Origin of the sequence: Flavobacterium sp. P21, assembly GCF_050632225.1 — a bacterium.
Lineage (GTDB): Bacteria > Bacteroidota > Bacteroidia > Flavobacteriales > Flavobacteriaceae > Flavobacterium.
This window is the reverse complement of sequence record NZ_CP192585.1, coordinates 1,499,460-1,557,130: the sequence shown is the minus strand read 5'-3', so window position 1 is coordinate 1,557,130 and position 57,671 is coordinate 1,499,460. Positions and strand designations below refer to the sequence as shown.

Here is a 57,671-nt window from a genome sequence, read left to right as displayed (position 1 = left end):
TTTTATAATTTCATGCCCCCAAAAATCAGGAATTAACCAAAAACCGATTTCTGCTTTTTTATGTTCTTTACTTAAATTATTTAATCCACCCGCTCCGTAGAATGTGCTATTATCGGCAGAACAAATAGCAAACCAAATTCCTGTCTCATTTTTTTCAAGATCAGCGAAAAAAATCATCTGTTCCTTAGTAGCTTCCAATGTTTGAAAACTCACCCCATAATATTTAATAACTTCCGGATCTGAAAGTCCTTTGAAAACATTTTCAAGATCACTACCGATAAATTGTCGCAATAAAAGTCTTTCGGTTTTTATGGTTACAAATCCTTTTTTCATGTTTTTTTGCTCCTTTTTCATTATCAGTTTTCATCGTCAAGGTTCTCTTTGTGGGAACAGATTGCAAATCTACTTATCAGATTTCTTCTTCAATATTCAGCTTAAGATCAACAAGCCTTTGTTTTACATTTGTTTGCAAAATCTTTTTTATAAAATTTATCAATAAGCTGAACGGAAATCTAAGTGAAAAAGAATACAAAAAGACAACTTCTGTTTTATCGTTAGGCATTTCTTTAAATGTCCAAGAACCTAAAAATGACCTAAATAACAATGAATTATCTATCATTTTTATTGCCGTAACTTTTGGTCGGTTATAGGTAACATATTCCGTTTTCATACCAAGTCCATTTTTTGCCACACAATATGCCTTAACTCCTTTACCAGCTTCTGTTGCACCATCAATTAAGTTAGCTTTTTTCAGAAAAGTATCCCATTTTAATCGTTTATTATAATCTTGTGTAAAATCAAAAACTAACTCAGAGTTTTTATTAATTAGAATGGTCTCTTTAAATTTAATCGTGTTCATAATCAGGATTTTCGAACTTCTTTTTTAATCTCTTTTTTTGGTTTCTCTAATTACACCAGTGTCAAATTTCTCTCTGCTGGCTAAAGTGATTTTGTTCTAAAAATTTAAATCAGCATTCATTTCCTTTTGAATGTAAAGCCCTTCAGTAAACTTCCGTCTGAGTTTTTATAATAATATGTTAATTTATTTTTAGTTATTTTTAGGCAATGCATTTCATTTTCCAAATGATTCACAGGATTAATTAATAAATAATACTGTCCTTTTTTTGAAATAATCTGCTTCTCTTCTTTTACCTCATAGTTCTTATAATTTTTCCACTCTCGTTTATTCGGCAATCTATAATCATATCTTGTCAATATCGAATCTGAGGAAATGTGAATTTCAGTTACTTCGTAACTGTAAATCGTACTATAGTTATGGGCTCTTCCAAAATACACCTTTTCTTCCAGTTGGATATTTTTCGAAATAAAAACCGAAAAAAGAATTGCTGTAATTAGATTCATAGTTTTACAAAGTTAATTATAACTCCTCCTCTTGGAGCTAACATATTGCTCATGAACCAATCTATATCTAGTAATAATTTTTAACCATATAGCTGTTTACAAAATAAAAAATAGTCAGTAATAGTCCTGTAAGAATTAAAAACAAAATTTCGCTTTTAATTGTCGCCCAAATTAAATGACGCTTGTAGACTTTATATACTAAGAAAATTACAATTATAAGTAACGAATAAACAATTGAATAAATTGACAATATTATCGCCGGCCAAATCATAAAACCAGCATTTGAGTAAATACTAAAACATTCTCCTTTGTAAACTAGCGACGAAATAATCGAAATAATTAGTAGTATAGAGGAAATTGCCAAAACAATTCTGGCAACTCGCTTTAAAGATGAGAATATTTTGTCGAATTTTAAATTAATGCTATTCTGATTTGTTTCCATTTTGTAGTGATGAATATTGTTTTCTATGGATGTTTGCTTTTATTTACTATAAATATTCTTACTTATCTCGATTTTATGTTCCCACACTTCAACACTCATAAATGGCTTGCATTTAATTGCATAAGTTTTATCCTTTCCTGTAAATTGATATTTATGTTCTTTCAATGAACTGCTATCCCTCATTTTTGCATAAATTAAACTTTGCAAAGAGTCATTTTCAATTCTTGAAATTAATTTTCCAGACTTTATATCATATTTAGATACATATTTCCAATAAACGGTCTTCACCAGTAATGTTGAGTTGATCGTATCAACACAATGCCCTCCATAAGGATCATCAAACTTAGCTTTCCAGATTGTTTTTCCTTTATTATCAAATGCAGAAATATCACCTAAATAGGAACAATAAATAACTGTATCGCCTTGAAAAGAAGCGGGCTGACTTGCAAAAGCATCAACATGTGCGCGCCAAACAACATTTCCATCCTTAGGATTCAAGCAATAAAGAAAATTGCTATCACCACCAACATCAATTGTATTGCAATATATCTTGTCATGATATACAACTGCATTTTGCAATCCTCTTTCATCAAATTTATCAAGCCAAAATTCTCCCGGATTTAAAATCGGATACGGAACGGTCGGGTCATACTCAAAGTTTGATTCTTTTTTTGTGCAACAAATCATTATAATAGAAATAACCAACAAGAATGATCTTTTCATACTTTTAAAATATTAGCACAAATGGATTTCCTCATTAATTCACTCCAATTTAATTTTACAATACTCCGTTCTGTATTATTTGATCCGCCATTCCATAACACTGTAATTCCCTTCAAGGGGTAATTAATTTTGTTTCAACACTACCAAATTGTGATTCTGTCTTTCTCTGGCAAAAACATTTTATCTCCAGGTTGCACATTAAATGCTTTATAAAAAGGTGTCGTATTCATTAAAGGACCATTCACACGCCAATTTGGTGGAGAATGCGGGTTATTGTTAATCCACAAACGTAGGAACTCATCTTTCATTTTTACTCTCCATATTTTGGCTATAGAAATAAAGAAACGTTGGTCTGGAGTATAACCGTCAATTTTTGTATTTCCTTTTCCTTGTTCAGTCATTTTAAAAGCATCGTAGGCAACTGCAATTCCAGCTATATCAGCTGTGTTTTCGCCAACTGTCATTGCACCATTAATATGTAAATCTCCTAAAACGGTATAAGTACTATATAAATCAATAACTTGTTGTATTCTTGATTTAAACTGCGCATAATCCTCTTTTGTCCACCAGTTTTTCATGTTTCCATCCTTGTCATATTGCGCACCTTGATCATCAAAAGTATGGGTTATTTCGTGGCCAATTACCATACCGATACCTCCGTAGTTAAGTGCATCATCGGCATTATTATCAAAATATGGGGCTTGTAAAATACCGGCAGGAAAAACAATTTCATTTGCAGTAAGATTGTTATATGCCGTAACGGTTGGGGTTGTAGTAAACCATTCTGATTTATCGACTGGCTTGCCCAATTTTGCCAATTGAAATTGATATGCTCGCTTTAGACCCTGAAACCACATTCTCAAAATAGGCATTTCTAGCAATATTTACGTTACTATAATCTCTCCATTTATCTGGATATCCTATTTTCTTAGTAATGGCAAATAATTTTTCTTTGGCTTTTTGTTTCGTAATAGGACTCATCCATTGCAAGTTATCAATTCTTTTTGCATAGGCTTTCTGTAAATTATTTACTAGAACCAGCATACGCTTTTTGGCATCTTCCGAAAAATATTTCTTTACATACAATTCACCCAGAGCTTCGCCTAAATAATTGTCAACGATATTTGCCATTTTTTCGCCACGTGATTTTTGAACAGCTTGCCCAGAAAGCACTTTAGTATATTCAAATGAAGCATCTACAAAAGGCTTGCTTAAATCATCTGCATATCTTTCGATAGAATTTGCTTTCAAGTAAATTTTCCAATTATTAATCGGGATGGTTTTTAAAAGCTTATTAAGGGCATCATAATAAGCAGGTTGGCCAACATTAATAAAATCAGTTTTAGCACCTAAATTATTTAAAAAAGTAGTCCAGTCTATATTAGGATGTCTTTTTGCAAGATCTGCTACAGCTGTTTTATTATAATTTGCCTGCACATCTCGAAGTTCAACTTTTGTTTTATGCGAAAGTGCAAGCTGTTTATCAATATCATAAACCAAACCAGCATTCTTTTTAGCTTCTTGAGCATTGCTTCCTGTTAGCTGAAATAATACAGTAAGATATTTTTTGTATGCTTCTTGTATAGCAACGGTCGATGAATCTGATTTGAAATAATAATCCCTGTCAGGCAAGCCTAAACCCGTTTGATAAAGCTGGGCGATATTCATACTGCTGTTTTTATCATCGGGCGACACTCCAAAACCAATAATAGAATAATTGCCCGCTTTTTCTTCATTAACAACAAAATTCATTAATGAAGGCAAATCGCTAATTGCTTCAATTTTTGCAAGTAGAGGCTTGATAGGTGTATAACCGCGTTTGTCAATAGTCACAGTATCCATACCCGATGCATAAAAATCCCCTACTTTTTGCGCTATACTTCCTGCTGGGTTATTGCTTTTTGAAATACTATCTAATATTCCTTGAAGGCGAATTCGTTGCGGGAAATTCATAAACATATAAGCGCCTACTCCAGATTGAGATGCTGGTATTGATACAGAATCATACCATTTGCCATTTACATATCTAAAAAAATCATTGCCAGGTCGCAATGTGGAATCTATTCCTGTAATAGCAACATCTTTTTTCCTTGATGTTTTGAGCAAGCTGTAAGAGCTAAGAATGCAATAAAGAGCATTAATGATTTTTTCATAATCTCGATTGTTTCTATTAAAATGAAGTGAAAAACGTTTTGAAGGCAATTATTTTAAAATGTATATGTCTGACATAATCCATTTTAGCAGAACAAGATACAAATTCAGTTTTTAATTCTAAAATTTTTGTCAGAATTATTACTGATTTAAATTCGTTTTGCTGTGGAAATTGAATCTGTATTAAAGATGTTTGGAGGGAATATTTTCTATAATATTTTTATTGCTCGCCAAGAGAAAAATGATAAAAATAGAAAAGCTTCAGAGAGATCTGAAGCTTTTCTATTTTATAAGATCTTTAATCTTTTTATTTCCAAGTTATCTCTGACGGACAATAACAAAAAGTACTAATTATTTCTTTAGAACTTTTAGCGTGTTTCCTTTTTTAGTCTTGAAAAAATACACACCAGATGGTAATGAATCAAGATTCACTTCATTATATCCCACAACTAAATTTAATTCTTTTAATTGCTCTCCAACAGCGTTGTAAATATACATTTTACAATCAGATTTTACATTTACATTCACTTTGCCAATTGTTGGATTAGGATACAAACTTGTCGAGGATAAAAGATCATTTTCATCTACCGAAAGCACAGTCTTACACATTGCTGTAACTTCCTCTCTATTGTTACATCCTTCTTTGTTTGAACGGATAGCGGCACTTTTTGCAATATCTGAAAGATAACTGCACACACTTTGGATCGCACAAGTTGACAATAAGGCATTCAACTCAATAGTTACATATCCGATTGTCTTGGGATCAATATTCTCAATACCTTTCAAACTTGTTATTTTGTCATTATAACTGATTGTTAAATTGCCATTATTTATATTCTTAAGACTTTCTAATCCTACTAAATTTTCAAGACTTGTACATCCAGATACGTAAAGGTTTGCACTCGACACGAAACTATTTAAACCTTGAAGATTTATCATACCCAAATTGTCTGAAATTTCAAATGAAATTCCAACTTTAGTCAAACCACTCAATCCCGTTAAATTAGTCAATGCATTGCAACTTTTTATTTGCAACATTCCATCAATTGATGTCACATTTTGCGACCCATTCAATGAATTTAATTTATCAATTCCAAATAGCGTTAAATTTTCTTTTACAATTTTAAGATTATCAAGTCCTTTTAGATTAATTAGATTATCATTATCAACTACAAATAACCTGTAAATAGTAGCAAGATTTTCCAAACCAGCAAAACTTGAAATATTATCATTTCGTTCTATTTCAAAAAATCGTCCAGTAGATATTAGCCCATTTAAACCTTGTAAATCTTTCAAGCTATTATTAAATCTAATTTTTAAATCTCTTTTTACAGTCTTTAAATTATTCAAACCATCTAAAGACGTCAAAAGCGGATTTGACTCTACAACCAAATCATTATTAACTTCCGTAATACCTGCTAATCCATTAATATTAAGAAGCTTATTGTTTGCACTGATTATTAGATTATTTCCAATATTTGCAACGTTTTTAAGGGCGCTGATATTAGTTAATACTTTATTATCTCTTATCGACAAATCTCCTCCTACTGATTTAAGATTTTCTAAGCCATTAAAATTATCTAAAACGTCATTTCTTTCGATCAATACATTTTTTCCAATCGAATTCAACGCTTCTAATCCAGTGAAATTGGTCAAAAGAGAATTGCCACTAATAGTCAAATCTCCACCAATTGAAGTCAAATTATTCAACCCTTTTAAGTCTTTAATTAAGAGTTTGAGCGTAAGGTTTCCTGTAATAGATTTAATTTGGGATAATCCTAAAAGATTGCCGACGTTTTCTATTAATACATCCCCGCCAATAGTGGTACAACCAGGATAATTTTTTGAGAAATTATCTATTTGGGATTGACTGTTTATTGTAATTCCTGACGGCAAGCAATTTTGACCAGAACTACTTAAAACTGTTAAAACAAGTATACAAAAAGTTAACACACCTTTTTTTATCATTATGATTTGGAGTTTTGAATTTGTAAAAAAAATTTTATTTTCTTTTCAAAAATACATTATTAAAAATTAAAAACAATATCCTAATAATTGATTCATTTTAAGAAAAATCAAAAGTTTTAATTTCAGATAAATCATCATTGAATTTGACGAAAGTTGCAGGAAATCCAGCTTTTATTTTTCCGTATTTATCTCCTAAACCAATTGCATTTGCCACGCGAGAAGATCCCATTTTCAATGCTTCATCAACAGAAACATTCAAATGATTGTAGGCATTTTGCACTGCCTCTAACATCGAGATTGAGGCTCCAGCTAAATTGCCGTCTTTATTTCTGTAAAATCCATTGTCAAGATGAGCATCAAAATTATCCCAATTGAAGTTAGTCACTTTTCGTCCTAAAAATGTGGCATCACTAATCAAAAAGAATTTCTCTTGTTTTAGTTTATAGGCTAATCTCGTCATCGCGTAATCGCAATGCGAACCATCTAAAATAGCGGGTGTAAATACATTTTCGTTTTCAAAAGATGCGCCAACCAAACCGGGTTCGCGATGTCCAAATTGTGTCATCGCATTAAACAAATGTGTAACGAGTTTAATTCCTTTTGCAAAATAAGGTTGCGCTTCTTTATACGAAATAGTCGAATGTCCTATTGAAATTACAAAACCGCTTTCGAGCAACATATCAAGCTGTTCTTCCGTAAAGCATTCTGGAGCAATCGTGATGACTTTTATAACATCTTTCCCATACTTTATAATTTCTTCAAGCTCCTTGTTTGTAGGTTTTCGAACTTGATCTATACTGTGCGCACCTCTTCGTAGTGGATTCAAAAATGGTCCTTCTAAATGCATTCCGATTACGCCATTATCGTATTTTGCTCTATAATTGCGAACAGCCTCGATTCCTTTCATAATGGTTTCATTTGAAGAGGATATCAAACACGGAAGCACCTGCATTGTTCCATATTTACGGCTAGCATCATAAATATCCTGAATTGCTTCTTCAGTTGGAGTTTGGCTGAAATAAAGCTTTTCTCCTCCATTTATCTGAATATCTATAAAACCCGCGACAATATGTTTTCCCTGAAGATCAATCGTTTCAATGGCATCCGGAATTTCATTTTGAACCGAAAGAATTTTTCCGTTTTCTACAACAACAACTCCATTATTGATTATTTCTTCTCCTGTGTGAACGACTGCATTGATAATGGCTTGTTTCATTTTTTAAAATTTAATTTATTCAAACTTATAATTAATTTTTCACGCAGATTTAAATTGATCTAAGCAGATAAATTTTAAATAAAATCTGTAGAATCTGCGTAAAACAAAAATTTCAAATCAGTTTTTTAGCTACGACTCGAGCGATAGCGAACAGGCAAAGTAATTCACAAATTATTTTAAATAAATTAGTGTAATTCTGGTTGTTCCTTTCGCAAAGATTTTAAGAAAATAATTCGTGAATTCGTGGCGAAAAACTACTTATTAATTTGCCTCCAGATTTTAGCACTAAAATCATCTTTATACATTAATCTGTTTGTTCGAGTTGGATTTACACGATTCGTCAGAATAACTACAAATCGATTTGTGTTTGGATTCATAAAGAAAAATGTTCCTGTAAAACCCGTATGTCCAAAATCATCATTTGTAAAAAACTCGTCTGGCTTTCTTTTATCAAAGCCTAAACCGCGATAAATTCCTTCTTTGGCAAGTGGCGATTCTGTAAACTCTTTTACGACTTTGGCTTTTAGAATTTGTTTTCCTTTATAATTTCCGTTGTTCATGAGCATTTTGCAGATTACAGCAATTGATTCCGCGTTCGCAAACAAACCTGCATTTCCAGAAACACCTCCAAAAATCGTCGCGGCTTCATCATGCACATATCCTTTTATGGTATCTTTTCTGAAAAAATTATCTACTTCCGTTGGCATTACATTATCTATGGAAGTCCATTTTAGTGGATTATATCCAATTTTTGAAATGCCCAATTGAGTGTAAATTTCATTTGTCAACTGATCTAATTTCTTTCCTGTTTTAGTTTCGATCATTTGCTTAACCAACAGCAAATTTAAATCGCTGTAAACATATTTGCCACGAACATTCGTATTTGCAGTCGCGATTCTTTCATAAACCGATGGATAATATTCTGGATTCAGCCACATGTTTTTATAAATCTGAACCCAATTTTCTTTTGGCTCAAAAACAAGATATTTTGAATCGTAAACAATATTTTTGTTCACATACATATTATCGAACGGCTCAGGATATTGCTCTGATTTTTTATCGCTTAACAAAGGCGAACCATCAGGTGTAGAAAGCAAACTTTGATAAAAAGTAATGCTTGCCTTTAAGCCTGAAGTATGCGTTAGCAACTCAAAAAGCGTTAAATCGGAAATAGCTGTCTTTTTATACATCGGAACAATTTCGCCTACTTGATCCGTGAGTTTTATTTTGCCATCTCCAACCAAGCGCATGGTAACAAGAGTTGCTCCCAAAACTTTAGACATTGAAGCCAAATCGAAAACGTCTTCTGTTTTTACCTTTTGCTTTTTAATATAATCATGATAGCCATAATTTTTGGTTATCAAATTAAAATCTCCCGTTCCAACGATAATTTGGGCGCCTGGAAAAAAGCCTTTTTCAAGCGCATTATTCATCATTGAATCGATGAAGGCTTCATTTTCTTTATTATCGCCAACTTTATTTATTTTTTAGGAGAATGAAAGCCCATTCCTAAAAAGACAAAAGAAATAATGACAATACTGAATGTTATCTTTTTCATATTTCTATGGATTAATTTTTAAGTCCTGCCCTGCCATCAAAGGCTCATTATTGGTTCCCGTAATTTGAATTCTGACCGCTTTTACAGGTTGTTTTGGATAAATTGATGCATTTCCGTAATCAAAATTATCGCCTTTTATAAAATCAGTTCCGTTGTATGAAAACTCAACATAACCGTTGTTTATGATAAATCTCGGATGATGCGGAATCCCACTTAAAACATCAATTTTAGAAGAAGTTACAGGAGTAGTAAAGGTATACAAAATCCAGTCGCCGTCTTTGCAGGCAACATCTGTACGCATATACGATTCTTCATTATAATCTTGCAGATTTGCAATTGGAAACTTTAGGTTTTCTACCATTGATGAAGTGACTTTAACTTCCGGTTCCTGATAAGGCGAACAAGTGAATTTTACATTTGCCGAAGATTTTTCTCTTCTCTATTTTCAACAGAAAAATCTAATCTGTACGTATTTTTTTCGTTGTAATTTTCAATCAAAAATCGCAAACGAGGTTTTGATTTTAAAGTTTTTTCGTCTGAATAGGTTTGCAATAATTTGTCATTTTCAAAAAGCGAAGCATTTTTGATTATTCCGTTTGCACCGTCATCAGTCGGATTAAAATTCAAATACCAAATTCCCTTTTTATCAACATGTTCAGAGATATTTTCTGAAATAGTTAAAACCTCAGCTTTAGCTGTGTTCCAAGTCGCAACAGGCAATTTCTCCACTTTCACTGCAGGACTTGCGGAAGTTTCATTGAAGAAAACTCTAAACCTATACTGCTCGTAATCTTTTGTTTTAATTGGTCCTGTGTACAAAGGCGATTGTCTTGTTGGCTCATTTCCATCTTTATCGAATCTTACAATCGCGCCTTCATAAGGTGGTGCCACTGTAATTGTTCCGTTTTTATAAATGGCTGTTGGAGGAAAATCTCTGAAAGCAATTCCCATATCGGCCAATCTTTTCAAATGGCTGTTGGTTAATCTTCCGTAAAAATCATCCCAATTTTTATCTTCTTTTTAGACCAACCCATTTCAGACAAAGCCGTAATTCTCGGATAACTTTGGTATTCCATAATTCTTGCCGGACGATCCAAATATTCACTCCACAAAGCACCTTGAACTCCAATTATGTTTTTTTGTTCTTCTGGCGTTAAATCAGAATCTGGAATTGGTTCGAAAGAATACGCGCGTTTAGTATCGGTAATTGCCGCCCAGCGATGACCGCGTTCTGTTTCAGATTGTGCCATATCAAAATACAAAAATTGTCCCGGCATCATAATGGTTTTGTATCCTTTTTTTGCCGATTCAATTCCATAACTAATTCCTTGCCAAGCCGAAATCAGTGTATTCGGGTTGATTTCTCCACCTTTCAAGATTTCATTCCAACCGTCTGTTTTTTTATGGTATTTATCTACAATTTTTTGAACTCTTTTAAAGAAATAATTCTGTAGCTGAAAACTGTCTGTAAAACCTTCTTTCGCCATCAAAGCTTGGCATTTTGGGCAATATTCCCAATTCGCACGATTGACTTCGTCTCCCGCCACATGAATATATTCAAAAGGAAATAATCCAGAAACTTCTCTAATGATCGAATCCAAAATATCGTAATTTTCTTCACGCCCAACGCACCAAACATTTTTTACTTCGCCTTGAACACTTTTAAGTTCCTGACTTATTTCGCATCCGATTTCTGGATATGAAGCTGTAACGGCACGCGAATGCCCCGGAATTTCAATTTCTGGCATAACTGAAATGCCACGATTTGCGGCATAAGCAACTACTTCTTTAATATCTTCTTGCGTATAAAAACCTCCGTAACGTTTATCTCCTGAACCGTAAGATGGCAATAAAACTTCTCCCGGGCCTCTCCAAGCGCCTTTTAAAGTTAAATCTGGCATTGATTTGATTTCGATTCTCCAGCCGTTGTCATCAGTTAAATGCCAATGAAAAACATTCATTTTATGCGTACGCCAACCAATCGATATAATTTTCTACAGTTTGTTTATCAAAAAATTGTCGCGAACAATCGAGCATCATACCGCGCCAATCAAAACGAGGATAATCTTCAATTTTCACAAATGGAACTGTTCCTTTTTTAACTTCTTTTGCAGAACAAATTTGGACTAAGGTTTGAAGTCCGTTTAAGGCCCCATTTTCAGTTTTCCCTTTTATGAAAATTCCTTTTTGATTTATTTCTAATTGATAACCTTCATTTGGAAGCTCTAATTTCTTATCAACTAAAAATGAAATCGTATTTTTTCCATGTTTTCTTCCAGTGGAAACAATTGGATTAATTCCTGCATTTTTTGAAATACTTGTCGAAATATAATCGGCACTATTTTTTAGCTTTTTATCTACAGTAATTTTTAATACTGAAGGAAGAACAAACTGTCCTGCACTTTGTTGTACGGAAACTGGTTTTGGAATTATATCTAATTTTTGGGCTTGTACAAAACTCAGAGAGCTTAGAAAAATGGCAATTAGGAGAATACTTTTTCTCATTTCTTTATATTTTTATTTTCCTGTAAATTCAATTGGACTACTTTCTGTCTGGGTTTGGCTCAAAGCGGTGAGCGCATAAACGTAATTTCCTAAATTGGCATTTGGAACTTCCAGTTTTAGAGCTGTTGTCACATAAAAAATAGTTGAAGGATTTGAGAAATCGGTTATTTTTCCTTTTGGAAATCTGTAAATCACATATTTCTTGTTGTTAAGCGCTGGTTTCCAAGTCAAAATTGCTTTGTCCCCTTTTTTAGTAATTACTGCATTTGTAGGCGTTTCAGGCTTTAATCTTGTAATTCTGTTTGCTTCGGGAGTCAAAGCGATGTATTTGTATTCTTTTTGAAGAAGAGGTTTTCTAAGCGTATCTCCTTTTTTCAAAAAATTAGAAGCTGTAAAATGCATCGAACCTTCAATTTGAGGAAATTTTCGAATCATTTCAATCTGTTTTACGATTTGATCAGGGCTTCTCCATTCAGGCTCTTTGGCCGAAGTCGAAAGCTTGTAATCGCCATGTCCCACATAAACATTTGCTCCGTATTTATGTTCTGCCCACCATTTTGCCAAAACTTCAAAATTTGCCTTGTCAAAACCAATGTGCCAATATATTTGTGGCGTTACATAATCGATCCAGTTTTCTTTTTGCCATTTTAAGATATTGGCATACAAATCATCATAATTGGTAGCTCCAGCGGCGGTTTTAGAACCTTCAGAATCTTTGGCTATATTTCTCCAAACTCCAAAAGGCGAAATTCCGAATTCAACTTCTGGTTTGTTGGCAATAATGGTATCCCTGATTTGTTTGATGATCAAATCGACATTGTCTCTTCTCCAATCGTCTTTGTCTTTAAACTGACGCGGTTCTTTCGCAAATGCTTTTTCGTCTGGAAATTCTTGTCCAGCAATTTTATATGGATAAAAATAATCATCCATATGAACGGCCTGAATATCATATTTACGAACAATTTCGCCTACAACAGAAGCCACAAAATCTCTAGTTTCTTGTAATCCCGGATTAAAATATCTCGTTTTTCCGTATGTCAGGAAAAGGTCTGGTCTTTTAAAATACAAATGATTTTTTGAAAGCACGTCTCTAACAGTATCTTTCTGAACACGATACGGATTCAGCCAAACATGCACGTTCATGCCACGTTTTCCTGCTTCGTCAATCATCATTTGCAACGGATCAAAACCTGGCGCAACGCCTTGAGTTCCGGTTATCCAATGCGAAGCCGGCTCTTTTGTCGATTTGTAGAAAGCATCGGCAGTTGGGCGGATTTGAAAAATTACAGTATTCAGATTATACGAACGTAGATTATCTAAAAGTGTAATCATTTCGGCTTTCATTTCTTTGTCTGATAAACCCGGTTTAGACGGCCAATCAATATTTTCTACTGTAGAGATCCAAGCGGCGCGCATTTCTCTTTTTGGAGATTGCTGACTGAAAATTTTGGAATGAATCAGCAAAACTAGAATTATAATTTTTATGCTTTTCATAATTTTTATTTTGGGTTAGTTTCCTAATATTTAATCGTAATCCCGATAGCTATCAGAAGCGGAGATTTAATGTTGTTTTTTAATCTCAAAAAGTTTCAAATATTTTTAATCTGCGCCTATTTTTCTCTCGCAGATTTGGCAGATATAACAGATTTATTTGTGGCTAAAAAATCTTTTTAATCTTTTAATCTGTGGCCAAAAAACACCTAACAGGTTTTAAAAACCTGTTAGGATAACTTATTATTAATTAAGCAAATAAATTCCGCCTTCGATTAGAGAAGTCCAAACTCTGCCTTGATCATCAATTGTGAAACCATTTACACTTGAACTTCCTAAAGTGATTTGTTTTATGATTTCAAATTTTTCTGCATCAACTATTATAACTTCACCTTTTCGGCTTCCAATATAGATCTTGTTGTCTTTTTCTAAAATTCCTGCTGGATTGTGTTCGTATCCTAATTTCAAATCCAAAACTTTACTTTGTTTTTCCACATTTTCTTCAGTCAATTCAAGATCATCAGAAAGAGGCACTCTTAAAAGCAATCCGTCCATTGTTTTGCCATAAAACCATTTTCCGTTCTGGCTTTTCCCCATCGATTCTCTAATTTTCCACTTCGAAGTTCTTAAAAGCGTTTTTCCAGTTTCAATATCCAAAATGGTCAAAAAACGCTGTGGCGTCACAAAATAAAGTCGGCTTTTTGTCGAAACCATATTTACATTTCCAGCCGAATATAAAATCTGTTTGTCATTGCCATTATTCCACTTCCAGATTAACTCTCCGGTATTTTTATTTAAACAATAAACATAAGTATCCCAAACCCCAAAAATGATTTTATCTCCTTGAATCAAAGGTGTTCCCTGAGAATACGATTGTGGCATTTCTTTTTTCCAAATTACCTTACCGCTCAAAGCATCGGCGCAAACAAATGAAGTCGAACTTGCGGTGTAAACTTTGTTGTTTTCAGCAATTGGAGAACCTACCAAAACACCACCAACAGCAATATTCCATTTTTGTTTTCCCGATTGCGAATCGAATCCTAAAAGATTTCCTTCTATGGTTCCAACTACAAGATTATTTTTTACAATTATTGGCGAAAAATAAATGGCATTTCCAGTTTTTGTCTTCCAATTTATTTTTTTGTCTTTCAAATTTACAGATTCTATTTCGCCTAGAGAATTCGCAAAATAAAAATTCTTTTTGTCAAATGAAGGAAGGCTGTAAATCGAAGCGTCGTCTTTCAAAAAAGGAGCAATTGCCGGAAAATCATCCTTCGGAATTTCAATTTTTGATGGTTTTGTCGGAACAGAAAATTTGAAAACACCAGGTTTGCCTATTTCTTTTTGATAAATACTGATGCTATCATTACTGATAATTAATTCGTTATAACTTTGAGTTTTGCCATCTAACGAAGTTATAGAAGTCCCCATTAAGCCACTCAAACCAGAAAAATCATATTTTCTCAAAGTATGACCGTGACCGCAAAAACTCGCAACAGTAGGATATTTTTGCAAAACAGAAAGTACTTCTTTATAATTGCTCACACTATTGTCCATTGGATAATGAGCAAAGTTGAGTACTTTTTTATTGTTTCCTTTAAGACTATCTTTCAACGTTTTATCTAGCCAAAGTACATCTTCGTGTTTTACAAAACCATCACCCATTTTCATGTATGGCCCGCATGGATATCCAATGAAAAGATAATCTCCCTTTGAAAACACAAAACGATCTTCTCCAAATATCTTTTTATACGTAAGTCCAGCGCTTTCGCTCCAGTTCGTTTCGTGATTTCCAGAAATAACATAATACGGTTTTGTTAATTTTGAAAGAATTGAATGAACCTGTTTCAATTCGTCATCGGCGCCACGATTGGTTAAATCTCCGGTTACGACTACAAATTCATTGTCTGAATTGTTGATTTCTTTTACGATATTTTGCAACAAAAAGTCATTGTCATTTCCTACAGACACATGCAAGTCTGTAAGTTGTACAAATTTCATAATTCCTTTTTTTCTGCATTCTGCGAAAATCCAGTTGCTATTGCAAAAAGCAATACTATTCTGAAAAATAAATGTTTCATGGTTGTTTTTAGTTTATTAGCAATAATTTATTTTAAAAATTCCTATTCGGAATATGATGCGTTTGTTTGTTTTACACCAATTTAATTCGTGCAGAATTGATCAAAAAAACCTAACAGGTTTGACAAAAAACCTGTTAGGATAACCAACCAAAATTTGTGTATTTCGATCATGTGTGAGAACCAAAATACACTTTATGATTACTTTGTTTTTACATTTTCATTAAAGAAATCGTGAAAAAACAAAAGTTGATATTTTAAAGAATTCTCCCAGTATTTAAGATTATGTTCTCCTGGGCGTTCAATATAATCGTGATTTATTTTTAGAGCCAACATTTTTGCGTGAAGCTCTCTGTTTACGGTCATGAAAAAATCATCAACACCGCAATCAATAATCAGTTTTAATTTGTTGTCTTTTACCAAATCAAGCATATTGGTAATCGTATTTTGATTCCAATTTTCAGGAAATTCAGCAATTGATCCTAATCGTTTTTTGATGTCCCACTTATCAGGAAACGGACGAATATCTACTCCTCCGCTCATGCTTCCTGCGGCACCAAATACATCTTGATGTCTGAATGACAAATACAAAGCGCCATGACCACCCATACTTAATCCTGAAATTGCTCTTCCTGTTCGATCGGAAATGGTTTTGTATTTTTTGTCAATAAAAGGAACCAGCTCTTTCACAACATAAGTTTCATATTTAAAACTCGGATCAATTGGGCTGTCAAAATACCAGCTTGAATAATTTCCGTCAGCACAAACTACAATAAAACCGTATTGATCTACTTGTTTTCCAAGTTCCTTAAAACCTTTTACCCATGTGGCATAATTGCCGCTGTGTCCGTGAAGCAAATAAACCACCGGAAAAGCCTTTTTGCTCTTATTGTAATGGTCTGGAACTACAACACACGTCTTGATGTTTTTCTGCATTGAAGCACTAAAAACCTCTAGAGTATCGACTTTCGAAGCTTGGGCTGTAAAGACTAGAAACAGTAAGAAGATTGTGTAGATTGATTTTTTCATAACTGATGTTCTTTAAATGCTATTTTAGGCAATCTTTCAAAATAGTTACGGGATGCATTGCTTTTCTGCTGGTTCCGTCAAAAATTTGATGACGGCAACTTGTTCCTCTTCTTGCGATTTCCGTTGTCGATTCCGTTGCTCTGATTTTCGGAAACAAAGTATCTTCTCCCATTTGCATACTGATTTCGTAATGCTCTTTTTCATATCCAAATGAACCGGCCATGCCACAACAGCCCGAATTGTAAATCGTAACCGTATTATTTTTTGGAATATTCAGCATTGCAAAAGAAGCTTCAACACTGCTCAATGATTTTTGATGACAATGTCCGTGAATCTTTATGCTTTTCTCTTTTTCAGAAAATTGTCCCGCGTGAATTTTTCCGTTTGAAATTTCTCTTTTGAAAAACTCTTCAACTGTAAAAGTATTTTTTGCAACTTTTTCGGCACTTTCCTTATCACCAGCCAATCGAAGATATTCATCTCTGAAAGTCAAAATCGCCGAAGGTTCAAGACCAATTAAAGGCGTATTTTCAGCAATTATATTTTTAAAAATAGTGATGTTTTTATTCGCAATTTCCTGCGCTTCTTCTAGAAAGCCTTTTGAAATAAAAGCTCTTCCGCTTTCTTCATGATCGATTACAATTACGTTGTAACCTAATTTCGTCAATAATTCGAAAGCATCAATTCCTACCGAAACATCATAATAATTAGTGAACTCGTCGCAAAAAAGATAAACGCTTCCGTTTTCAAAAGAGTTGGACTCGTAAAGCTTTTTGTTGGCTTGATACCATTTTCTAAACGTTTTTGGAGCCAATAATGGCACTTGTCTTTCAGGCGCGATTCCCATTCTTTTTTAACGAATGAAAGATTGGAAGCCCAATTGGTTATTGACGGCGCTATACTTCCGAATTCATTCAATTTTGAATTAAAAGCGAATATTTTATTTCGGAAAGAAAAACCGTTTGCTTTTTGATATTGGTATAAAAATTCTGCTTTTAAAGTGGCGATATCAACATTACTTGGGCATTCGCTTGCGCAGGCTTTACAGCTCACACACAATTCGAATACTTTATATAATTCTTCGTGGTCAAATTTATTTTCTTTTTCAGAATGCGTCAGATATTCGCGTAAAGCGTTGGCACGTGCGCGTGTGGTATCTTTTTCATTTCTTGTCGCACGATAACTCGGACATAAAGTGCCACCTGCCGATGGCATTTTTCGGCAATCTCCAGATCCGTTGCATTTTTCAGTCGCACGCAAAATTCCTAAACTGTCTGAGAAATCTTGAATGGTTTTAATATCGGGTTCCACTCTTCCTGCTTCGAAACGAAGATTTTCATCCATTTTAGAAGCATTTACAATTTTCCCAACATTTAAAATAGTATCAGGATCAAATGTTTTTTTGATCCGTTTCAGTAATTCATAGTTTTTATCGCCAATCATAAACGGCAGAAACTCGTCGCGCAAAATTCCGTCGCCATGTTCTCCACTTAGTGAACCTCTATATTTTTTCACCAAATGTGCTACTTCAGTAGATAAATTTCTAAACTGATGTAAACCTTCTTTCGTTTTTAAATTTATCTTCGGACGCAAATGCAACTCTCCCGCTCCAGCGTGCGCATAATAAATAGCACTCTGTCCGTGGCTTTCCATCATGGCGGCAAAATCGGCAATGTAATTTGGCAAATCGCTTAATTCAACTGCAGTATCTTCAATCGAATCGGCGACTTTGTCGTCTCCCACAATACTTCCGAGAAGTCCAAGACCCGCTTTTCTTACCTCATTTACCTTTTCGATATCTTCTCCATAAATTTTTGGAAGTGCATATCCAAAACCATTAACTTCAAGATCTTTAATTAAAGCATCAGCTTGCAATTCGGCATCTTCCATACTAATATGCGAACCTACTTCGAGCATGATAACTGCTTTTGGTTCGCCCACAATAAAAAATCTATTTTTGGCCTGTTCTCTATTTGTTTTGGTACAATCTAAAATCGTGTCATCCATCATTTCGCAAGTGTACAAATGATGTTTCATGGCGACCACAACCGCTTCAAGACTTTCTTGAATCGTATGAAAATGCGCCACGACCATAATATTATTTGTTGGAGGAAGATCGTCAACTTTTAAAGTAACTTCTGTTGTAAATGCCAAAGTTCCTTCACTGCCACAAAGCAATTTCCCCAAATTGATGGTATTTTCTGTTCCCGAAAAAAGCTCCGATTTTAATAAAGCATCAATCGCGTAACCTGTATTTCTTCGGTGAATTTCTGGTTTTGGAAACTCTCTTAAAATCTCTTCCTGATTTTCTTTATTTGAAAGTTCTTCGTAAATCGATTTATAAATTTTACTTTCTAAAGAATCGCCTTTTGTTTTCTCAATAAATTCCTCAGAAGTCAAATCCTTAAATACAGCAAGAGTTCCGTCGCTTAAAACTGCCTTTATTTCTACAATTTTATCTCTGGTAACGCCATAACGTATCGAAGTTGTTCCAGAAGAATTATTTCCTACCATTCCACCAATCATACATCTATTAGTAGTCGATGTTGTTGGTGCAAAAAATAATCCGTACGGTTTTAAAAACAAATTCAGCTCGTCGCGAATGACTCCTGGCTGAACTGTTACCGTTTTCTTTTCGGCATCAAAAGAAACAATTTTAGTAAAATGCTTTGAAACATCTACAATTATGCCGCTTCCAACGGTTTGTCCAGCTAAAGACGTTCCTGCTGTTCTTGGTGTTATTGAAATTTTATTTTGTGATGCAAAACGAATAATCTTAACGATATCATCTTCTGTTTTCGGAATTGCCACGGCAACTGGCGTAATTCTGTAAGCAGAAGCATCTGTCGAATATATTTTTTTATGAAGTTCATCATAAAAAAGATTTCCTTCCAATGAAGCAGACAGTTCGTTTAATTGTTGAGAATTGGGCATTTTAATGGTTCTATTGCTTTTGGTTGTTTATTACAAATATTGAGATCCATTTTAAAACAACTTATACTGTTTAAATAGCATATAAATTGTATTGAAATCAATATTTAGCCTACCAATAGACCGAAAATGATGAAATAGCAATATTCATATATTTTGTCAAAGGTTTAGCTTTAACAAATATATGTACAAAAAAGAGAAACATTACATTATTTTGCGTTATTTAACAAAATAAATTTTAAAAAACGCAAAAACATGCAGTTTTGGTTTTTCCAATCAATAAATTATAGGATAAGTACGCCAGATTTTCGATATTCTTCCAATTTGTCGTCATTTGGATCTAAATCGGTTACAATTGTATCTAATTTAGTAAGTTCACAAACACCATGAGGCATTTTTGTATCCAATTTATCAGAAGAAAACATTGAAACTACCTTGTCTGAAGCCTCAATCATTGCTTTTTTGACAATGGAGATTTCATACCCAATTTCCGTCAAACCTTGTTTTATATTGATCTTGCTGGCGCCAATGAAACAAATATCAGCTTTGATTTTAGAGACAACCTGAATCACATCCATACCAATTGTTACCATTGCGTTTTTTTGCATTTTTCCGCCAATAAAGATCAAGTCGATGTTTGGATGCTGTGATAATTGCATGGCAATTGGAAGACTATAAGTATAAATTGTAGCCTTTAAATCGGCAGGAATTAACTTTGCAAAAACCAAATTGGTGCTTCCACCACTCATTATAATAACTTGATCATCACTAAGTAAAGACAATGCTTTTGTGACGATTTGTTTTTTTGCTCTTCTTCCGAAATGTAAATATCAAATATATTAGCCGATTTTTCAGAAACCTGAACCGCTCCGCCATACACTTTTTCTAGCGACTTTTTACTGTCTAATTCGTTCAAATCTCGACGAATAGTGTCTTCAGACAAATCTAGAGCCAACGCTAAATCTGTCGTGACAACCTTTTGGTCCTCAATAAGCTTAGTCATTATATATTGATGTCTTTCGGCTTTCAGCATGTTCTTAAAAAGTTAAAATTCAGAGCAAATATATCAATTATTTCAATTTATAGTAAAAAACACAAATTGAATATGCAACATTCCGCAAATTAAAAGATTTTAATTATTAACACATCCTAATTAAAACATTATAATTTGCGTTATTTTGCGTTATTTAAGTTAATTTTAGAAAAAAATGACAAAAAAATGCAATTGTATGCAATAAATAAATATATTTGCTCAACAACCATAAAAAAAACCAGATTATTATGAAAAAATTATTACTAATTTCATTGTTGGTTTTGTTCATTCAAGTGACATTTGGGCAAACAAAAACAATTACTGGAACTGTTAAAAACAAAGCAGACGGGTTTCCCATACCGGGAGTCAGCGTAGTGATTCAGGGAACTACACACGGTACAACTACTGATTTTGATGGAAACTTCAGCATCAGCGTAGCGCAGGGACAATCACTAAGCTTTAGCTACATGGGTTCTGAAACTCAGGTAGTAAAAATTGAAGGACAGCAAAAACTTAACATTTCGCTTGCGGCGACTACTGCAAAATTGGATGAAGTAGTTGTCGTAGGATTCTCTTCTCAGAAAAAAGCAAACGTTACAGGTGCTGTTGCTAAAGTAGATGTGAAAAAAGCTTTAGGAAGCATTCCTATTACAGATATCACAAAAGGTTTACAAGGAACAACGCCAGGACTTAATATTACTTATAATTCAGGTAATATAGGAAAACAATCGAATGTTAACATTCGTGGAGCTGGAACTATTGTAAATGGAGTAGCTACAGGATCGCCACTTATTTTAGTTGATGGTGTTCCAGGTGATTTATCAATGCTTAATTCAGAAGACGTAGAATCGATGTCTGTACTTAAGGACGCCGCTTCTGCTTCTATCTATGGTGCACGTGCTTGCTTTTGGAGTTATCTTAATTACTACTAAAAGTGGTAAAAATGCTAAAGGAAAAGTACGATTCGCTTACAGCAACAATACAGGATGGAGCAACCCAATTTCTTTGGTTCAATTTAATGACCCTACTGTAGAACTTCCTGCAATGATTGATGCGCAAGCCAGAGCTGGTAATGCAAATCCAGAATCTTTTGGTATGAACTACAAAACATTATTGCCAGGAATCATTAACTGGAAAGAAAAATACGCCGCGACAAGAAATCCTAACGATAAAAATATGATCTTAGGAGAAGATTTTGACGTTATTGGCGGAAAAGAATATTTTTACAGAATTTGGAATCCGCATGATGAAATGCTAAAAAAGAATGCAGTACAAACGCTTCACAATTTATCTGCTCAAGGTTCTTTAGGCGACAAAAGTTCGTTTATTGTTTCGTTAGGTCTTGCTAACCAAGAAGGTGTAATGAAAATCAATAACGAGACTAATCAAAGATTCAATCTTAACCTTGGTATGACTACACAGTTGGCAAGCTGGCTTACTGGAGATTTTAAAGTATTGGGAACTTTCCAAGAATACGATTCTCCTTTCAACTACTACAACAATGGTGTTGATACTGCTGGTAACGGATATTTTGGATACTACATGCGTTGGGGTTCTTATTTCCCATATGGTACTTATAATGGTACTTACTTTAGACATGCGCCAGGTTACATGGCAAATGCAACTCAAAACGAAAGCAAGTCAAATGACATGAGGATCAGTGGAAGACTTACAGCTCAAATCACAAAAGACTTTAATATCGTTGGAGAATACAGCATTAACAACAACTTCTCAAGCCTAAAAATGAATGGTGGTCAAGTGCCACTTTGGGATTGGTGGACAAGTGCTCGCTGACTTAGTTGCAGGAAAACCTACCATGATGGAAAGTGGAAACGACTTTGTTGCACAAGCTAAATCATCTTATACAAGAAATGTAGCAAACATCTTTGGAAATTATACTAAAACATTAGGAGAAAGCCATAACTTTAAAGTATTAGGTGGTTTGAACACAGAATGGTATGATTTTGAAAGAACTTATGCTCGTAGAAATACACTTTTAGATAAAACCAAACCAGAATTCAACTTAGCAATCGGTGATCAATTTACTTCACCTCTTGTTGCTAATGACATTTTAAATCCAGGTTTATCTAGATATGCTATTGCCGGATTCTTTGCACGTGTAAATTACGATTACAAAGGAAAATATTTATTGGAATTAAATGGACGTTATGACGGTTCATCAAAGTTCCCTACTGATGAGCAATGGGGATTCTTCCCTTCTGCTTCTGTTGGATATAGAATTTCTGAAGAAGGTTTCATGGAAGGAACAAAAAGCTGGTTAAATGATTTAAAAATTCGTGGATCTGTTGGTTCAATCGGAAACCAAAACATTGTCGCGAATGCCTTTTTACCAGTTATGACTAACGTTACTACTAACCCTAACCCTTATTGGATAGGCAGTGGTACAACCATAAATCCTACTGTTAATCAGCCATCAAACGTTGATCCAAATTTAACTTGGGAAAAAGTAACAACTCAAGATATAGGTATTGATATTCGAATCTTTAATATGTTAGGTTTAACTTTTGATTATTACCAACGTGATACTAAAGGAATGTTAGCTCCTGGTAAAACACTTCCGGGTTCATTTGGTCAATCGAGTCGCCAATACAAACTCAGGAAACTTGAGAACAACAGGTTGGGAACTTGCTATTAACTTTAATAAACAAATCAACAAAGACATCAATGTTTATACTGATCTTGCTCTTTACGACAATACTACTGAAGTAACTGAATGGAACAACACTTCTAAACTTTTAGGTTCTTTTTATGCAGGTCAAAAAATTGGAGAAATCTGGGGATTAGAAACTGACCGATTGATTCAATCTACAGATCAAGTTGACGCAACAGGATTAATCGTAAATGGTGTTGATTATAAAAATATAAGAACAGGTGCTTTTAAATATGGCGCTGGAGATGTAATGTACAAGGACTTAAACGGAGACGGAGTAATCTCAAGAGGAGATGGGACAGCTACTAATCCTGGAGATTTAAAAGTTATTGGTAATACAACTCCTCGTTATCAATATAGTGCTCGTTTAGGAGGTACTTTATATGGATTTGATATTGATGCTTTCTTTCAAGGAGTTGGAAAACGTGAGTACTGGACAACTTCTGACTTAGTATTGCCATTCTACAACAGAACAGATGCTATGTATGTGAACCAAAACGACTATTGGACGCCACAAAATACAGATGCTTATTTCCCTAATCCATACCCAGGACATTCTGGTAACGCTTTTGGAACTTATGCACCAGGATCAAACAACTTTGTTGCACAATCACGTTATTTATTAGACATGTCTTATTTACGTTTAAAATCAGTAACCATTGGATATACTTTCCCTAAAAGTATTACTTCAAAAGTGGGAATTGATAAAATCAGACCGTATATTTCAGGTATGAACTTAGCTACTTGGAAAAGCAACAAATTGCCAGTAGATCCTGAGATCAATCAAGAGGAATCACAATGGGGTAGAACTTTTCCTTATTCTAAAACATGGTCAGTTGGTATTCAGCTTGCGTTCTAAAAAATGTATTTAAAAATTAAAAATTAATCAAAATGAGAAAACTAATAATAAACTCTAAGATAAAACTATCAGTTGCCTTGCTAACTTTTGCAAGTCTAGCTGTTAGCTGTTCAGATTTTTTGGATACACCGCCTGAAGATGTGTTTACAGACGACAATTTTTGGACTTCAGAAAATAACGTAAAAACATATTCTTGGCTAAACTATAATACCTTTAATGGTTACGGAAATAATGCTGGTACTACGGCAGACTTTTATTTCCATGCCACAGCTACAGGATTAATAGACGACAACTTGGCAATGAACGTTTTTACAAACTTTCCAACAGCAACAAATGCAACTAACGCAAACTGGAACGAATACTACACTTTGATTCGCCGTTGTAATTTGATGCTAGAAAGAGTACCAAATGTACCTATGGATCAGGTGAAGAAAAACCACTATATAGGTGTTGCAAAGTTTTTTAGAGCTAATACCTATTTCCGTTTGGCACAACAGTTTGGTGATGTGCCTTATACAGATAAATATTTAGCTCAAAACGATCCTAATGTATACAAACCAGCTTCTTCAAGAGCAGAAGTTATGGACAATGTTATTAAAGATTTGGAAGAAGCAATTCCAATGTTATTAAACGTTGATGACAGTAATATTACAGTAAACAAATACACTGCATATGCATTATTAAGCAAAGTATGTTTAACTGAAGGTACTTACAGAAAATACAATCTAGGTCAAAATGGAAATGCTTATCTTCAAAAAGCAAAAGATGCTTCTTTAGCTGTAATGAATAACAATTCTTATAAATTAAACGCAGATTGGAAAGCACTTTACAATTCTCTTGAGCTATTAGGAAACACTGAAGTAATTTTGACAAAAAGATACATTAAAGGTGTTTTAGGAAATGGAATTCAAGCATACACAAATACCTCAACTGTTCAAAACGGATTGACAAAATTTGCCGCAGAAAGTTATGTAACTACAAATGGATTGCCTATCAAACAAGCAGGAAATGCTCAGTATTTGGGTGATGCTACTATTGCTAATACATTTGCCAACAGAGATCCAAGATTTGCTAAAGCTTTCAGCAATGCAGATTATGCTTATTCTGACAAACCTTTCAATGGTTTGACATCTATAACAGGTTATGTAATTCAACTATACAACAACCCAGCCGCAACAGGCACAGAGGTTACAACAATTGGGCAAAATCAAATTGATGCTCCTATCTTTACACTAAGCGAGGTTTATTTGAATTATGCTGAAGCTTGTGCTGAATTAGGCACAATTACTAACAATGATCTTAATTTGTCAATCAACAAAGTTCGTACACGTGCAGGAATTGCTATTTTGACTACAGATGGCACAAATGCTTCTGCTAATGGCGTACAAATCGATGATCCGCAAAGAACATCTGCGTTAGAGCAACTAGGCGGAATTGTTAGTCCAATTATATATGAGATTCGTCGTGAGCGCAGAATTGAGTTCATGAGCTGGACTTCTATGAGAAAAGAAGATCTTATTCGTTGGAAAAAAGGAGATTATTTAGACACTAATGCTAATCCAGATGTTATTTTAGGAGCTAGAATAGTTTCTTTGATAGGCGGAAATACTAAAACAAAAGTAAATGCACAAGGATATGTAATTCCTTACGCAAGCAGGTGTAACAAGATTGTTTGTATCGCCTAAAAATTACTTAAGTGCAATTCCAACAAACGATATCAATTTGTACTTGGCTGAAGGTGTAACATTAAAACAAAACCCAGGCTGGTAATTCAGTAAAAACTGAAAAATAAATAGTAAAACTGCCTCCAAAATATCATGTTTTTTGGGGGCAGTATTTAAAAAACATTCTTTTTTAAACACATCGTGACAGACAAAAAGACAAAATAAGATTCTCACCTGAATAATTCAGGTTATACAATATTAGTTTTTAGATTTCCCCCAATCTACCTAAAACATTCATATACATCCCAATAAAATCTTATTTTTATTTTGTCAATTTTTTTGTCTTAACAATTAACTGTATTTAAAATGATAAAATTTATAGCAAAAAGTGCTTTTGTTGCGGCATTTCTATTTTGTATTCCGTCTCAATCTTCAACAATTCAATCTCAGAATTCATTGGGAATCAATGCTTCTGTAATTAAAACTGGTGCAGATAATTACGAAAAATATCTTCCGATTTTAAAAGATAAAAAAGTCGGAATTGTGACGAATCAAACTGGAATTTTGTCTGATAAAACACATGTAGTTGATTTTCTTCTAGAGAAAAAAATCGCCATTCAGACTATTTTTGCTCCAGAACACGGGTTTAGAGGAACTGCTGATGCCGGCGAACATGTTGTTGACGGAAAAGATCCAAAAACCGGCTTACCCATTATTTCACTTTACGGTGACAATAAAAAGCCAAAACCAGCACAATTAGCAGGAATTGATGTGATGATCTTTGACTTACAAGATGTTGGCGCTCGATTCTATACTTATATTTCTTCGCTTCATTATGTAATGGAAGCTTGCGCAGAAAACAACGTTCCGCTTATTGTTTTTGATAGGCCAAACCCGAATGGTTCCATCGTTGACGGTCCGCTTTTAGAAAAAGAATTTACAAGTTTTGTCGGCATGCACCCTATTCCCCTTCTTCACGGAATGACGATTGGAGAATATGCACAAATGGTAAATGGCGAAAAATGGCTGAAAGATGGCGCACAATGCAAATTAACTGTTATTCCATGTTTGGATTATAAACGCACAATGCCTTACAGTTTATTGGTTAAGCCATCTCCGAATTTGCCAAACGATCAATCGATCAATCTTTATGCGAGTTTATGTCTTTTTGAAGGAACAAATGTGAGTGTGGGCCGTGGCACTGAAACGCAATTTCAAATTTATGGTTCGCCCTATTTAACCAAAACCAATTTCAGCTTTACACCGAAACCAAATTTTGGTGCAAAAGATCCTTTATACAATGGAAAAGAATGTTTTGGCGAGGATTTAACGAAATATCCAAAACTAAAACAACTCGAATTAAAATGGCTGATTAAAGCGTATCAAAATACGAGTGACAAAACAAAATTCTTCAATGCTTTTTTTACTAAGCTTGCGGGAACAAAAAAATTACAACAGCAAATTGAAAGCGGTGTTTCTGAATCTGAAATTAGAAAAACTTGGCAGAAAGATCTTGAAGCTTTCAAAAAAACGCGAACAAAATACCTGATTTACAAATAATCCCTTAATTCAATAATCCACTCGAATTCCGCTATTTTTTCAATAAAATAGAGACTATTAATGCAAAAAAACGAAGTCCTTATTCGAAAGAATTTGGTTTTTAAAATCAAAAAAAAGAGAAAAATGAAAAATAAAAATCCTGAAACTGAACAAGAATCTTTGTACAAAGATTTGGATCAAATGAGCGTGAAAGAACTTCTTACAAACATTAATACAGAAGACAAAAAAGTACCGAATATTATTGAAGAACAAATTCCTAAAATCGAAAAACTGGTTAAAGCAATTGTCAAAAAAATGCAGTTAGGCGGCCGATTATTTTATATTGGAGCAGGAACTTCAGGGAGAATCGGAATTTTAGATGCATCGGAATGCCCACCGACTTTTGGTGTTCCACATGATATGATTATCGGAATTATTGCCGGCGGTGACACTGCTATTAGAAAAGCAGTTGAAAACGCTGAAGATGACACAGAACAAGCTTGGAAAGATTTAGAAAAATTTGAAATCTCAAGCCTTGATTTTATTATCGGAATTGCCGCTTCTGAAATACACCTTATGTCTTAGGCGCTCTAAAAAAGCCAAAGAACACAATATAAAAACAGGAAGTATTTCTTGCATCAGTAAAGGACTTATTGCTCAAGAAGCTGATTATCCAATTGAATTAATTGTAGGGCCAGAATTTTTAACTGGAAGCACCCGAATGAAATCGGGAACGGCTCAAAAATTAACTTTAAACATGATCTCAACTTCGGTAATGATCAAACTTGGAAAAGTAAAAGGCAACAAAATGGTTGATATGCGGCTTTCGAATGAAAAACTCGTAAAACGAGGCATCAAAATGATCATGGAAGAGCTTAATATTGAGTATGATTTAGCCGAAGAATTACTACATAAGCACAAAAGTGTAAGAGCAGTTTTATTGGCACAAAAATAAAAATCTGCAAAACCAAAACTATTTAAAATCTTTTATAGTTTTATAAAAGAATCAAACACCAAAAAATAAAATGACACCAAGCACCATCCTTCTCTTAATTATCATTTATTTCGGAACATTATTCTATATCTCGCACAGAGTAAGCAAGAAAGACAGCGGAAATGAAGCTTTTTTTACTGCCAATAAAAATTCAAAATGGTATTTAGTTGCTTTCGGGATGATTGGAACGGCTCTTTCTGGAGTTACTTTTATATCGGTTCCGGGCGAGGTTGGTGCGGCAAGTGGTGAACAATTCAAATACTTTCAGTTTGTTTTAGGAAATGCGCTTGGCTTTATTGTAATTACAAAATTATTGTTGCCACTCTATTACAGAATGAATCTGACTTCGATTTACAGTTATATCGAGCACAGAATGGGTGTTTTCAGTTATAAAACTGCCGCTTCTATTTTCTTGATCAGCAGAACGATCAGCTCGGCATTCAGACTTTATTTGGTGGTTATTGTTTTACAACGTTTTGTATTTGATTTCTATCACGTTCCGTTCGCTTTTACCGTTTTGATTTCGTTATTGCTTATTTTCTCATACACTTACAGAGGCGGACTAAAAACGATTATTATTACGGATACTTTGCAGACGTTTTTCCTAGTGACTTCTGTTTTCTTAACCATTTATTTCATTTGCGACCGAATGGATTTAAGTGCTATCAGCGCTTTTGAAGAAGTGAAAAATAGTAATTACTCCAAGATCTTTTTCTTTGATGATTTTATGGGAAGCAAATTCCATTTCATAAAACAAATTATAGGCGGAATGTTTGTAACCATTGCCATGACAGGTTTGGATCAGGATTTAATGCAAAAAAACCTGAGTCGCAAAAACATTGGCGAAGCACAAAAAAACATGTTCACTTTTACAGGAATATTTGTCGTAATCAATATTTTCTTTTTGAGTGTTGGAGCGCTTTTATACATCTATGCAAATAAAAATGGGATTTCAATTCCAACTGATTTAGTGACGGGAAAACCAAGAACCGATTTATTATTTCCAGAAATTGCGCTAAATCATTTAGCATTAATTCCTGCAATCGTATTTTTATTAGGAATTATTGCCGCAACTTTTGCTACTACAGATTCGGCTTTAACAGCTTTAACCACTTCTTTCTGTGTTGACTTTTTAGGAATGGACAAAGCAGAAAATAGTCACAAGAAAAACACGGTAAAAATTAGACATTTAGTACACATCAGTTTTTCTGTTTTAGTGTTTTTTATCATCTTGGTTTTTAATGCTATAAACGATAGTTCTGTTGTAGGAATGATCTTTAAAGTTGCTTCTTATACTTATGGCCCATTACTAGGATTATATGCTTTTGGTTTGTTCCAAAAATCAAGAAATGTAAATGACAAACTCGTACCGATAATCTGTTTATTGTCGCCGTTTTTCACTTATCTAATTAATGAAAACTCGAAACTGCTGTTTGCAGGATATGTTTTTGATAACGAATTAATCGTCCTAAACGGATTAATAACTTATTTAGGATTATACATTACAAGCTCTAAAACGAGTGACAAAATAAGCTTCTAATCAGCTTATCAATATTGATTAATCGATTTGAATTTGATGCTAAAATTCAAATCGATTTAAAAAAATCACATGAAAAATTCATTCATAAAAATCAGTTTATACGCCTCTTTTATATTTTTAATCACCAATTGTGCTTCTAAAAAAACCACCGTAACCGATGCCAAAAAAGGTATTCCTTTGAAGGACACCACTGTTTACGTCCAAAAAAATACTTCAGAAAAAAAGACATTCTTCAAAGATTCTGATCAGGAAACAGCTTGGGTTGACAGCATTTACAACAAAATGACGGTTCAAGAAAAAATTGGTCAGCTGTTCATGGTTTCTGCTTATTCTAATAAAGATTCTGCACACGTCAACCAAATCAGCAAACTTATTGAAGATTACAAAATAGGAAACGTTATTTTCTTTCAAGGCGGACCAGTTCGTCAAGCAAAATTGACCAATTTATATCAATCAAAAGCTAAAGTCCCTTTGATGATCGGTATTGATGCCGAATGGGGATTAGCCATGCGTTTGGATTCAACGTATCGTTATCCTTGGAACATGACTTTGGGCGCGATTCAAGATTTGAGCTTGATCGAAAAAGTGGGAAAAAATATGGCCACTGAAAACAAACGAATTGGCGTTCATTTCAACTTTGCTCCTGTTTTGGATATTAATACAAACCCTAAAAATCCAATTATTGGAAACCGCTCTTTTGGTGAAGATAAAGTAAACGTAAGCGAAAAAGCGATTGCGTTAATGAAAGGAATTCAAGGAAACGGCGTTTTCTGTACAGGAAAGCATTTTCCTGGACATGGCGACACTTCAACCGATTCGCATAAAGCTTTGCCTACCGTTAATTTTTCTAAAGACAGACTAGAGTTGGTAGAATTATATCCGTACAAAAAATTATTCGACGAAGGTTTGGCTTCTGTAATGGTCGCGCATCTTAATATTCCGAGTTTAGAATCACAGCCAAATTGCCCTTCTTCTGCTTCTTATAATGTCGTTACGAACTTGCTTCAAAAAGAATTAGGTTTCAATGGATTAATTTTTACAGATGGTTTAGCGATGAAAGGCGCGACTAATTTTAAAGGCCCAGGCGATTTGGAAATAGCCGTAATTTTAGCTGGAAATGACATTTTGCTTTGCCCAGAAAATGTGCCAGTTGCTTTTCAGAAATTAGAAGCGACTTACAACGAAAAAGTAATTACAGAAGAACGTTTAGCACATTCGGTAAAAAAATATTGCACTACAAATACAAAGCAGGATTAAACAAATACAAACCAATTGATTTAAATAATTTGTATGAAGATTTGAATCCGTCTCAAAATGATGCTTTGCATTATAAATTATATGAAAATGCGATTACGGTTTTAAAAAATGACAAAGAAATTCTTCCGATAAAAGATTTAAGCGAAAAAATTGCTTACGTAAAATTGGGTGAAGATACCAACAGCAGTTTCATTTCTACTTTAAAAAAATACACTGATATTACAGAAGTTAAAGACACCAATCTTGACAGTTTGAATAGTGAATTAAAAAAGTTTGACAAGGTTATCATCAGCTTTCATAAAGTAAATAAGCCTTGGGAAAAACAAGAATTCACACTACAAGAAATGCTTTGGCTGAAAGAAATTGCAAAACACAACAAAGTAATTTTGGATGTTTTTGCCAAACCGTATTCACTTCTGTCAATTGATAACTTTGATGATATTGAAGGATTAGTTGTTTCGTATCAAAACTCAGATATCAGCCAAGTGGTTTCGGCAGAATTGCTTTTTGGAGCCATTGAAGCTAAAGGAAAACTGCCTGTTTCAATTAATGATGCTTTTCATGTAAACGATGGTTTAACTACCGAAAAACTAAATCGATTAGCGTTTACAGCTCCAGAAAACGTAAATATGAATCCGGCTATTTTATCTAAAATTGATGCTGTGGCACAAAAAGCAATTGACGGAAAAATGACTCCCGGAATGCAGGTTTTGGTGGCAAGAAAAGGAAGTGTAATTTTTCAGAAATCATATGGAGCTCAAACTTACGATAACGGAAAAACAGTAACCAATTCCGATTTATATGATGTAGCTTCGATTTCAAAAATGATTTCGACGCCGCCAAATGTGATGCAATTGTACGATAAAAACAAAGTAACGCTGGACACCAAACTAAAAGACATGTTGCCGTTTTTTGCCAAAACAAACAAAGAAAACATCACTTTCAAAGATTTGCTGAATCATTATGCTGGACTTCAAGCTTGGATTCCGTTTTACAAAGCAACATTAGACAAAAACAACAAACCTTCTGAAAAATACTATCGAAAAATAGCTGAAAATGGTTTTACAACAAAAGTAGCTGACAGTCTTTACATTCGAAATGATTATCATGACACGATCATGAAAATCATTGCGCAAAGTCCTGTTTCTCCTAAAAAAGAATACAAATACAGCGATTTTACTTTTATCATTCTAAAAGAATATTTAGAAAGAAAAACACATAAAAAACTGGAAGATTTGAGCAAAGAAAATTTCTACAGCACGTTAGGAATGACCAATACGCTTTACAATCCTTTGGATAAATTTGGCAAAAGTAATATTGCGCCAACTGAAATTGATAATTATTTCAGACATCAGCTAATTCAAGGTTATGTGCACGATATGGCGGCGGCGATGGAAGGCGGTGTTGCAGGTCATGCAGGAATTTTTTCAAACAGTATGGATGTTGCAAAAATGATGCAATTGTACTTACAAAAAGGAAATTACGGTGGTATTCAATATTTTTCTCCTCAAACTTTTGATACTTTTAATACTTGTTACTACAAAAATCAGGGCGTTTTAAGAGGTTTAGGATTTGATAAAAGAGTTCACAAAGGCGGGCCAACTTGTGATTGTGTTTCTGAAGCAAGTTTTGGGCATACAGGCTTTACAGGAAACATGGCTTGGGCAGATCCAGAAACCGAAATTGTTTATGTTTTCTTATCCAACAGAACATACCCAGAAGTAGTGAATGACGAAAATAAATTAGCCAAAGGAAAAATCAGAGAAGAAATTCAGCAAATAATTCAGAATGCGATTATAAAGTAATCTTTCTTCTTGCTTCTTTCTTCTAAAAAATCTAACAACCCAAAAAACAAACCCAATGACAAAAGAACGTTTAACCTCACTCGATGTCTTTAGAGGATTTACCATCTTCTTGATGACAATTGTAAATAATCCGGGGAGCTGGGATTCAATTTATGCTCCTTTAGAACATGCTGAATGGCACGGTCGCACTCCTACCGATTTAGTTTTTCCCTTTTTTGTTTTCATAATGGGAACTGCAATTCCGTTTGCAATGCCAGTAAAACATTTTGACGGAAATGCTTTCAATAAAATCTTAGTCCGTTCACTTCGAATTTTCTGTTTGGGATTGTTTTTAAGCATTTTCAGCAGAATTCATTTGTTTGGTTTAGAAGGAATTCCGTTGTTAGGCGTGAGATTGGTTATTGCTTTTGGCGTAGCTTATGCACTTTTAGGAAACTTTTCAATGAAAGTGAAAACCGTTCTTGCAGTTGGAATCTTTATCATATTACTTTCTCTAGCTTTTAGTGGCTTAGAGCATTTTGAAGATACGAGAATTCCAGGCGTTTTGCGGCGAATAGCGATTGTGTATTTCTTTACCTCTATTTTGTATTTAAAGACAAATTTAAAAACACAACTTTTAGTTTTAGCAACACTTTTAATTGGTTATTGGCTTTTAATGGCTTTTGTTCCCGTTCCGGGATTTGGTCCTGCGAATTTCGACAAAGGAACAAATCTAGCCGCTTGGATTGACGATACGCTTCTAAATGGCCATTTATGGGCTTCGTCTAAAACTTGGGATCCAGAAGGAATTTTGAGTACGTTGCCAGCAATTGGAACTGGAATTTTAGGAATGTACATTGGACAGCTTTTAAACTTATCAATTGATAAAATCGAAATCGTAAAAAAGACTGCTATTGCAGGAACCGCTTTATTAATTGGAGGTTTGTTTTGGAACATCTTCTTCCCTATCAACAAATCGCTTTGGACAAGTTCTTACGTTTTATATACGGCCGGAATCGCTACAATCTGCTTAACGATTTTGTATTACATAATCGATATTCAAGGCTATAAAAAATGGACCAAATTGTTCTTGATTTGGGGCGTAAACCCAATGATTGTATTTTTCTTTTCTGGAATAATTCCGAGAGTTTTAAGCGCCATAAAAGTTGCCAATCCAGAAATTGCTGGAGAAGAAATCAGCTTTCAAACTTATATCTATAAACACGGGCTTGCTCCGTGTTTCGAAAATCCATTGAATGCGTCGCTGGCTTATGCTTTGTTGTATGCTGTTTTCTGGTCAGTTATTTTGTGGATTTTTTATAAAAAGAAACTGATTTTTAAAGTTTAAAAGTTACCATGTAACGATAAGCAAAATTTAAATTTCTGTTTAATGTTAGTTATTTAAAAAGCTTCAAGAAAACTTGAAGCTTTTTGCTTTTGATATACATTTTTCTACAAAATCTAATTTTTGTGTGGTATTCAACACAAAATATTTCTCACAGGAATTGATTATTTTTCTATCTTCCCAAAAACAAAAACTTTCAAAATGAATATTTTGCCTTCCATAAAAAAATCAATTTCATGCATCGTAATTGTGCTGTTGAGTTGTTTTTTAGCCTCTTTTTATCAAAAAAATACAGAACTCAACAATTCTGAAAAGACAAAAAAAGTATTGATTTTTTCTAAAACAAATGGCTTCAGACATGAAAGCATTCCAGCAGGAATTGCGGCCATTAAAAAATTAGGTTCAGAAAATAACTTTTTAGTAGATGCGACTGAGGATTCATTGGCTATTAATTCTAAAAATTTGAAAAAATATCAAGCTGTAATATTTCTAAGCGCTTCGGGTCATGTTTTAGGCGAAGAACAAAAATTAGCTTTACAGCAATTTATAGAAAAAGGAAACGGTTTTGTGGGTATCCATTCTGCCACAAATTGTGAACCCGATTGGGATTGGTACACCCAAATGATCGGCGGTATTTTTGAAGGTCATCCAGAGCCTCAAAACGCTAAACTTATTGTGGTAGATCACAAACATCCATCGACAAAACATCTGCCTGAAATTTGGGAAAGAAAAGACGAATGGTACAATTTCAAATATTTAAATCCCAATGTAAAAGTGCTCATAAAGATTGACGAATCATCGTATAATGGAGGAAAACATGGCAATAATCATCCTCTTGCGTGGTATCATGATTATGATGGTGGAAGAGCCTTTTATACCGCATTAGGACATAGCCCTGAAAGTTACAGCGATCCACTTTTCGTGAAGCATTTGCTTGGCGGGATTACTTATGCAATGGGAAAATGAACTTAACAAAAAGAAACAAAATACAATCACACAATTTTAATTTACAACCCAACTTTACATGAACGATTCTGAGCCAATTAAACCCAAACAACATTTTCAAATTCTTGACGGATTAAGAGGTATTGCCGCAATAGCCGTAGTAATTTACCATTTTTTAGAAATCGCAATTTCAGATTACAGCAAAAATTTATTCGCACATAGTTTTCTTGCCGTCGATTTTTTCTTTTGTCTTTCGGGGTTTGTTATAGCTTATGCTTATGATGATAGAATAGGAAAAATTGGCGCTGTCGAGTTTTTGAAATTACGTTTAATACGACTGCATCCGTTAGTTATTTTAGGTTCGATTTTGGGCTTGATTGGATATTTTGCTTTGCCATTTGGTGATACTGGAAGCAGAAGTTTTTTCGATATTTTGCTTCTATTTATTTGCTCACTATTAATGATTCCGCTTCCAATAATGAAAGAGCGCTTTTACAATAATTTCGGACTGAATGCGCCTGCTTGGTCTTTGTTTTGGGAATATATTGCTAATATTTTTTATTGTTTATTCTTATATCGCTTGTCTCGCAAAATGATTCTTTTACTAACTTGTATTGCAGGAATTGCTTTGGCTTATGTTTCTTATTATGCAAAAGGCATTTCAGGTGGCTGGGGTGGCGACACTTTTTGGCATGGCGCCGCACGCATTTCCTACTCTTTTTAGCAGGAATGACGGTTTATAGATTTAAATGGATTATTCCTTCAAAACTTGGATTCATCGGACTTTCATTGCTTTTATTTCCAACCTTCATCTATCCATTCAATACCGATTTAAATTTTATAACAGAACCTCTTATTGTATTGTTTTACTACCCATTGATAGTCGCTTTGGGAGCTGGCGCAATAACTTCAGAAAGAACGGAAAAACTTTGTATTTTCTCAGGAAATTTATCTTATCCATTATACATGACGCATTATTTCGCCATGTGGATATTTGCTTCATACAATCTAGAATATAAGCTTACAGGTTTGAAATTATACACAGTTGTAGCTATAGGAACATTAGTTTTAATTGGCTTCGCTTATCTTGTTATGACATATATTGATACACCAATCCGAAAATATTTGACTGAAAAGAGAAAACTAAAACAATCCTTTTAACTTCTTGCTTCTAAACAGAAAAGACCGTTCAAATGAACGGTCTTTTGTTTTATTTTAAGTTTGAACTTAAGCTCTAAACAAAGCGTATTTATTGTAGTTGAACAAAACTCTATCGTAAGGAACATAAAGCGAAACTATTTTCTCTGAAGCGACGTCAAATTTGATTCCGTGGTGTTTTCTAAACAAATAAATCTCTTTCAAACAATTAGAAAGACTTTGATGAATTTCAGTTGTAAATGTTGGCAATTTTTTATCTCCTACCAAAAGATCAATTTGATAATTTGAACTACTTTTTGACAAATTGTTTCCAATGATTCTTAATGTAAATGTCGTTGGTTTTCCGTATTCTTCGCCTTGATATTGCAGTGTCATAATTTTAACATTAAAAGGTTAATTATTTTTCTCTTTCCGGCTTCAGCCAAATGACCGAATCTAATTTTAAAATTAAAGAAAAAAACTAAAAGATTTTTAAAATATTTTCACAAAGTTAAAACAATAAATCGCAAAAAAAGAAACAAAAAAAACCGTAACGAATTACGGTTTTCGGCAATTAACTAAATATATTTAATCAACTTTTTTCAGAGTAAAATTCATTCCATAAGCACGATTAATTTTCGGTAATATTTTTTTGTCTTTCAGCATTTATTTCTAATAAAAACAGATTTCCGTTTTCATCAAACATTGTCATATTTAAAGCATCTAATAAAGCTATTTTTCTAGAAACTCCTCCTTTAAATTTATTATAAGAAAGATTCATTTCAGAAAGATGCTTCATGACTTTCCAAGTCCGTCCGGAATTTCTCCTTCAAAACTGTTGTCAAACAAACTTAAGTTTTCCAAAGCTCTAAAATTCGCAATTTCCCTACTCAAATTACCCGATAATTTATTGCCATTTAAAAGCAATGTTTTTAGGGTCGAGATTTTGTAAATTGAACTCGGCAACGAGCCTTGAATTTCATTGTTAAACAAGGCAAGAACTTCTAGCTGTTTTAATTTTCCAAGATCTGTAGGTAGTTCTCCTGAAATTTTATTCATAAAAAGCTCCAAGTCTTTCAGTTTTTCAAGCTCACAAATTGCCGCAGGAATTTCTCCTGAGAAATTATTATCAGAAACATTTAAAACTTCAAGCTCTTTGAGATTCTGAATTTTGTTCGGCAAATTTCCTTCTAATTTATTTTTCTGAAAATTAACCTGAACCAAATTAATCAAATCAAAAAACTCCGCAGGCAGTTCGCCTTGCAGGTTATTATTTGATAAATCTAAAGCTACTACTTTTCCGTTTTCAGCACGAACGCCATACCATGTCGAAACAGAAAGCGATAAATCCCACTTTGTTTTCCATTGCAAACCATTCGTTGCATGATATAATTTTATTAAAGCTTCTTTCTCTTTATCTGAAACAGTATCTGCAAAAGAACTGAGTGAAAAAGCGAATGCTAAAAAAAGTAATAAAGCTTTTCATAACAGATTTGGGGTTTGTTACGAGTGTAAAATTATATAATTATCTAGACATAATGCACTAATTGTCGATAAAGTGTTAATAAAAATACAATTAACAACCTTTTTACTACTTAAGGAGAAAATGTAAATTCGGTCGTTTTTTTAACTAAATTTGACTCAACTAATCTAAAAACCTCATATTATGGAAATTAACTTTATTGCATTATTTGGAGTCGCTGTAATACCACTTGTTGTTGGCTTTATCTGGTACAACCCAAAAACATTCGGAACAATCTGGATGAGAGAAAACAATTTCACACAAGAAGAACTTCAAAAAGGAAATATGCTCAAAATATTTGGGTTGACTTATGTTTTCTCTTTAATGGCTACAATGATATTAATGGCTTTGACCATTCACCAATCTGGAGCAGTTGGAATGGTTGGCGGACCACCAATGCTAGCTAATGCAAAACCATCATTTGCCGCATTTATGGCTGATTACGGAACTGCTTATCGTACTTTTAAGCATGGTGCGCTTCACGGGTTTATGGGAGGTCTATTCTTTGCTCTTCCGATAATTGGAATTAATGGATTATTTGAAAGAAAATCTTGGAAATATATCTTCATTCATGCAGGCTTCTGGATGGTTACTCTTGCTTTAATGGGCGGCGTTATCTGTGCTTACGCATAAATCAATATATAATGGACCCGTTTGAAACCAAAACTCAAACGGGTTTTTCTTAATAATAACTTAAAGGAAGTAAGTTATTGCAAATATTATCTAATTTTGAAGAAATTAGCGCACACTTTTGAATACAACTTATTCTTTTCAAATCTATAACCGAACGTCCTCACTTCCGTCGGAATGGAATTTGCTTGCGACAGAAAATATTTTTTTGACGCGAGAATATCTCGAAGTACTGGAAAATTCTTGTCCAGTAAATATGATTTGTCATTTTATTGGAATTTTTGAAGAAGAAAAACTGACAGGAATTGCTTTGACTCAATTTTTATTTGCCGAAAAGTTAGAATCCTTTGGCGAACGCGATCAATGTTTAAAAACGTCTGTGCGTAATTTTGCTTTCAAAAACTTCGCTTCACATGTATTATTTGTTGGCAACAACATGCTTACGGGACAAAATGCTTTTGCTTTTTCTAAGAATGCAGAAGTTTCAAAAGCGGTCAAAACACTTCATAAAGCAATCAATCAGCTTAAAAAAGATTTGAGAGCTTCTGGTAAAAAAGTTCATATTACCAGCATAAAAGATTTTACTGCCGAGGAAATCAAACCACTTCAGGCTGAATTCAAAAACAATTACACTTTTTCGACACAACCCAATATGATTTTTGAAATCAATGAAAATTGGAAGACCGAACAAGATTATATTGATGCACTGTCTAAAAAATATAGAGATCAATACAAACGCGCTCGCAAGAAATCAGAAGGAATTGTAAAGAAAAAATGTCATTATCTGACATCAAACAATATGAAGATGTAATTTATGACTTGTATTTTCATGTGGCAAAAAATGCACCTTTTAATACCTTTTTTCTAGCTCGAAATCATTTCAGCTTTTTCAAAGAGATCATGAAAGACAACTTTTTGTTTTATGGTTATTTTTTGGATGAAAAACTAATCGGATTCAATACTTTGATCAAGAATGGAAATGTAATGGATACCTATTTTCTGGGTTACGATGAAAATCTGCAACGCGAAAAAATGTTGTATCTAAATATGCTTTATGACATGATCGCCTATTCAATCAATCAAGGTTTTAAAGCAATTGTATTTGCCAGAACAGCACTTGAAATAAAAAGCTCTGTCGGTGCACAACCATTAAAAATGTATGGTTTGATTACACACAGCAATGCTTTGATCAATCATAATATTGCGAAATTATTCCAGTATTTGGAACCAAAAACAGAATGGCAGGAACGGAATCCGTTTAAATAATAAATTTCAATGGCAATGGCAATCTCAATGACAATATAAATGGCAATATAAATGGCAATTTCAATTAAGGAACTGCAATTTTCATTTGCTTGTGCAAAATATGAATATCTAAATCGGTTTGCGCGCCACAATATTCGCCGTCAATCTGAAAATTTACTGGATAATCTGTTTTAATACTCGCTTTATCTGTCGAAATAATGACAATATCATCAGAATCAATTGGCATATTTCCGGTGATGATTTTCCCTATTAATAATAAATCGAGGTTTTTCAGAACTACAAGTTCGAATTTTCCATCATTCATGGCACCATTTGGATTGATGATTACACCCGTTCCATATTTTTGTGAATTGGCTATTACAATCATTCTTGCGGTATGCTCTACAATTTCATTATTGGCAGAAATCGTCGCCACAAAAGGCTCTTCAGATTCGGTCAAAGTTGTAAAAGCCTGTAAGGCGTATCCCCAAAAACCACGTACATCGCTTTGTTCGTAGTTTTTTACCAAATTGGCATTCAACCCTAAATCGCTTAAATGAATGCTTTTTTTGCCGTTGATGCAAATCATATCCATTTCGATATAATGATTCATAAAAGCGATTTTTAAGTTTTCATCTATTTGAGCAGGCAAATTCAAATCGACAGACAAACCGTTTGCTGATCCGGCAGGTAAAATTCCAAGTACAACATCGTAATCCTCTACCGCCTCGGCCACCATTTTAATTGTTCCGTCGCCTCCCGCTACGACAATTCGCTCCGGGACAAATGCATTATAAATCGACTGAATTTTGCTCAAATCATTATTTCCAGATGTTTCATAAACTTCCAGATTAAAATAATTTACAGATGCAAATTCTTCAACCGTTTCGATTAAACTACTTTTATCTAGATCACCCGAAATGGGATTTACAACAAATAGAATGTTCTTTTTCAAAATTTTACCTTTAAAATCAATTAAATTAAGTAATTTACAGTTTCATAAATATACGCAATAAATGAAACCAATATTACAATTATATCGCGGTTATGCCAATCAAGAAGAATTAATTGTAATGGGGCATGTTTTTAAAAGAACGTATGATTATGATTTTCAAAAGAAAAATTTAAAAAATGCAAAATCCATAATCAATCAGTTTCGAATAAAAACAATTAAAAATTTTGATGTTTATTTGAAATATGGCAATCAAGAAATTCATACGAAAACTTTAGATGACGGACATTTTAAGTTTTGCATTCCACTTGAAAATGAAACGCATTTTGGTTGGATGAATTATGAAGTCAGCATTAAATATAATTCACAAATCATTACTTCAAAAGGAAGTTTTATACATCCACATACAGGAAAACTAGGCATTATTTCTGATATCGATGATACTTTTTTGATTTCGCACACGCAGAATATCTTCAGGAAAATTTATATTTTATTGTTTAAGAATGTAAACGACCGAAAAGTTTTTAAAGATGTTGTAGCGCATTATCAAGCTCTGAGTTCGGCAGGAAGAAAAAATAAAGAAGAGGTAAATGCTTTTTTTATATTTCAAGCGACGAATGGAATTTGTACCGTTTTATTGTGCAGTTTACCAAAATCCATCATTTACCAAGAGCCGTCATTTTATTGAAAGACATCAAAAGAGGCATTACTGATTTTTTCATGAGCGGGCGCGGCAATCACGATCACAAGTTTGAAAAAATAAAACATGTTTTGGAATTTTACCCGAATCTGAAATATATTTTATTGGGCGATGACTCACAGCATGATCCCGTTTTATATGAAAGAATCTGCAAAATATTTCCCGTTACTGTAATTGCGGTTTACATCCGGCAAACTGGAAAATCTCAAAAAGAAGAAGTCAAAAAAATCATGAAAAACTTAGAAACTTTGAATGTTTTTGTCTGTTATTTTAAAGACAGCAGTCAAGCAATTGAGCATTCTCGATCCATTGGGATTATTGAATAGTTTTGTTTCAAGTTTCAAGTTTCAGGTTGCTATCTAGACGAGTAAATTTTACCGCAAAGCACGCAAAGGTTTTTTATAGTTTGCATATATAATGCGCAAAGTTCGCAAAGCTTTGTCAAAAAAACTTTGCGAACTTTGCGTAATCCTTTGCGTGCTTTGCGGTTAAATATCCATTCAGTTCAAAACCTGAAACTTCAAACCTGAAACTTGAAACAAAAATTAAGCATTAAAATTATCAATCTCTTCTTGAACGATTTCCCAGTCGATTAACAATTGATCTAAATCTGCTTTCTTTTTGTTGTATGCTGTAAAAAATGAAGCGTCTTCAACATGTTTGTCGTAATTGGTTTCCAGCATTTTATCGTCGTGCTGAATGTCTTTTTCTAATTGCTGAATCTGACTTTCGATTTTGCTTAATCTGTTTTGTAGCGCTTTTGTTTTCTTTTGATCTTCATATGATATTTTAGCAACTTCTTTCTCTTTTGGAGTAGATACTTTTACAACATCTTTTTTCTCGACTTCACGCATGTTTTCAAGATTGCAGCTGCTCTAAGAAGAAGTTGATATCGCCAAGATATTCTTTTATTTTTTGGTCTTTGAATTCGTAAACGATATTCGACATTCCTTGAAGGAAATCCCTGTCGTGCGAAACTAACAACAAAGTTCCGCCGAATTTTTGAAGCGCCGCTTTTAATACATTTTTAGATTTGATATCTAAGTGGTTTGTAGGCTCATCCATCAGCAAAACGTTGATTGGCCGCAACAACAATTTACAAAGCGCCAAACGGTTACGTTCACCTCCAGAAAGTACTTTTACTTTTTCTCTACATCATCGCCACGAAACAAGAATGAACCCAACATATCACGAACTTTCATTCTGTTCGTGTCGGTTGCGACGTCTTCCATTGTTTGAAGCAACGTGATTTCTCCATCTAAATATTCCGCTTGATTTTGCGCAAAATATCCTAATTGTACATTATGTCCTAATTTGATGTTTCCTTGGTATTCAAATTCGTTTACCAATGCTTTTATGAAAGTCGATTTTCCTTGTCCGTTTTGGCCGACAAAAGCAATTTTACTTCCTCTTTCTACCAATAAACTTATGTCTTTAAGAATCGTTTTATCGCCGTAAGCTTTTGTTACATGCTCTGCTTCGATTACCACTTTTCCTGGCTCTTTTGACACCGGAAACGAGATATTCATTACTGAATTGTCATCTTCGTCAACTTCAATTCTTTCTACTTTATCTAATTTTTTAATCAGCGATTGTGCCATTGAAGCTTTTGAAGCTTTTGCTCGGAATTTCTCGATTAACTTTTCAGTTTCTTCAATCTTTTTCTGCTGATTTTTTTGCGTCGCTAATTGCTTTTCACGAATTTCATGACGCAATTCTAAATATTGAGTATACGGTTTATTAAAATCATATGCTTTTCCTAAAGAGATTTCGATTGTTCTGTTTGTAACATTGTCCAAGAACATTTTATCATGCGAAACGATTACTACAACTCCAGGATAATTACGAAGGAAGTTCTCCAACCAAATAATACTCTCGATATCTAAGTGGTTGGTTGGCTCATCCAGAAGCAACACATCATTAGACTGCAATAATAATTTGGCCAATTCGATACGCATTCTCCATCCTCCAGAAAATGTTTCCGTTTGATTATTGAAAACTTCTCTTTTGAAACCAAGTCCTAAAAGAATTTTCTCTGTATCTCCCACATAATTGTAACCGCCAAGAAGATCAAAACGATGTGTATAATCAGATAAATCTTCGATGATTTGTCCGTATTCTTCGCTTTCATAATCGGTTCTAGTTACCAATTGATGATTGATTTCTTCCAGCTTTTTCTCTACAATTTTGATTTCTGTAAAGGCTTCGTATGCTTCTTCCAAAACAGTTCTTCCTTGTTCAAAATCAATATCCTGACGCAGGAATCCCATTTTGATGTCTTTTTCCTGAGAAATAACTCCCGAATCTGGTTTGAAGTCACCAGCAAGCATTTTAAGCATTGTCGATTTACCTGCTCCGTTTTTACCAACAAGACCAACTCGGTCGCCGGCGCCTAGACGAAATGTAACTTCTTCAAATAAATAGGTCCCACCAAAAGAAACTGAAAGATTGTGTATATTAAGCATAATGTATTGCTGAAAATCTAGAAATTAAAAAAACTGTAAAACAATCACTTGCTGTTCACAATTTTGAAAGTGCAAAAGTATAACTTTTAATTGAAAGTTCTTGAACTGAATAAGGTCTGCTTTGGCAATATTTCTGAATTCCATTTGTTTTGGCTTTCGCCGATGAAAAAATAGTCGAAGTTTTTGGATATTTTCTTGAATATGCCTCTCCCCATTCGCAACAAATCAAACTAAAAACAAAATAAAATAGTATCTTTGTAAGAGAGTACTTCATTATAGCAACTATTCTTTTTATTGATCAATTTCTTTGATTTCAGAATTAAAAACTACGCATTAAAATGTTTAAAAAAGGATCCAAAATCAACAGTATTTTTACCGGAAGCTGTCCAAAATGTCAAAATGAAAGCATGTACGAAGACAAAAATCCCCTTCATTTGACTAAAGTCCTAAAAATGAATGAAACCTGCAGTCATTGCGGTTTAAAATACCAAATTGAACCTTCCTTTTTTTATGGTGCAATGTATGTGAGTTATGCACTGAATGTTGCCGTAGGAATTGTCGCTTTTATTGTTTCTTTTGTCTTTTTGGGCGCAAGTATTAGCCAATCCTTTATTGCAATCATAATCACCCTTATAGTTTTATTTCCTTTTGTACTTAGGCTTTCCAGAAATTTATATATCAATATGTTTATTTCTTATGATCCGAAGGCTGGTCAGAAGTAAGAGATTTTAAATATCTTTTGTGGAATCGCTTAATATCAGCCTCTCTATCCAAAGGAATTTCATTTTCGATGTGGTCGTATAAAGCTTGTGCCATTGCAGGCCCTAGCATAACACCTCTCGTACCTAATCCGTTTAGAATATGCAATGACTTGTGAACTTCGTGAGTTCCCAACAAAGGTCGTCTGTCCGCAACTGTAGGACGAACACCACCAAAATGTTTTACAATCTCAAAATCACAGGTAATAATTTCTTTTATACGTTCCAAGAGTTCTTGCTTGCCTTCTTCTGTTGGTGCATCAGTTTTATCAGACCAATTATACGTTGCGCCAACTTTGAATAGATTATTTCCCAAAGGAAGTATAAAAACGCTAGTATTTACAATCAAATCCAAATTCAAATCAGGCGCTTTTATGATAAACAATTCCCCTTTAGTGCCATCAAGCGGTAAATAATTAAAAAACGGATTTTTGTGCATTCCAAAACCCTCCGCAAAAATGATATGGCGTGCCTCGATATCTTTATATTTAATACCAGATTCTAAAAATTCAATATCATTGCAATCAAACGATTCTTCCTGCAACAAATTATTTTCAAGCAAGTATTTTTGATAACAATCCAATAATAAAGCGGTATCAACATAACCTGTATGTAAGACTTCACCATAATCATAAGGAGAATCGATTCCGTTAAATTTCTCAGTAATTAATTTTGTGGATAAAAAAGGAGCCAAATTTATTTTATCTGAAGCGGCGAACCAATTATTTTGTTCTTCTATTGAGAAAAATTTTCTGAGAATTGGCATTTTAAAATTGAATTTCTCTTTTAATTTATCCTCTACCCGAGCGTAAAAATCATTCATTAAAACCAATTGCTCTTTGGCATTCCAAACTTCACTGAAGCGTTTTAAAATTACAGGATTATACAATCCGCCTGCCACTCTAGACGAATGCTGTGATTTGTTGTCAACAAGTATAATAGATTTGTTGTTTCTGAGCGCCACTTCGGCAAAAGAAATTCCGGCTAATCCAGATCCTACGATTAAATAATCAAGCATTGTGCAGTGTATAGGTAAAATAAAAAAACTCTTATTACAAAGATAATAAGAGTTTGTCTTATAAATTGGTTCAATTACTTAGTAATTCCACATGTCTTGTTCAAAGTTACGAATCTTCTCTTTCACCCTTTCAGATTCCAAAAGCTGATTCTGGGCATTATCTTTCATGTAATCCTTGATTTCGCGGTCTCCATACACATTTTCTTCTTTGTAGATAATGGAATTAAAACGTCTTGAATTTAAAATTTGATCAAATGAAATTGATGCCGCAGAATTCACATCATTAAAAGCCTTTGCTTCATGTAATACCGCGCGCGCATCCGGAAAGAAAACCCAAAACAACTCGATATAATCTTTCTCATCACTATTCATCGTATAAACATCAGGAGTAACAGGACAAATACCAATTAAGCGATACTTCAATTCTCCTTGACGTTTATCAAAATACCAATATCCTTTGATTTTATATTGCGTTACATCCTGAGCAGTTAAATCTTGTTTTAGAATATACTCAGCAGGAACAGAACGTGTAGGCCCAACTGTTTCCTCTTTATAAGTCACACTTTTTTCTTACCCGTACCCGTAACAACCTTCTTCTTTACTACATGTGATCTATAATCATCTGGATTTTGATTGATTAACTCTCTTCCTGCATCAGTGGTATCTACGCGAGATAATGATCCTTCAATATCTTTCATAGTTTTCTTGGTGTTAAAATAACTGTCTGAATACACTTCAGTTATTTTACCATTCCTGATCGCTTTAGTTAAAACATCATAAAGAGAACGCCTATCTGGGCCAATATTAGCAGTATCTACAGGAAAATAAAGTGGAAAGTTGATTTTTTCATTTAAATCAATAATCTCCCAAGTCATTTTTCCCATCAAAACGTCACGATCTTCTACATAACCATATGCCAATGGCTTATCATTATCTGCGATACGCTGTGCAGGTGTCTTGATTCCAATTTGGGAAACAGTTTTTGCATTAAGCAAATTAGATTGTGCAATAGAAACAAAATTTCCTACGACAAAAAACATAACGATTAAAATATTTCTCACTTTCATCATAATTAATAGTATAAGAAACCAAACGTAATATTTTATACAATATTGTAATTTTTCTTACAAAATTAAAATCATTGCGATTTTATTGACCGTCAAAGAATTTTCTCCAAAAAAAACTCTTACTACAAAGGTAGTAAGAGTTTTTCTTATAATGGTATGTTTCTACTTAGTAGTTCCACATATCTTGTTCGAAGTTACGAATCTTTTCTTTTACTCTTTCAGATTCTAATAATTGGTTTTGAGCGTTATCTTTCATATAATCGCTGATAGCTCTGTCTCCGTAAAGGTTTTCCTCTTTGTAAACAACCGCATTAAAACGTCTTGAATTTAAGATCTGATCGAATGAAATTGGCAATGCAGAGTTATTGTCATTAAACGCTTTTGCTTCATGCAAAGCATCTCTTGAATTTGGAAAGAAAACCCAAAATAACTCAATATAATCCTTTTCATCACTATTCATAGTGTAAACGTCTGGAGTTACAGGACAAATCCCAAGCAAACGATATTTCAATTCACTTTGACGTTTGTCAAAATACCAATATCCTTTGATTTTGTATTGTGTAACGTCCTGAGCAGTTAAATCTTGTTTTAAGATATATTCTGCAGGTACCGTTCTTGAAGCTGGTACCGTTTCATCAACATAAGTAACAACTTTCTTTTTACCAGTTCCAGTAACTACTTTTTTCTTCACAACACGTGATCTATAGTCATCAGGATTTTGGTTGATAAGCTCTCTACCAGCATCAGTTGTATCAATACGAGATAATGATCCTTCGATGTCTTTCATTGACTTTTTAGTGTTAAAATAACTATCAGTATAAACTTCAGTTATCTTACCTTTTTTGATAGCTTTTGTTAAAACGTCGTATAATGAACGTCTATCAGCACCAATGTTAGCTGTATCTATAGGAAAGTATAAAGGAAAATTGATTTTTTCATTCAAATCGATAATCTCCCAAGTTGTTTTTCCCATCAAAATATCTCTATCATCAACATAACCGTAAGCTAAAGGCTTATCATTATCTGAGATAAGTTGCGCAGGAGTTTTAAGTCCTATTTGAGCAGGTGTTTTCGCGTTAAGCAAATTCGATTGCGCATTAGAAGCAAAACCTCCAGCAATAGAAACAATGGCTATTAAAAAATTTCTTACTTTCATCGTGGTATCATTATAAGATATTGAACGTAGTATAAACTACTTTATTATTGTATTTCGAAAATTACTGGAGCAGTTCTTGGCAATAAATAACTTCCAGCTCCAACAAGTTTAGTTTTAATTTCAGAAATAGTAACCTGATCCCCTCTACCAGCTCTTGCAAGAACTGATTTACATTGAGCATTTAATTTGTTTCCTGTAACAACAACTGTAGGTTGTCCAGCAATTTTCAAGTTAAATCCAACAACATCTAAACCAACTTCGAAATCAAAATCCATTAATTTTGCTCCGATTGTCGCAACTTCTAGGTTAGATTTAGGCCCTTTAACAACACCATAATCACCTCTAATTGTACCTGTTGGTCCAGGAATACCTTTAATTCTGAATGTTTTCTTATCTGAAACTTTATCTCCATTTGGTAAAGTACCAGTAACTGAAATTGTTGTCTCAGTACCTGTACCTGGGCTCATGTTATATTTACCTGGTTTACCAGCTGAACTTAATCCTGGAGCACTAGCAACAACTTTATTGTCAGCAACACCAGCGAATGATACAGAGATTGGGTTAACAACACCTCTATACACTACATTCATTTTGTCTGCAGAAATTGTAGCAGAGTTTGGTCTTGGAACTACAACATACTTTCCAGCGAATTTAAGTGGAATGTTTTTTCCATCTTCTAAGAAAGTAAATTGTCCATTGATATTTTGTTCTCCAACTCCTCCAGCAGTTAACGAGATAACAGCTTGTCCGTTTACGATTTGTCCTGGACCTTGGAAAGATGTCGGTTTAGTGTTTTCGTCATAACGACCTAAAACTACCTTACCTGTAACTTTTTCACCTTGGAAATATGCATTTTTATCTAAAACAACGATAGCTTGATAATTGCTGTATGAAGCAGCGAGCAACCGCATGACTTTACCTAAAGCGAGCACTGTAAACATCAGATTCAGCTTTTTGAACGTCATTTTGCCAAGCAGAAAGTTTAGCTAATGAAGCAACAGCTGGAAAACCTTTAAAGTGGTAAGCTAAATACTTGTCTTTTAAACCTTCTTTGTTTGCAACATCAGAAAGATCAAATTTCTTTTCAACCTCAGCTAAGATTGCGCCGTATTTTTTGTCTGACAAAGCGGCTTTCATTTCTGCTTTATACTTTTCGATGTGAGCGATGATATCGTTTCCTTTTTTAGTATATCCGTCACCAGTAAACCAGTTGTCGATATTGTCACCTTTGTCCATTGACTCGTATGGCAATTTACCAGTTTCTTTATCAGTTTCAAAACCTTTTAAAACATCTGCTTTTAAAGAACCTACGTATGCATAAAATTCTTTTGAAGCTGTTTCAACTTTGTGAGCCGTTACCGCCGCAGTAGCAAATTCTCCTTTTGCTTCAGTCGCTTTTTGATCTAACGACGTCAACATAGATGCATTTGTTTGTTCTGAAGACGTATTAGCACTTTCAAATTTTTCATTCATTAATCCAAAAGCAGATAAAACTTCTTTGGACATGTTCATTGCTAACATTGCGATGAAAACCAGATACATCAGGTTGATCATCTTCTGTCTAGGGGTTAATTTTCCTCCTGCCATTTTTTTCTAATTAGTTCTTAATTAATAATTTTAATATAATAGTTAAAAACTAATTATCCTTTGTTACTCATTGCAGAAAGCATACCACCGTAAACGCTGTTTAAAGAAGCGATGTTTGCAGTCATAGATTGCATTTGCTCTTTTAATTTAGCAACATTTTCAGCGATTTCGCTATTAGCTTGTGCGTTTCTTGAAGCACTTTCTAATTGAACTTTATATAAACTGTTTAATGATTCCATTTGTGCATATTGCCATAGACATTTCTTCAGCATATTTCTTTTGACCTGCGATTGAATCTACAGTTGGAGAAATAGCTTTTGCGACTCCTTCGAAGTTTTTGATTGAATTTCCTAAGCTTGCCATTAACTCACCGTCAACTTTAGCTTCTTTCAACATAGCATCTAATTTTTGAGATAATAAACCTTGAGCATCAGTTGGAGTTTCAGCTTTTGCTTCTTTTTTCTAGCTTGTCCGTTCGCTAATTCTGGATAAACAAGAGTCCAATCTAATTCGTCTTCAACTGGTTCAAAAGCAGATAACGCAAAGATCAACGCCTCAGTTAATAACCCTACTGAAAGCATAACTGTTCCTGTTAATGGTCCAATTTCAAAGTGAGTAATTTTGAATAAAGCTCCAACGATTACTACTGCCGCTCCCATACCATAAGCGAAATTCATTGCTTTTTTACTTAATAATGCCATAATAATTTTTTTTAGGTTTTAATTTTAAAATAGATTCGATTTGGTTATTGTATTTAATTTACTAATAAATTACTTTCTTTTAGAGCTTCCAGTCACTTGAGTTCCCATGTAATCTTGTACAGTTCTGAAACCAATGTAACTTCTAGCTGAATCAGCATATTCGTGATCACGAGTACTTACTTGTAGGAAATAAGCAACATCTTTCCAAGATCCACCACGAACAACTTTTCTTTGGTTGTTTCCATCAATTACGTTAGGGTTCATTGTAGAAACATATTCGTATGCATTTGGATTATAAGCTGAATCTGTCCACTCTGCAACGTTTCCTGCCATATTGTATAATCCATAACCGTTTGGTTCGTAAGATTTAGCTTCAACTGTATATAAAGCTTCGTCAGCGAGCATAATCACCTCTGTTAGGTTTGAAGTTTGCCATAAAGCATCCTCTATCGCTTTTTGTGTAAGGACCACCCCAAGGATAAGTTGCTGATTCCAGACCTCCTCTTGCGGCATACTCCCATTCAGACTCTGTAGGCAATCTGAAAGCATTTACTAAGTCACGTCCCTTTTTCTTAGATTTAATGTAACTGTTTTTATTCAATGTTCTCCAAGCACAGAAAGCTTTTGCTTGTTTCCAAGTAACACCAACTACAGGATAATCTCCATAAGCTTTGTGCCAGAAATAATCATTATGCATTGGCTCATTATATGAGTAAGCGAAATCTTTAATCCAAACTGTTGTATCAGGATAAACACTAACTTGTTCTGTTTTAACAAAGTCTTTTCTTTTTCCAACTTTAGCTTTAGTGCATGACTTGAATATCCATCCAAGAATAACGGAATTTCAATTTATTTACATCCATCGTTCTTAAACCATTGTAAGACTCTTCAATTGGCAAATACAATGAATCCATTACCTCAGCATAGTACTCATCTGGATAAGCTTTTGTATCCTTAATCAACTTAACTTTTTTGTTTAATTTTCTACCAGCATAAGGATCATCTTTTGTTCCTACACTATAGTAGTTATCATACATATACTTATCATAAGCCGTCATTTTATCTGGCTCAGAATCATTAAATGCATAATCAGCAATACTGCCACCTTTTTTCCTTTACCGTCACCAGTAGCTTTTTGACCTGTTTCGTCAGCCAAGATTGCTAAACGAACTCTCATTGTAGAGTCTTTTACCCACTCCACAAATTGACGATACTCACTGTTAGTAATCTCTGTTTCATCCATGTAGAACGAACGAACTGTTACTGTTTTAGTTGGAGCATCTTCCACATTAGCTAAATCTGCATCAGCTTTACCCATAATAAAAGATCCACCTGGAACCAAAGTCATTCCATAAGGTTTTTCAGGATGCCATTTCCCTCCTGTAACACCAACTAATTCACCTTTGTCACCTGACTTACCACAGCCAATTACCAGTGTTAACATTGCCGCAAATGCAATAAACTTCTTCATATAAATTTGGATTATCTATTCATTATTAAAAGTCCGTAAACGTATTTATTATTTATCTAAAAAACAATACTACTTGCGAATTTTATTTTACCGTTCAAAAATAATGTTAAATAAAATAAAAAAAATATTTCATCGATAAACTAACGCAAAAAATCGACCAAAAACATCAAATTTTATAATATGTAATCTACTTCTTATTAATATTTCTTAAATAATTTTTAGGATTCTAAAAAATTAAGATTTTAATTGAAATTTTCTTCTACAAAGCGTTTTTTCGCTGTGCTTTCCACCATCTTTCTGGCAATTCTTGATTGCAAGCACACAAATATTCATCATAAGAACACGGTAATAACGTATTTCTTTTCAATTTATTGCCGCCGTTTGAAACAAACGGAATTTCGATCCACCAACGATCAGTTTTGTCGCTTTTGTAAAAAATCAGCTCCTCATCTTCTAGAGGAACAATATATTTCAAATAGTTTGTTCTGCTTCCAAATGGATATTCTTTCGAACGATAATGATAACCTTCTATAAAATACCATACAATTTGAGCAATCAAAACTGATTCATGCACAGTACTGTTATGATTAAAAATTCCAAATGCCGAAACTTTATCACTTATTCCTGAATATCTCGCCAAAGAACAAATCTCTTTTCCATTGAAACCATTTGGCTCAAAAGACACCAAATTACCTGATTCAGATGATTTTACAGAATTCAAATCAATACTCACAAGATCAGCATCTCTGAAAACTGGCTCTGATAAAGCAATATTTGTTGAAATTTCTCCTAATCGATAAGCATCAAAAAACAATTTTTCGATTAAATCAATTTCTTCTTGAGAGTTATAATAGGTTTGATATCCTATATTACAATAATTAAATAAGTTATTCGGCTCATCAATAATGATTTTAGTCAGGTAAGAATTGGCTGAAACCGATTCATTTTCTTTGCCAAAATCAAAACGATTATCTACCGAAACCAAATTCACCATCTGCTCCAAATCATCATAAGCGCGATACAATGCATAGGTCAAATCCTGAGAACCTCCTAGGACTATAGGAATAACTTTATTCTTAATTAAAGAAGCCACAACTTTTTTAAGTGCAAAATAAGTATCATCAACAGAATCGCCCGCCAGGATATCACCAAGGTCAGCAATAGATGCGTCCCAGTTACCTGGAAACATGCCGTAAAGCTTCTTTCGGATCGAAGTCAAATTGACTTCATTGACCATATTAATGTTTCGTCTGTCTTCTAAAACACCAATAATGGCAATATTTATTTTGCTAATATCAGGAAATTGATCGTGGGTGTGCAACACTATTTTACTGCCCAATTCTTGAGAAGACAACGAATTGATAAAATTTACAATTCCTTCGTTAACTGGTTCTAGAAAATCAAATTCCATTTATTGTGCTTATATTATTTCTTTTTTGCTGTTGCTTTTTTAGCAGGAGCTTTCTTCGCTGTTGTTGTTTTTTTAGCCGGAGCTTTTTTTGCTGGTGTTTTTGCCGCAATCATTTCTTGAACTTGAGCCAATGTTAATTTTGTTGCATCAACATCTTTGCTTAATTCAATTTTGATTTTTCCTTTCAGAATTACCGAACGTCCCCAACGTGCTTTTTCCACTACAATTCCTTCTTCTTCCCAATTGTGAAGCACTTTGTCAATGTTCTTTTGCAATTTATCTTCAATCAATTCCTCAACATCAGCCTGAGATAGATTATCGAAATTGTATTTTTTGCTCACATTTACAAAAAGACCATTCCATTTGATGAACGGACCAAAACGTCCCACTCCTTTTTGAACAGCTTCTCCTTTGTAAACCGCAATTGGCGCATCAGCAAGTGCTTTTTCGTCAATTAATTCCTGAGCTCTTTCTTTTGAAACTCCTAAAGGATCTTCTCCTCTAGGCAAAGAAATAAAGACACTTCCGTGACGTACATATGGGCCATAACGACCATTATTAACTTCAACTTCTTCTCCTTTATATTCTCCCAGACTTTTTGGAAGCAAGAATAAATTCAAAGCTTCTTCAAGTGTAATATTTCCAATGTTTTGATCTGCCATTAAGCTGGCAAATTTTTTGTCTTCGTCGTCTGCTTCTCCAATTTGAGCCATTGGACCAAATTTTCCTAAACGAACAGAAACTTGTCTTCCATCAGCATCTTTCCCTAGAATTCTTTCACCGCTTTCACGCTCAGCATTTGCATCAACTTCTTTTACATTTGGATGAAACTGATTGTAGAAATCCTGCATCATTTTTGCCCAGTCGATATTTCCTTCGGCAATCTCGTCGAAATCCTGCTCAACTTTTGCAGTAAAATTGTAATCTAAAATATTTCCGAAGTTTTTAACTAAGAAATCTGTTACGATTGTCCCGATATCCGTTGGAACTAATTTCCCTTTATCAGAACCTGTATTTTCTTTTAATACTTTTTCGCCAACTTTACTGTTTTGCAACGTAAGCTGTGTATAATTACGTTCTACTCCTTCAAGCGTTCCTTTTTCAACATAATTTCTATTGATAATAGTTGAAATGGTTGGTGCATAAGTAGAAGGACGTCCAATTCCAAGTTCTTCAAGCTTTTTAACCAAAGAAGCCTCTGTATAACGAGCCGGCGGTCTTGAATATCGTTCTGTGGCTGTAATATAGCTATTTGCTAACTTTTCATTTACTTTTAAAGCCGGAAGCATTCCTTCTTGCTCTTCTTCGTCATCATCATGACCTTCTAAGTACACTTTCAAGAAACCTTCAAAAAGCAATACTTCCCCTGAAGCTGTAAAAATTTCGTTGTGGTTATCTGCTTCGATTTTTACGTTTGTTCTTTCTAACTGCGCATCACTCATTTGTGAAGCCAAAGTTCTTTTCCAGATCAAATCGTATAAACGAGCTTGGTCACGGTCAATATTTACAGAATGACGAGACATATCTGTTGGACGGATTGCTTCGTGTGCTTCTTGCGCCCCTTTGCTTTTCGTTGCAAAAGTTCTCGGTTTTGAGAATTCTTTTCCGTATGATTTTATGATTTCTGCTTCAGCGGCGTCCATTGCATCTTTTGAAAGATTCACAGAATCGGTTCTCATATAAGTAATAAGTCCCGCTTCGTAAAGACGTTGCGCTAACTGCATTGTGATTCCAACTGGCAAATACAATTTTCTTGCGACCTCTTGTTGAAGCGTTGAAGTTGTAAAAGGTGCTGTTGGAGATTTTTTGGTAGGTTTAGTTTCTAAATCGGCTACCTTATATTTAGAACCGATATTTTGGTTTAAGAAATCTTCGGCTTCTTTTTTAGTATTAAAGTTTTTTGGAAGTTTTGCTTTGAAAGCTTTTCCTGCTTCATTTACAAATTCTGCAACAATAGAATACGTTGCAACTGCATTAAAACTTTGAATTTCACGTTCTCTTTCAACAATCAAACGTACAGAAACAGATTGTACACGACCCGCTGAAAGTCCGCCTTTAATTTTTCTCCATAAAACTGGAGATAATTCATAACCTACTAAACGGTCCAAAACACGACGTGCTTGTTGTGCGTTTACTAAATTATAATCAATTTCTCTTGGATTGTCGATTGCTTTAAGAATCGCAGATTTTGTAATTTCGTGAAAAACAATACGTTTTGTTTTTTTGTATCCAGTTTTAATTCTTCCGCCAAGTGCCATGAAATAGCCTCTCCCTCGCGGTCCTCATCGGATGCTAACCAAACCGTTTCGGCATTTTTAGAAAGTGATTTTAGTTTCGTTACCAAGGCTTTTTTATCCGGAGAAACTTCATATTTAGGTTTAAAACCATTTTCTACATCTACTCCTATTTCCTTTGATGGTAAGTCTGCTATGTGACCATAACTTGACTCCACCTGAAAATCACTCCCAAGAAATTTCTCGATCGTTTTCGCCTTTGCAGGTGACTCCACTATTACTAAATTCTTTGCCATTGCTCTTATTTTCTGCAACAAAAGTATTTATTTTTTTTAAATATTAACCTTATCGGTGCATTTTTGAGTTATTTTAATATTATGTTTCTCAAAATTGCAGATTTATCTGTAATCCTACCTATTATATATATAGGTGTAATTTTTAATCGATTATGACCGAGAAATTCTTTTATTTCAGATTTGAGAGTTGAGATTTTAGATTATAAAAAGCATATCATAAAATCTACAATTCAATTTAGAATTTTCTTTAAATCAAATTTTATTTTGAAACCGAAAGCCCTAGCCCAGATTGCAACGGAAAGCCCGGAGTAAAAAAAGCAAAAGTTTCTTGTTTTAAAAAAGCGACTCCCGAAGCCTCGGGAGAAGCTCTTTTAAAACATTAGAAACTTTGCTTTTTTTATGAGGACTTGAAGTGGAAAGCTGGAAATAGCTCCTTAATAATTTATTGCCGATTTTAGATTTTAGATTTTAGATTCTCATTGCTGATCTTAAAAAAACTCGTTATTCATTAAATTTCAACAATCTAAAATCTTTTTCCTGCCATCTTGTCATATTCATCTCATTTAACCTATCTTTGCACTTTGAATTTTTACAATGGAAAAGATTATTGAAGAAAGCAAACAGGGCGAAAGTCTTGTTTTAGAAAATAAACCTGAGAATACTAAAAAACTATTTATAGAAAGTTACGGCTGTGCGATGAATTTTTCGGACAGTGAAGTCGTAGCTTCGATTTTGTCTGACGGCGGATATAACACAACTTCAGTTTTAGAAGAAGCTGATTTGGTTTTGGTGAACACTTGTTCAATCCGAGACAAAGCTGAACAAACTATTCGTAAACGTCTTGAAAAATATAATGCGGTAAAACGTACTAATCCAAAAATGAAAGTAGGCGTTTTGGGCTGTATGGCTGAGCGTTTGAAAAGTCAGTTTTTAGAAGAAGAAAAAATAGTCGACCTTGTTGTGGGTCCTGATGCTTATAAAGATCTTCCGAATTTATTGGCTGAAGTTGAAGAAGGACGCGATGCTATCAATGTAATTTTATCGAAAGAGGAAACATACGGAGATATTTCGCCTGTTCGTTTGATGAGCAACGGAATTACGGCTTTGGTTTCTATTACTCGTGGATGTGATAATATGTGTACGTTTTGCGTTGTACCTTTTACGCGCGGACGCGAAAGAAGCCGTGAACCGCAAAGTATCATGAATGAAATTCAGGACTTGTGGAATAATGGCTATAAAGAAATTACACTTTTAGGCCAAAACGTTGACAGTTACCTTTGGTACGGAGGCGGATTGAAAAAAGATTTCGTAAATGCTTCTGAAATGCAAAAAGCAACTGCTGTTGATTTTGATCAATTGCTTGAAATGGTTGCTGTTGGTTTTCCTAAAATGAGAATTCGATTTTCGACCTCAAATCCGCAGGATATGCACGAAAGCATTCTACATGTTATTGCGAAATATCCAAATATCTGTAAACATATTCATTTGCCGGTTCAGTCTGGAAGCAATAGAATTTTGAAAGAAATGAATCGTTTGCATTCTCGTGAAGAATATATGGCTTTGATTGATAAGATTAGAGCGATTGTTCCTGATGCTTCGATTTCGCAAGATATGATTGCCGGTTTCCCAACAGAAACTGAAGAAGATCACCAAGACACTATGAGTTTAATGGAATATGTGAAATACAACTTCGGTTATATGTATTCGTATTCTGAACGTCCTGGAACTTTGGCCGGAAGAAAAATGAAAGATGATGTTGAAGAAGAAACCAAAGCTAGAAGATTACAGGAAATTGTCGATTTACAACAAAAACATGCTTGGTTTAGAAGCGAAGAGTTTGTTGGAAAAACTGTTGAAGTTTTAGTAGAAAAAGTTTCTAAGAAATCTAAAGACGAATTTTCAGGAAGAAATTCTCAAAGTATAACGGTAGTTTTCCCGAAAGAAAATTACAAAATTGGAGATTTCGTAAACGTAAAAATTACAAGTTGTACTTCTGGAACTCTAAAAGGTGAAGCTGTAGGACTTAGTAGCATGAATTAGTTTTTTTTTGCCACAGATTAAAAGGATTAAAAAGATTTTTTTAATATTTTTCTTACTTTTAATTTTGTACCAAAATTAAAATATTTATGCAACATTATAGATAAAAAGATACTTACAAGATTATTGGAATTTGCATGGAAGTGCACCGAAATCTTGGTCCAGGTTTATTAGAAGTAGTTTACAAAGATGCTTTAGA

Annotated in this window: 42 protein-coding genes and 11 pseudogenes (2 of these 53 cut by a window edge); 19 read left to right on the top strand and 34 right to left on the bottom strand. The window is 34.0% G+C overall.

What is annotated here, in order from left to right; translation table 11 throughout:
- From ACQ9BO_RS07560 to ACQ9BO_RS07465, 20 genes and pseudogenes are all read right to left on the bottom strand, one after another.
- Positions 1 to 354 carry the 5' portion of a GNAT family N-acetyltransferase gene (locus ACQ9BO_RS07560; RefSeq protein WP_431244211.1) on the bottom strand. The gene continues 231 nt to the left of window position 1, outside the view, so only the first 354 of its 585 coding nucleotides appear in the window; the start codon lies at positions 352 to 354; the stop codon falls past the left edge of the window.
- A gap of 55 nt (positions 355 to 409) precedes the next feature.
- A complete protein-coding gene (locus ACQ9BO_RS07555; RefSeq protein WP_431244210.1) occupies positions 410 to 859 on the bottom strand; it encodes a type II toxin-antitoxin system RatA family toxin in 450 nt (149 codons plus the stop codon).
- 116 nt (positions 860 to 975) lie between these two features.
- Positions 976 to 1,362, bottom strand: coding sequence for a hypothetical protein (locus ACQ9BO_RS07550; RefSeq protein WP_431244209.1), 387 nt, complete (start codon positions 1,360 to 1,362; stop codon positions 976 to 978).
- 67 nt (positions 1,363 to 1,429) lie between these two features.
- Positions 1,430 to 1,804 (bottom strand): hypothetical protein, encoded by a 375-nt coding sequence (locus ACQ9BO_RS07545; RefSeq protein WP_431244208.1) that lies wholly within the window; start codon positions 1,802 to 1,804, stop codon positions 1,430 to 1,432.
- A gap of 39 nt (positions 1,805 to 1,843) precedes the next feature.
- Positions 1,844 to 2,527: a PQQ-binding-like beta-propeller repeat protein gene (locus ACQ9BO_RS07540; protein ID WP_431244207.1), complete on the bottom strand. Its 684-nt coding sequence runs from the start codon at positions 2,525 to 2,527 to the stop codon at positions 1,844 to 1,846.
- A gap of 140 nt (positions 2,528 to 2,667) precedes the next feature.
- Entirely contained in the window at positions 2,668 to 3,336 is a 669-nt protein-coding gene (locus ACQ9BO_RS07535; protein WP_431244206.1) for a M13-type metalloendopeptidase, read from the bottom strand.
- A complete protein-coding gene (locus tag ACQ9BO_RS07530; protein ID WP_431244205.1) occupies positions 3,317 to 4,729 on the bottom strand; it encodes a hypothetical protein in 1,413 nt (470 codons plus the stop codon). The genes ACQ9BO_RS07535 and ACQ9BO_RS07530 overlap by 20 nt, the downstream gene beginning before the upstream one ends.
- A 300-nt stretch (positions 4,730 to 5,029) precedes the next feature.
- Positions 5,030 to 6,574, bottom strand: a complete 1,545-nt coding sequence (locus ACQ9BO_RS07525) for a T9SS type A sorting domain-containing protein (RefSeq protein ID WP_431244204.1) — start codon at positions 6,572 to 6,574, stop codon at positions 5,030 to 5,032.
- 169 nt (positions 6,575 to 6,743) lie between these two features.
- Complete coding sequence (nagA, locus tag ACQ9BO_RS07520; protein ID WP_431244203.1) at positions 6,744 to 7,862, bottom strand: N-acetylglucosamine-6-phosphate deacetylase; 1,119 nt, start codon at positions 7,860 to 7,862, stop codon at positions 6,744 to 6,746.
- A gap of 254 nt (positions 7,863 to 8,116) precedes the next feature.
- Complete coding sequence (locus tag ACQ9BO_RS07515; protein WP_431244202.1) at positions 8,117 to 9,298, bottom strand: serine hydrolase domain-containing protein; 1,182 nt, start codon at positions 9,296 to 9,298, stop codon at positions 8,117 to 8,119.
- Between the two features lie 126 nt (positions 9,299 to 9,424).
- Positions 9,425 to 9,781: a hypothetical protein gene (locus tag ACQ9BO_RS07510; RefSeq protein ID WP_431244201.1), complete on the bottom strand. Its 357-nt coding sequence runs from the start codon at positions 9,779 to 9,781 to the stop codon at positions 9,425 to 9,427.
- Positions 9,782 to 9,831: 50 nt separating this feature from the next.
- A complete protein-coding gene (locus ACQ9BO_RS07505) occupies positions 9,832 to 10,389 on the bottom strand; it encodes a chitobiase/beta-hexosaminidase C-terminal domain-containing protein (protein ID WP_431244200.1) in 558 nt (185 codons plus the stop codon).
- A gap of 11 nt (positions 10,390 to 10,400) precedes the next feature.
- A complete protein-coding gene (locus ACQ9BO_RS07500) occupies positions 10,401 to 11,381 on the bottom strand; it encodes a family 20 glycosylhydrolase (protein WP_431244199.1) in 981 nt (326 codons plus the stop codon).
- Position 11,382: 1 nt separating this feature from the next.
- Positions 11,383 to 11,925, bottom strand: coding sequence for a glycoside hydrolase family 20 zincin-like fold domain-containing protein (locus tag ACQ9BO_RS07495; RefSeq protein ID WP_431244198.1), 543 nt, complete (start codon positions 11,923 to 11,925; stop codon positions 11,383 to 11,385).
- A 12-nt stretch (positions 11,926 to 11,937) separates the two neighbouring features.
- Positions 11,938 to 13,419, bottom strand: coding sequence for a glycoside hydrolase family 10 protein (locus ACQ9BO_RS07490; protein ID WP_431244197.1), 1,482 nt, complete (start codon positions 13,417 to 13,419; stop codon positions 11,938 to 11,940).
- Positions 13,420 to 13,662: 243 nt separating this feature from the next.
- Entirely contained in the window at positions 13,663 to 15,417 is a 1,755-nt protein-coding gene (locus ACQ9BO_RS07485) for a PQQ-binding-like beta-propeller repeat protein (RefSeq protein WP_431244196.1), read from the bottom strand.
- Positions 15,418 to 15,695: 278 nt separating this feature from the next.
- A complete protein-coding gene (locus ACQ9BO_RS07480) occupies positions 15,696 to 16,523 on the bottom strand; it encodes an alpha/beta hydrolase (RefSeq protein ID WP_431244195.1) in 828 nt (275 codons plus the stop codon).
- Between the two features lie 19 nt (positions 16,524 to 16,542).
- A pseudogene (locus ACQ9BO_RS07475) lies at positions 16,543 to 19,457 on the bottom strand (FAD-binding and (Fe-S)-binding domain-containing protein).
- A 281-nt stretch (positions 19,458 to 19,738) separates the two neighbouring features.
- Positions 19,739 to 20,236 carry a DeoR/GlpR family DNA-binding transcription regulator gene (locus ACQ9BO_RS07470; RefSeq protein ID WP_431244194.1) on the bottom strand — a complete coding sequence of 166 codons (498 nt, stop codon included), beginning with the start codon at positions 20,234 to 20,236 and terminating at the stop codon, positions 19,739 to 19,741.
- Positions 20,203 to 20,457 carry a DeoR family transcriptional regulator gene (locus ACQ9BO_RS07465; protein ID WP_431244193.1) on the bottom strand — a complete coding sequence of 85 codons (255 nt, stop codon included), beginning with the start codon at positions 20,455 to 20,457 and terminating at the stop codon, positions 20,203 to 20,205. The genes ACQ9BO_RS07470 and ACQ9BO_RS07465 overlap by 34 nt, the downstream gene beginning before the upstream one ends.
- Before the next feature lie 278 nt (positions 20,458 to 20,735).
- Between ACQ9BO_RS07465 and ACQ9BO_RS07460 the strand changes: the two genes are divergently transcribed.
- The 13 genes and pseudogenes from ACQ9BO_RS07460 (at position 20,736) to ACQ9BO_RS07400 (ending at position 36,246) form a co-directional block, all read left to right on the top strand.
- Positions 20,736 to 21,419, top strand: a complete 684-nt coding sequence (locus ACQ9BO_RS07460; RefSeq protein ID WP_431244192.1) for a carboxypeptidase-like regulatory domain-containing protein — start codon at positions 20,736 to 20,738, stop codon at positions 21,417 to 21,419.
- Positions 21,376 to 22,281: a hypothetical protein gene (locus ACQ9BO_RS07455; RefSeq protein WP_431244191.1), complete on the top strand. Its 906-nt coding sequence runs from the start codon at positions 21,376 to 21,378 to the stop codon at positions 22,279 to 22,281. The genes ACQ9BO_RS07460 and ACQ9BO_RS07455 overlap by 44 nt, the downstream gene beginning before the upstream one ends.
- Positions 22,271 to 23,143, top strand: coding sequence for a TonB-dependent receptor domain-containing protein (locus ACQ9BO_RS07450; RefSeq protein WP_431244190.1), 873 nt, complete (start codon positions 22,271 to 22,273; stop codon positions 23,141 to 23,143). The genes ACQ9BO_RS07455 and ACQ9BO_RS07450 overlap by 11 nt, the downstream gene beginning before the upstream one ends.
- Positions 23,076 to 24,017, top strand: coding sequence for a hypothetical protein (locus ACQ9BO_RS07445; RefSeq protein ID WP_431244189.1), 942 nt, complete (start codon positions 23,076 to 23,078; stop codon positions 24,015 to 24,017). The genes ACQ9BO_RS07450 and ACQ9BO_RS07445 overlap by 68 nt, the downstream gene beginning before the upstream one ends.
- 32 nt (positions 24,018 to 24,049) lie before the next feature.
- On the top strand, positions 24,050 to 25,702 hold the full coding sequence (locus tag ACQ9BO_RS07440; RefSeq protein ID WP_431244188.1) for a RagB/SusD family nutrient uptake outer membrane protein: 1,653 nt from the start codon (positions 24,050 to 24,052) through the stop codon (positions 25,700 to 25,702).
- Between the two features lie 345 nt (positions 25,703 to 26,047).
- The gene (locus ACQ9BO_RS07435) at positions 26,048 to 27,241 is read left to right on the top strand and encodes an exo-beta-N-acetylmuramidase NamZ family protein (RefSeq protein ID WP_431244187.1); all 1,194 of its coding nucleotides are present in this window, start codon (positions 26,048 to 26,050) and stop codon (positions 27,239 to 27,241) included.
- A gap of 123 nt (positions 27,242 to 27,364) precedes the next feature.
- Positions 27,365 to 28,175, top strand: a pseudogene (murQ, locus tag ACQ9BO_RS07430) (N-acetylmuramic acid 6-phosphate etherase).
- A 70-nt stretch (positions 28,176 to 28,245) separates the two neighbouring features.
- Positions 28,246 to 29,754 (top strand): sodium:solute symporter, encoded by a 1,509-nt coding sequence (locus ACQ9BO_RS07425; RefSeq protein ID WP_431244186.1) that lies wholly within the window; start codon positions 28,246 to 28,248, stop codon positions 29,752 to 29,754.
- 69 nt (positions 29,755 to 29,823) lie between these two features.
- Positions 29,824 to 32,816: pseudogene (locus tag ACQ9BO_RS07420) on the top strand (glycoside hydrolase family 3 N-terminal domain-containing protein).
- Between the two features lie 55 nt (positions 32,817 to 32,871).
- A complete protein-coding gene (locus ACQ9BO_RS07415; protein WP_431244185.1) occupies positions 32,872 to 34,143 on the top strand; it encodes an acyltransferase family protein in 1,272 nt (423 codons plus the stop codon).
- Positions 34,144 to 34,341: 198 nt separating this feature from the next.
- Positions 34,342 to 35,106: a ThuA domain-containing protein gene (locus ACQ9BO_RS07410; protein WP_431244184.1), complete on the top strand. Its 765-nt coding sequence runs from the start codon at positions 34,342 to 34,344 to the stop codon at positions 35,104 to 35,106.
- A gap of 58 nt (positions 35,107 to 35,164) precedes the next feature.
- Positions 35,165 to 35,809: an acyltransferase family protein gene (locus tag ACQ9BO_RS07405; RefSeq protein WP_431244183.1), complete on the top strand. Its 645-nt coding sequence runs from the start codon at positions 35,165 to 35,167 to the stop codon at positions 35,807 to 35,809.
- A gap of 5 nt (positions 35,810 to 35,814) precedes the next feature.
- Positions 35,815 to 36,246 carry a hypothetical protein gene (locus tag ACQ9BO_RS07400; protein ID WP_431244182.1) on the top strand — a complete coding sequence of 144 codons (432 nt, stop codon included), beginning with the start codon at positions 35,815 to 35,817 and terminating at the stop codon, positions 36,244 to 36,246.
- Between the two features lie 66 nt (positions 36,247 to 36,312).
- On the opposite strand, the gene ACQ9BO_RS07395 is transcribed toward ACQ9BO_RS07400, so the two are convergent.
- The 3 genes from ACQ9BO_RS07395 to ACQ9BO_RS07385 form a co-directional block, all read right to left on the bottom strand.
- On the bottom strand, positions 36,313 to 36,618 hold the full coding sequence (locus ACQ9BO_RS07395) for a hypothetical protein (protein WP_431244181.1): 306 nt from the start codon (positions 36,616 to 36,618) through the stop codon (positions 36,313 to 36,315).
- A 235-nt stretch (positions 36,619 to 36,853) separates the two neighbouring features.
- Positions 36,854 to 37,021, bottom strand: a complete 168-nt coding sequence (locus tag ACQ9BO_RS07390) for a hypothetical protein (RefSeq protein WP_431244180.1) — start codon at positions 37,019 to 37,021, stop codon at positions 36,854 to 36,856.
- Entirely contained in the window at positions 37,018 to 37,593 is a 576-nt protein-coding gene (locus tag ACQ9BO_RS07385; RefSeq protein ID WP_431244179.1) for a leucine-rich repeat domain-containing protein, read from the bottom strand. The genes ACQ9BO_RS07390 and ACQ9BO_RS07385 overlap by 4 nt, the downstream gene beginning before the upstream one ends.
- 295 nt (positions 37,594 to 37,888) lie before the next feature.
- Here ACQ9BO_RS07385 and ACQ9BO_RS07380 point away from each other — a divergent pair, with 295 nt between their 5' ends.
- Positions 37,889 to 38,377, top strand: coding sequence for a DUF1761 domain-containing protein (locus ACQ9BO_RS07380; RefSeq protein WP_431244178.1), 489 nt, complete (start codon positions 37,889 to 37,891; stop codon positions 38,375 to 38,377).
- A 118-nt stretch (positions 38,378 to 38,495) separates the two neighbouring features.
- A pseudogene (locus ACQ9BO_RS07375) lies at positions 38,496 to 39,640 on the top strand (peptidogalycan biosysnthesis protein).
- A gap of 64 nt (positions 39,641 to 39,704) precedes the next feature.
- Here ACQ9BO_RS07375 and ACQ9BO_RS07370 read toward each other — a convergent pair.
- The gene (locus tag ACQ9BO_RS07370) at positions 39,705 to 40,574 is read right to left on the bottom strand and encodes a diacylglycerol/lipid kinase family protein (RefSeq protein ID WP_431244177.1); all 870 of its coding nucleotides are present in this window, start codon (positions 40,572 to 40,574) and stop codon (positions 39,705 to 39,707) included.
- Between the two features lie 61 nt (positions 40,575 to 40,635).
- On the opposite strand from ACQ9BO_RS07370, the pseudogene ACQ9BO_RS07365 reads away from it, so the two are divergent.
- Positions 40,636 to 41,597: pseudogene (locus tag ACQ9BO_RS07365) on the top strand (App1 family protein).
- A gap of 219 nt (positions 41,598 to 41,816) precedes the next feature.
- Here ACQ9BO_RS07365 and ACQ9BO_RS07360 read toward each other — a convergent pair.
- Positions 41,817 to 43,736, bottom strand: a pseudogene (locus tag ACQ9BO_RS07360) (ABC-F family ATP-binding cassette domain-containing protein).
- Positions 43,737 to 43,791: 55 nt separating this feature from the next.
- Positions 43,792 to 44,010, bottom strand: coding sequence for a hypothetical protein (locus ACQ9BO_RS07355; protein WP_431244176.1), 219 nt, complete (start codon positions 44,008 to 44,010; stop codon positions 43,792 to 43,794).
- A 64-nt stretch (positions 44,011 to 44,074) separates the two neighbouring features.
- Between ACQ9BO_RS07355 and ACQ9BO_RS07350 the strand changes: the two genes are divergently transcribed.
- Positions 44,075 to 44,458 carry a DUF983 domain-containing protein gene (locus tag ACQ9BO_RS07350; RefSeq protein WP_431244175.1) on the top strand — a complete coding sequence of 128 codons (384 nt, stop codon included), beginning with the start codon at positions 44,075 to 44,077 and terminating at the stop codon, positions 44,456 to 44,458.
- Here the strand turns inward: ACQ9BO_RS07350 and ACQ9BO_RS07345 are convergent.
- The 8 genes and pseudogenes from ACQ9BO_RS07345 to topA all read right to left on the bottom strand — a co-directional run bounded on the left by ACQ9BO_RS07345 (position 44,424) and on the right by topA (position 55,435).
- On the bottom strand, positions 44,424 to 45,512 hold the full coding sequence (locus tag ACQ9BO_RS07345; protein WP_431244174.1) for an NAD(P)/FAD-dependent oxidoreductase: 1,089 nt from the start codon (positions 45,510 to 45,512) through the stop codon (positions 44,424 to 44,426). The genes ACQ9BO_RS07350 and ACQ9BO_RS07345 overlap by 35 nt on opposite strands.
- Before the next feature lie 78 nt (positions 45,513 to 45,590).
- Positions 45,591 to 46,579: pseudogene (gene gldN, locus ACQ9BO_RS07340) on the bottom strand (gliding motility protein GldN).
- 166 nt (positions 46,580 to 46,745) lie between these two features.
- On the bottom strand, positions 46,746 to 47,735 hold the full coding sequence (gene gldN / locus ACQ9BO_RS07335; protein ID WP_426486269.1) for a gliding motility protein GldN: 990 nt from the start codon (positions 47,733 to 47,735) through the stop codon (positions 46,746 to 46,748).
- A 44-nt stretch (positions 47,736 to 47,779) separates the two neighbouring features.
- Positions 47,780 to 49,322 (bottom strand): annotated as a pseudogene (gene gldM / locus ACQ9BO_RS07330) (gliding motility protein GldM).
- Between the two features lie 53 nt (positions 49,323 to 49,375).
- Positions 49,376 to 50,023, bottom strand: a pseudogene (gene gldL / locus ACQ9BO_RS07325) (gliding motility protein GldL).
- 69 nt (positions 50,024 to 50,092) lie between these two features.
- Positions 50,093 to 51,494 (bottom strand): annotated as a pseudogene (gene gldK, locus ACQ9BO_RS07320) (gliding motility lipoprotein GldK).
- 259 nt (positions 51,495 to 51,753) lie between these two features.
- Positions 51,754 to 52,905 (bottom strand): formimidoylglutamase, encoded by a 1,152-nt coding sequence (locus ACQ9BO_RS07315; RefSeq protein ID WP_431244173.1) that lies wholly within the window; start codon positions 52,903 to 52,905, stop codon positions 51,754 to 51,756.
- Between the two features lie 14 nt (positions 52,906 to 52,919).
- A pseudogene (topA, locus tag ACQ9BO_RS07310) lies at positions 52,920 to 55,435 on the bottom strand (type I DNA topoisomerase).
- A 594-nt stretch (positions 55,436 to 56,029) separates the two neighbouring features.
- On the opposite strand from topA, the gene miaB reads away from it, so the two are divergent.
- Positions 56,030 to 57,475: a tRNA (N6-isopentenyl adenosine(37)-C2)-methylthiotransferase MiaB gene (gene miaB / locus ACQ9BO_RS07305; RefSeq protein ID WP_431244172.1), complete on the top strand. Its 1,446-nt coding sequence runs from the start codon at positions 56,030 to 56,032 to the stop codon at positions 57,473 to 57,475.
- Positions 57,476 to 57,594: 119 nt separating this feature from the next.
- Positions 57,595 to 57,671, top strand: the beginning of a protein-coding gene (locus tag ACQ9BO_RS07300; RefSeq protein WP_431245085.1) for a GxxExxY protein. Its footprint extends 262 nt past the window's final position; the window shows 77 of its 339 coding nt (coding positions 1-77); it begins with the start codon at positions 57,595 to 57,597; its stop codon lies beyond the right edge, outside the window.

Coding starts and splice junctions, on each gene's coding strand:
- ACQ9BO_RS07555 (WP_431244210.1), bottom strand. CDS start 859: ATGAACACGATTAAATTTAAAGAGACCATTCTAATTAATAAAAACTCT.
- ACQ9BO_RS07550 (WP_431244209.1), bottom strand. CDS start 1,362: ATGAATCTAATTACAGCAATTCTTTTTTCGGTTTTTATTTCGAAAAAT.
- ACQ9BO_RS07545 (WP_431244208.1), bottom strand. CDS start 1,804: ATGGAAACAAATCAGAATAGCATTAATTTAAAATTCGACAAAATATTC.
- ACQ9BO_RS07540 (WP_431244207.1), bottom strand. CDS start 2,527: ATGAAAAGATCATTCTTGTTGGTTATTTCTATTATAATGATTTGTTGC.
- nagA (WP_431244203.1), bottom strand. CDS start 7,862: ATGAAACAAGCCATTATCAATGCAGTCGTTCACACAGGAGAAGAAATA.
- ACQ9BO_RS07515 (WP_431244202.1), bottom strand. CDS start 9,298: ATGATGAATAATGCGCTTGAAAAAGGCTTTTTTCCAGGCGCCCAAATT.
- ACQ9BO_RS07510 (WP_431244201.1), bottom strand. CDS start 9,781: ATGGTAGAAAACCTAAAGTTTCCAATTGCAAATCTGCAAGATTATAAT.
- ACQ9BO_RS07500 (WP_431244199.1), bottom strand. CDS start 11,381: ATGAATGTTTTTCATTGGCATTTAACTGATGACAACGGCTGGAGAATC.
- ACQ9BO_RS07495 (WP_431244198.1), bottom strand. CDS start 11,925: ATGAGAAAAAGTATTCTCCTAATTGCCATTTTTCTAAGCTCTCTGAGT.
- ACQ9BO_RS07490 (WP_431244197.1), bottom strand. CDS start 13,419: ATGAAAAGCATAAAAATTATAATTCTAGTTTTGCTGATTCATTCCAAA.
- ACQ9BO_RS07485 (WP_431244196.1), bottom strand. CDS start 15,417: ATGAAATTTGTACAACTTACAGACTTGCATGTGTCTGTAGGAAATGAC.
- ACQ9BO_RS07480 (WP_431244195.1), bottom strand. CDS start 16,523: ATGAAAAAATCAATCTACACAATCTTCTTACTGTTTCTAGTCTTTACA.
- ACQ9BO_RS07465 (WP_431244193.1), bottom strand. CDS start 20,457: ATGACTAAGCTTATTGAGGACCAAAAGGTTGTCACGACAGATTTAGCG.
- ACQ9BO_RS07460 (WP_431244192.1), top strand. CDS start 20,736: ATGAAAAAATTATTACTAATTTCATTGTTGGTTTTGTTCATTCAAGTG.
- ACQ9BO_RS07455 (WP_431244191.1), top strand. CDS start 21,376: ATGGTGCACGTGCTTGCTTTTGGAGTTATCTTAATTACTACTAAAAGT.
- ACQ9BO_RS07440 (WP_431244188.1), top strand. CDS start 24,050: ATGAGAAAACTAATAATAAACTCTAAGATAAAACTATCAGTTGCCTTG.
- ACQ9BO_RS07435 (WP_431244187.1), top strand. CDS start 26,048: ATGATAAAATTTATAGCAAAAAGTGCTTTTGTTGCGGCATTTCTATTT.
- ACQ9BO_RS07425 (WP_431244186.1), top strand. CDS start 28,246: ATGACACCAAGCACCATCCTTCTCTTAATTATCATTTATTTCGGAACA.
- ACQ9BO_RS07415 (WP_431244185.1), top strand. CDS start 32,872: ATGACAAAAGAACGTTTAACCTCACTCGATGTCTTTAGAGGATTTACC.
- ACQ9BO_RS07410 (WP_431244184.1), top strand. CDS start 34,342: ATGAATATTTTGCCTTCCATAAAAAAATCAATTTCATGCATCGTAATT.
- ACQ9BO_RS07405 (WP_431244183.1), top strand. CDS start 35,165: ATGAACGATTCTGAGCCAATTAAACCCAAACAACATTTTCAAATTCTT.
- ACQ9BO_RS07400 (WP_431244182.1), top strand. CDS start 35,815: ATGACGGTTTATAGATTTAAATGGATTATTCCTTCAAAACTTGGATTC.
- ACQ9BO_RS07395 (WP_431244181.1), bottom strand. CDS start 36,618: ATGACACTGCAATATCAAGGCGAAGAATACGGAAAACCAACGACATTT.
- ACQ9BO_RS07390 (WP_431244180.1), bottom strand. CDS start 37,021: ATGAAGCATCTTTCTGAAATGAATCTTTCTTATAATAAATTTAAAGGA.
- ACQ9BO_RS07380 (WP_431244178.1), top strand. CDS start 37,889: ATGGAAATTAACTTTATTGCATTATTTGGAGTCGCTGTAATACCACTT.
- ACQ9BO_RS07355 (WP_431244176.1), bottom strand. CDS start 44,010: ATGAAGTACTCTCTTACAAAGATACTATTTTATTTTGTTTTTAGTTTG.
- ACQ9BO_RS07350 (WP_431244175.1), top strand. CDS start 44,075: ATGTTTAAAAAAGGATCCAAAATCAACAGTATTTTTACCGGAAGCTGT.
- ACQ9BO_RS07345 (WP_431244174.1), bottom strand. CDS start 45,512: ATGCTTGATTATTTAATCGTAGGATCTGGATTAGCCGGAATTTCTTTT.
- gldN (WP_426486269.1), bottom strand. CDS start 47,735: ATGAAAGTAAGAAATTTTTTAATAGCCATTGTTTCTATTGCTGGAGGT.
- ACQ9BO_RS07315 (WP_431244173.1), bottom strand. CDS start 52,905: ATGGAATTTGATTTTCTAGAACCAGTTAACGAAGGAATTGTAAATTTT.
- miaB (WP_431244172.1), top strand. CDS start 56,030: ATGGAAAAGATTATTGAAGAAAGCAAACAGGGCGAAAGTCTTGTTTTA.